We start from the raw sequence: 57,671 nt of genomic DNA, 5'->3' as shown, positions 1-57,671 counted from the left end.
AATGTCCAGAACCTTGGCAGCAACGCGGTGGGCCGCTTCGGCGGCCTCGCGCGGGTGCGCTTCAACGATCTGACCGGGATGGGGGACAGCACGGTCCTCAGCATCTTCAACACCGTGCAACCGAGCGAGCAGACGGTATTGCAGGTCGGGCACAGCATGGCGCTGGGGAGCGACGGGCTGCGGCTGTCCGGCGACTTCACCTATGCCTGGAGCAAGCCCGATATCGACGGGCTGGACCTGTCGTCCAAAACGATGATCGCTTCGGCCGCGCTGTCCTATCCCCTGGTGCGGCGACAGGTGCACACGCTGTTGGCGAGCGGCGGACTGGACGTGGTCGATCAGGACCTTCGCATCGGCTCTCTGCCCTTGTCGCGTGACCGGCTGCGCGTGCTGTTTCTTCGGCTGGAGGGAGAGGCGATTGATGCCGACAGCCTGGGCAGTACGACCGGCTATTCGGCGAACGAACCCAAATGGCGGATCGGCGGTAATCTGGAGCTGCGCCACGGACTCGCCGGATTGGGGGCGAGTGAGCCTTGCGGTAATCAGGCGGCCTGCATTCCGACGGGGCAGTTGGACGGAGATGCCTCCGCTTTTCTGGTGAGGGCAGGGGTGCAGGCGGAATATCGCCCCACCCCGAAGCTGACCTTCGCGCTGTCGCCCCGCGCGCAATATAGCCCGGACCCGCTGCTGTCCTATGAACAGATGAGCGCGGGCAATTATACGGTCGGGCGCGGCTATGATCCGGGCACGCTGACGGGGGACAGCGGCGTCGGGTTCGGGGCGGAGGTTCGCTATGGGCGGATCACCCCGAAGGGGCCGGGCGCGATCGCGGTGCAGCCTTTCCTTTTCTTCGACGCGGCGTGGATGTGGCACCAAAGCAGCGTCTTTGCCGGGCTTGATCCGCAGAAACTCTATTCGGCCGGTGGCGGGGTGCGAGCGACCTGGTCCAATCATGCGCGGATCGACGTGACGCTGGCAACGCCGCTGCGGCGCGCGGGGTTGCAGACGGAGCGGGGCGACACGCGGTTGCTGTTGTCGGTTAGCACTCGAATTCTGCCGTGGAGGCGTTAATGTCGGCAAAGCGTAGCAAATCCTGGCTTTTGACCCTGTTGGGCCGCTCCAGCGCCGTAGCGCTCGCGGTTGGCTGCGGCGCTGGCGTGGCGCAGGTCAACAAGGCTTTTCAGGGCAGCTATTCGGTACAATCAGGCGATGCCTTTGTTTCGCAAGGATCGTCCGCCGGGACCGACACCATCTCGTTGAATTCGTCTGAGGCGATCATCGACTGGACGCCTGACGATACGAGCGGCACTGGCCCGATCGACTTCCTGCCCCAGAATAACACTGTCGTCTTCAGTGGTTTCAGTGACTTCACCGTCTTGAACCGAATCCTGCCCGTCAATGGCAGCGGGGTGTCGGTTTCGCGAGTGATCGAGCTTAACGGCACGGTGCAGAGCCAGATCAACGGCAGCACGGGCGGCAAGGTATGGTTCTACGCGCCGGGCGGTATCGTGGCTGGCCCTAACGCCTCGTTCAATGTCGGATCGCTGGTGCTGACCAGCAATGACATCGACACGACCGGCGGGCTCTACGGGAGCGGGGGCGAGATCCGTTTTCGCGGTCTCAGCAACGTCCTGACATCGGTCGAAGTAAAACCGGGCGCGCAGATCAACGCGCTGGCGAGCGGCAGCTATGTCGCGCTGGTGGCGCCGCGCGTGGTGCAGGGCGGCACGGTGACCGTCAATGGCGCGGCTGCCTATGTCGGTGCGGAGGCTGCGGATATCAGGATCAACGGTGGCCTGTTCGACATCAGCATCAGCGCGGGCACGACCGACGCCAATGGCGTGGTGCATACGGGCAGCACGGAGCGGCCGGGCGCGACGGTCACCGATGCGCAACATGTCTTCATGGTTGCGATGCCGAAGAATCAGGCGTTGACCATGCTCTTGTCGGGCAATGTCGGCTATGACGCAGCGGCAAGCGCGGTGCAGTCGGACAGCGCGGTAGTGCTGTCGGCTGGCTATGACGTAGCGGGCGGGGTAATCGGGCCGCGCAATATGACGGGCGCGGGCGAGGCGAGCATCAGCATCGGCGGCGGGACCTGGCAACCGGATGTTACGGGGCAGGCGACCGGCAATATCGCCATTCAGCCAAGCGCTGCCGCGAACTTCGCGAACCTCAACCTGACGGCGGAGCGGGCGATCACGCTGCAATCGGGAACTGCGGGAGCCATAGCGGCAACCGGCACCATGGACCTGAAGGCGGGTGAGGCGATCACCGTGCGCGCCGATCAGGGCGGCAGCATCAGCGTTGGCGGCGACATGAACTTGACCGCCGGGCTTGGTGGCGCGGGCGGGACGATCGACGTCCTGACCTTTGGCGGCAGCGCCTTGCCAGCGGGCAATGGGCAGATCGACGTCACCGGGGCGATGCAGCTGGATGCCAACGCCTATGGCTTGGGAGGCATTAACTTTCCGGTACTGGCTGGAGGCGACGCCACGGGTGGTGCGATCAACGTCATCGCGGCAGGCGGTTCGATCAGCGCGGCTAGCCTGTCCGCTTATGCCAATGCGACGGCGGGGGCCGGCAGCGACAGTGCAGGCAATGCGACGGGCGGAGCCATCACCGTATCGGCACGAACCGCCGCAGGACCGAGCGGGCCGCTGGCGGGGGCGATCGATTTTGGCACCATGACGTTGAGTGCGACCGCCGGGGTCGAATATAGCTATTCCTCCCCACCTGTCACAGGCGGTAACGCGACAGCCGGGACGATCGACGTCTCTGCGGCGGGTGGCGGCATCACGACCGGCTATTTCGACATATATGCCAGCGCGACCGGCGGCGATGCCAGCGGGGTGGCGGGGACCGGCACGGGGGGCAGCATTACGCTGTCGGCTAGTGCAGCGAACGGACTGCGCGGCGATTTTGCCGCCGATTGCACCTTCTATTGCAACGTCACCGCCGATGGCCGGGGCGGCTATGGCGCGAACGGGGCAAACGGCACGGGCGGGTCGATCCTGATCCATGCGACCGACGCGAGCTTTGTGGCGGATGGCAGTCTGTATTTGCAGGCGAAAGGCGTTGGCGGCGGCACGGAATATTCCGATGGCGTAGCGGGCCGAGGCGGCGACGGGTTGGGCGGTAGCATAGCGGTGGAGAGCCGGGCCGGTGTAGCGGGGGACGCGGTGATGCGTTTCGGCACCCTCTATGCTTCGGCAGACGGTGCTTCGACGGAAGGATCGTTCGGCTTGATGGCCGAGTCGAGTTTCGGCGGCTCTACGTTCAGTTCGGGAGGTTCGGCCTTTAACGAGGGCGATGGCGGGAACGGCACTGGCGGCTCGGTGAATTTCCTGGTCGCGGGCGGCAGTTTCGACGCGACTAGCCTTTATGCGGGCGCCAATGGACAGGGCGGATCTTCCTCCGTCAATTGCCCGTCATGCGGTGACGGCGTCACGCCGTTTCAGGCGGGTAGCGGGCAGGGCGGATCGGTCCAGTTCCTGATGACCGGCGGCACCGCCAACATCGCCAATCTGGAACTGGGCGCGGGCGGCATCGGCGGCGAAGCGGTCGCGGCGAATGCCAGCGATGAAGTGACCAGCCTGGCCGGTACGGGCACTGGAGGCACGGCGATATTGGAATCGCGCAGCGGCGTGCTGAATGCGGACAGCATTTTGGTTGAGGCCAATGGCGCGGGCGGCGGCCCCGACCCCTATTATTCCTTCTATTCCAATAACGGACCCAATGGCGCGGACGGCGGCGCGGGCATCGGCGGCACGGCCCGGTTGCTGATGGGCGCGGGCGGCACTGGCCAGATCGTCGTGACCGGAGAGCTGGGCATCCGGGCACAGGGCCATGGCGGCGCTGGTGGTCAAGCAGGATCGGGTTCGCCCGGCGGCCTGTTTACAGCAGGCGTGGGCGGCAATGGCACTGGCGGCACGGCGGAACTGACGCTGGCGAGCGGAGCGCTGACCGCGCCATCGCTGATGGTGTCGGGGGAAGGCATTGGCGGTGCAGGGGGCGACAATAGTAGCGACCTGGCGGGCGGTGCGGCGGGCAACGGCACGGGCGGCACGGCGCGCGTCGCTTATCTGAGCGAAGGCCATATGATCGGCGCGTTGACCGTGTCGGCGGAAGGCAAGGGCGGCCAGGCGGGGATCAACCGCTACATCAGCGGCTTTGATCAAGTCACAGGCGACCCGATCTATGCCTTTGGCCCCGGTCAGGGCGGTGCGGGTGGCACCGGGACGGGCGGCACGGCGGACATGCTGATCGATGTCGATCCCAGCTTTGCCAGCCTGATCGTCAGCGCCGACGGTACCGGCAGCGCGGGCGCGGATAGCGCCAGCAGTGGCGCGGGCGGGACCGGAACGGGCGGCATCGCGGCGCTCAACATCGGTTTTGGCGCGACCAGCGTCAGCGGCGAGTTGCGCGTTTCGGCTTCCGGCTTTGGCGGTGATGGCGGCATGGCGTTCAGCGGAGCGGCGGGCCGGGGCGGCGATGCCTTTGGCGGCACGGCGACGCTGGCGCTGACCGGGGCATCAACCTCTCTCGACGCGGGCGACATCGGCGTGCTGGCCGAAGCGTTTGGCGGCGCGGGCGGCGTTGGCGCGTTTCAGAGCGGGCTGGGCCTTGCGGGCGCGGATGGCGGTGACGCACAGGGCGGGACTGCGCTGTTCGCGGTGGATGCCGGGGCGAGCGCGGTCACTGGCGCGGAACTGATGTTGAGCGGCAATGCGATTGGCGGTGCGGGTTCGGCCGGGATCGACGGACTTGCCGGTGGCGCAGGCGGTTCGGGCGGCAATGCGGCGGGCGGGTCGGCCACATTGCGGATCGACGGCGGAAAATTGCGTGTAAGCAACAGCTTTTCGACGCTGCCCGCCTACAGCATCACGGCGGTTGGTCAGGGCGGCGCGGGCGCCAATGGCGGCGTCGCGAGCGACCCGGCGCTGGCCGATGGCGCGGGCGGCAACGGTGGAGCGGGCGCGGGCGGTGTCGCCTCCTTCGCAGCGAGCGATGGCGATTTCCTGCTGGGGCCGCTTTCCATCGTCGCGGACGGCGCGGCGGGGCTGGCTGGCGTGGGCGGGATCGACGGCCTGACGAGTGGCGGGACGGCCTCCCTCACCAACGGCGGCGGTGTCGCGCTGGGCGCGGGTGTGCAGCGGCAGCTGGCTTCACTGGCGATGACCGCCAATGGCGATGCGGGCGGCCGGATCAGCTTTACCGACAGCAGCAGTGCGGCAGGCGGCGGCCTGCGCGTGGCCGGGCCGATGACTTTGCATGCGGCGGGCAAGGTAGTGCCGGGCTTCACCGGCATCAGCTTTGCCGCGTCGGGCAATGTGGTGCAGGTCGATGGCGCCGCCGATTTCCAGACGGAAGCGCCGCTGTCCTTTGCCTTCAACGGCGGCGGCGCGCTGGCGGTGACGGGCGCGCTAACCGGCTATTCGGGGACGAGCATCGCGTTCAGCCATGCCGGAAGGGCGGCAGGCACGGACAGCCTGTCGGCGGCCAGCATCGCCCTCGACACGCCGGGCGGCATCAGCGCGTCGGGCGCATCGCTGCGTTCGGCGGGATTGCTAACGATGAACGGATCGGGGATCAGCGCGCAGGCTCTGGCTTCGGGTGGAGCTGCGGCGTTGGATGCCGGTGCTGGCGACTTGGTGGTGAACGACCTGCTGGCGCAGGGTGCGATCAATGCGCTGGGGCGGAATATCAGCCTGGGGTCGAGCGGTGGGATGACGATCGCCAATGCCGTGGCGAGTGGCGATGTGCTGCTGAATGCCGCCGGACTGGTGGCGGTGAACGGCCAGGTCAGCGGGCAGGCGGTGACGATCGGTTCCGGCGACATCGCGATTTTAGCCAATGGGCAAGTGAGCGCGGTGGGACTGTTGCGCTTCGATGCCTCGGGTGCGCAGGCGTTCATCGGCGGTGGCGATGCGACGGCGGGCTACAGCCTGTCGGCGGCGGAGTTGGGCCGTGTATCGGCAGGCGGCATTGCGATCGCGGGCGCGGGGGATGTGGCCGTGCGCGACCTGACGATCGGGACCAATGTGCTTCCGGGCGGCGGCGTGATGAGCATTGGCGCGGCCGGGCTGTTGCGTGTGCAGGGCGCGGTGGCGATGACCGGGCGAACGGGCGATGGCGGGCTGACGCTGACGGCCGGAGACGCGCTGGAGGTAATCGCGGGGCTTGGGTCCGTCGCGATCAGTGACGGCAATGGCGGACTGGGCGGTGTGCTGACGCTTGACGCGCCGTCCATCTATGTCGCTACGGCGGAGGCGATTGCCGATGTCCGGGCGGCGGATTCGCTGACGGCGCGGGATTTGCGGCTGGCGCAGAATGATGGGCTGGCGCTGGACGCCGGGATGTTGCAGGCGGGGACGATCCGTCTGGCCGCGACCGACGGCATCTTCATCCAGAATAGCGGGCTGTCGACCAGCTTTGCCGACCGGCGCGGCTTTACCGCCAACAGCCTGATCATCAGCAGTGGGAACGGAAGTCCCCAGATCGCGATAAACGGGCGGCTGGCGCTGGCTGGCGGGGGCTTTGCGACCGGGCTCGACACGATCCCGCTGGTGGCGATCGATGGAGGCTATGCTGCCGGATCGAAGGTCAACGGCTGCTTCATCTTCGGGTCTTGCACGGCGTTGAGCTTCGACAGCCGGGACACGTTCGATGGCTTGCTCGATCCCACGGTGGCGGTGTCGCGCATCTTCCCGACGGCGTTCATCGCGTTGCGGGATGTCGTGACGGAGGGCTTTCCTCCGCTGATCGACGAGCCGGTGACCGGCGCGGGCAACGAGGATCTGTGGGAAGCGCCATGCGGCGGACCGGGGGAACCGGCCTGCGATGCCCAATAAGCGGAAAGATCAAGAGAAACGGGATTGAAAGGGTGGCGCGGACGCGGCTAGAGCGGTCGCGCGCAAGGGGGCGTGTGAATGGGGGGCTTCAGGAGCTACGGAGTAAGCAGGCGGGCGGCTGGCATGGTAGTGCTGGGCGCGGCGATGCTGCTCGTTCTGCTGCTGTGCGCCTTGCCGGGCGACGGCCGGGGCGCGGCTGACGCGGCTCCGGTGACGCGCGGCTTTACCGGCGTTGCCTCCTGCGCGGGCTCCACCTGTCACGGGCGGATGGAAGGCGACGGCAAGGTCGTACGTCAGGATGAGCTGATGCGCTGGCAGGAGCCTTCCAGCCCCGGCGGCGCGCATAGTCGCGCTTTTGCGGTGCTGAGCGGCGCGCGCGGGCGGCAGATCGCGGCGACGCTGGGCTTGGGCGATGCGACGGCGGCGCCCGCTTGCCTTGGGTGCCATTCGACTCCGGCGGCGGCAACGGGCGCGCGGGTGCTGGCTAGCGATGGCGTCGGGTGCGAAGCGTGCCACGGCGCGGCGGGCGGATGGATCGCGTCGCACTATGCCGTCGGGGCGAGCCATGCGTCGAACGTCGCGGCGGGGATGATCCCGCTGGACCGGCCGCAGGCGCGGGCGGCTGTCTGCCTCGATTGCCATTTCGGCAGCGAGCGGGCGGGGCAGTTCGTCGATCACCGCATGATGGCGGCTGGCCATCCCCGCGTCTCGTTTGAACTCGACCTCTTCTCTTCCATGCAGGCGCATCACGACGAGGATGCGGATTATGCGCGGCGCAAGGGGCGGACCGACGGTCTGAAATTCTGGGCGGTGGGTCAGCCGATGGCGGTGCAGCGCGCACTGACCCTCTATGCGGGCGCGAAGGGTACGGAAGGGGCTTTCCCGGAATTCTATTTCTTCGACTGCCAGAGCTGCCACCGGCGAATCTATGATCAGGCAGAGCGCAGCAAGACATGGGAAGCGAACCCCGGACGGCCGATCCCGGCGGGCATGCCGCCCTTCAATGACGAGAATATGATCATGCTATCGGCGGCGGCCAAGGTGATCGCCCCAGGCGCGGCGGCCCGGTTCGATGCGGACAGCAGGGCGTTCCATGCCGCCATCGCGCGGGATCGGGGCGCAACTGTCGCAGCAGCAGGCAAGCTGGCGGCCAGCGCCGGGGCGCTGGCGAGTGGCTTTGCGGGGGCAAAGACGAATGGCGACATGGCGTTTGCTATCGTCGGCGAGATTGCGGGTGGAGCCATCAGCCCGCGCTTCACCGATTATGAAGGGTCGGTACAGGCGGTGATGGCGATCGATACGCTGCTGAACAGCATGGTGAAGTCAGGCCGCGTGACTGTGGGCGCAGCGGCAGGCATCCGGGCGGACGTCAACCGCGCCTATGCAGCGGTCAAGGAGCCCAACAGCTATCAACCCGCCACCTTCCGCAGCGCGCTGGGCAGCGCGGCGCGCAGTATCGGAGCATTGCGGTGAGCGGATTGCGGCACAGATTGAGCGCGTTCGCGGCGCTGTCGGCGTTAATGCTGGCGTCCTGCGGCGGTGGCGGCGGCAGCAGTGGCGGAAGCGGCGGGTCGCCCACCCCGACCCCGACGCCCACGCCGACGCGCCTCTATGCCGATCCGGCGCAGGAGGCGCTAACCGTCGCCGATGTGGAGAATGTCGTAGCGCATGCGACCGCTGAGGCGCAGGCGCGGAGCCTGCCAGCGGTCATCGCGGTTACAGACCGAGTCGGTAACGTGCTGGCCGTATTCCGCATGAACGGCGCGCGGGCGAGCGCAACGACCAGCGCGGCGCCTAACGGGCAGAATATCGACGCGCAGAATCTGACCGTCCCGGCCGAGGCTGGCGCGATCAGCAAGGCGATCACGGGAGCTTATCTGTCGAGCGGCGGCAACGCCTTTTCGACGCGCACGGCGAGCATGATCGTGCAGGAACATTTCCCGCCCGCGCCGGGGACGGTGGGGCTGGAGAGCGGGCCGCTGTTCGGCGTGCAGTTCAGCCAGCTGCCCTGTTCGGACCTGTCGGCGCGCTACATGTCGTCGGGTTCACAAGCGATGATCGGGCCGAAGCGGTCGCCGCTGGGGCTGGCGGCCGATCCGGGCGGCTTTCCGCTTTACAAAAATGGCGTGGTCGTCGGCGGCGTTGGGGTAATGGCGGACGGGGTCTATGGGTCCGACGCGAATGTCACCGATACGGATAATGATCCCGAGGAATATATCGCGCTGGCGGGGACGCTGGGGTTCGAGGCGCCGGATAGTATACGCGCCAATCGTATCTTCGTGGACGGCACGTCGCTGCGCTATTCGGACGCCGCTTATGCGGGGTTGATGGCGAGCGGCTCGGCGAGCTTCGCCGCGCTCAATGGCAGCGCCGGGTCGCTGGTTGCGGTGCGCGGCTATTATGGCGATCCTGCGCCGATGGTGCTGGCGGGGGTCGCTTATGGCAGCGAGCTTTCGGGCGTGCGGGCTTCGCGGGTGGCGGAGTTTTCCAATCGTGACGCCTTTGTTCTGACGGATGGGTCGGGCAATAATCGCTTCCCGATCCGGGCGGCGACCGATGCAGGCGATGTCGCGCAGCCGCTGACCGCCGCAGAGGTGACGGCGGTGCTGGAGGAAGCTTTCACCATCATGAGCCGGGCGCGCGCGCAGATCAGGCAGCCGCTCGACAGCCGTGCACAGGTGACGATCAGCGTGGTGGATACGCGGGGCGCAGCGCTGGGGATCGTGCGGTCGCCCGATGCGCCGATCTTTGGCACTGATGTGAGCTTGCAGAAGGCGCGGACGGCAGCGTTTTTCTCGGGCGCGCATGCGGGGCCGGACCTGCTGGCGAGCAGCAGCGCGGATGTTGCGGCCTTTGTGGGGAAGGCGCGGACGTTCATGAATGATCCATCCGCACTGACGGGCACCCATGCCTTTACCGACCGGGCGAATGGCAATCTGTCGCGCCCCTATTTCCCCGATGGCGAAGTGGGGCGTCCCAATGGGCCGTTCTCCCGCCCAATCGCGCAGTTCAATCCTTTCTCGACCGGGCTGCAATCGGCTTTGGTGGTGGGTGATCTGGCCGCGCATCTTGGCTTCGTGACGGGCGCGAGCGCGACCGACACGCCGCAGCGTTGTTCGGCTGTGACAGGCGTGGGCGCGGGCAATCGCATCCAGAACGGCGTCCAGATATTCCCCGGTTCAGTGCCCATCTATCGCGGTAATGTCCTGGTCGGCGCGATCGGCGTGTCGGGCGACGGCATCGATCAGGACGACATGATCAGCTTCCTGGGCGCGCATAATGGCGGGCAGCGCGGCGGCGGCATCGGCAACGCCCCTGCCGCGATCCGGGCGGACCAGATCGTCGTGGACCTAGGCAATGCGTCGGTGCGGCTGCGTTATGTGAACTGTCCCTTTGCGCCGTTCCTCGACAGCGCGTCGCAAAATGTGTGTCAGGGCCTGTAGCGATGGGGCTTGCCGCTTTCCTGCCGCTCTTTGCGCTGGCGCAGCCGGGCGAGCCCGTGCCGCCGCCTCCGCCCGATAATTGGGAAGAGATTTTGAACGCGCCCGAAGCGGGTGCCGATGATCAATCGATCGAGGGCCGCCGCAGGCCCGGCTATGAAACGCCGCTGCCCGAAGCAGTGACGCAGGATAATCCGGGAGCCGTGCGCGCGCCGCCGCCTGAGGCTTTTCCGGTCGATCAGGTGCCCATCCCGGATCGCTGGCGGCTGATTGAATCGCTCGGCGTAGTCAAGGAACGCTGGTTCGACCCCTATGGCCAGAACACGCTGAAGGGCGACCGGCCGATCAACCGCGAGAAGGTCAAGTGGCTGCCGATCAAGGGCGACGACTGGTTCTTCGTCGCCAATGCGGTGAGCGATACGGTGATCGAGCCGCGCACCTTCCCCATTCCCGTCGGCGTCCAGACGACTGAGCGGCCGGGCAGCATCAACGTGTTCGGCAAGGATGCGAGCTATGTGCTGAGCCAGACCTTCATCGGCGGCGTGGCGCTGATCAAGGGATCGACCGCGTTCAAGCCGCCGGAGATCGAATATCGGCTGACGCTGGCCTATAATATCAATCATGTGAACGTGCCCGAGCGACGGGTGCTGTTCGTCGAGCCATCGAAGCCGAGCCACCGGACAGACCATTTTCTGGGGGTGCAGGAAGCCTTCATCGATTACCATCTGGCGAATACGTCGGATCGCTATGACTTCCGCTCGATCCGCGTCGGCATTCAGCCGTTCCAGTCGGATTTTCGCGGTTTCCTGTTCAACGACCAGCAGTTGGGTATCCGGCTGTTCGGCAATCGCGACAATAACCGTTTCCAGTTCAACCTCGCGGCCTTTTGGCGGCTGGAAAAGGATACGAACAGCGGCCTGAACTCCGTCGTGCAGTCGCCGCGCCGCGACTGGGTGTTTCTGGCGAACCTGTACCGGCAGGACTTCCTGATCCCCGGCCTCACCAGCCAGATCACCGCCGTCTATAATATGAACCGCGAGGCCGGGCGGATCGAGATTGATGACAATGGCTTTCCGGTGCGGCCAGCCCTGCTCGGCGACCTGCGCGGGCGGGATTATGATGTCGTTTATCTGGGCTATAATGCCGATGGGCGGGTCGGGCGGATCAACCTCACGGCATCTGTTTACGGCGCGCTGGGGGAGGATCGGAACAGCTTCTTCACCTCGGAACCTGCGCAGATCAGGGCGTTCTTCGCCGCTGCCGAGGCGAGCATCGACAAGGATTGGATGCGTTTCCGCCTGTCGGGACTTTATGCGAGCGGCGATGGCGATCCCTATGACAATCGCGAAAACGGCTTCGACGCGATTTTCGAGAACCCGATCTTTGCAGGCGCCGACACCAGCTATTGGATCAGGCAGACCATCCCCTTTGCGGGCGGTGGGCGCGTCATCGGCATCAATGGGCGCAACGGCATCCTGAACTCCCTGCGCTCCTCGAAGGAGCAGGGCCAGTCGAACTTCAACAATCCGGGCACGATGCTGATCGGCGCGGGGGCGGATTTTGACGTGCTGCCGGAACTGCGGCTGTCGGCCAATGCCAACCATTTGTGGTTTGAGAATACGGCTACCTTGCAGGCTTTGCGCAATGAGGGGAGCATTCCCAAGTCGATCGGCTGGGACCTGTCCACCGCCGCGATCTGGCGGCCAAAGGCTACGCAGAATATCGTGTTTCGCCTGTCGGGCGCGACCCTGCTGCCGGGCGCGGGCTTCCGCGACCTTTTCACCAATAGCGAGCGCAACCGGGAATATTATTCGGTGCTCGGCAACCTGATCCTGAGTTATTGATGCGGCCGTTCTTCGCCTTTCTGTTGCTGATCCTAGCCGCGATGACGGTGCCGGTTGTCATCCTCCACGCCTCGGACGCGGAAAAGCCGGTCGAGCGGATTTACGCCAAGACACCCGCCGCGCCGATGAGCCAGACCGCCGATCAGGTCGCGGCCAAGTCGGATGGCTGCTATAGCTGCCACACCAAGACCGACGAACCGTCGATGCACGCAACCCCGGCCGTAATGCTGGGCTGCGTCGATTGCCACGGCGGCGACGCGACGGTGCGCGGCGATCCCGCCCATGGTTTCGAAGATCCCGCCTATGTCGCGGCGCGGGACAAGGCGCATGTGCTGCCGCGCTATCCGGGAAGCTGGCATTATCCGTCCTCGGCGAACCCAAAACGGACTTACGCCCTGCTCAACCGCGAAGCGCCGGAGTTCGTGCGCTTCGTGAACCCCAGCGACTATCGCGTGGCGCGGGAGGCTTGCGGGTCGTGCCATATGCAGACGATCGAGGCGGCGGAGCGGTCCCTGATGGCGTCGGGCGCGATGCTGTGGGGCGGCGCGGCCTATAATAACGGGATCGTGCCGTTCAAAAATTACATCTTCGGCGAGGCATATACCAAGGATGGCAAGCCCGCGAAGATCGTCTCGCCCGGTTCGCCCCCCGGCACGCTGACGGCCGAGCAGAAGGCGCGCGGCGCGCTGGCCGAACTCTATCCGCTACCCAACTGGCAGGTGACGCCGCCCGGCGACGTGTTCCGCGTGTTCGAGCGGGGCGGGCGCAATATCGCGACGCAATTCCCGGAGATCGGCCTGCCCAATCCCACTGGCGCCATCCAGCGGCTGGAGGAACCGGGACGGCCCGACCTCAAGCAATCAAGCCGGGGGCCGGGGACGGGCCTGCGCGTGGCGATCCCGGTGCTGAACCTGCACAAGACGCGCCTCAACGACCCCTATATGTGGTTCATGGGGACCAATGATCAGCCGGGCGACTATCGCCATTCGGGCTGTTCGGGATGCCATGTCGTCTATGCCAACGACCGCGAGCCGAGGCATAGCCTGACCTATGCGCAATATGGGCGCGACGGGCAGACGGCGACGGTGGACCCGACCATCGCAAACAAGATGGAACATGGCGCGCTGAAGGGTGCCCATGACGAAACGCCGGATCATCCCATCGGCGCGGTCAAGGAAAGCGGGCATCCGATCCGCCACACCTTCACGCGCGCGATCCCGACGGCGCAGTGCATGAATTGCCACATGCACCAGCCCAATATCTTCCTGAACAGCTATCTCGGCTACACCATGTGGGACTATGAATCCGACGCGGCGCTGATGTGGCCGGAGAAGCAGAAATATCCGGACGCAGCCGAGGTTCACAAGACGCTGGAGCGCAATCCGGAAGGGGCCGGGCCGAAGGGTAAATGGGCAGACCTCGATTTCCTGCGCAACGTCTATGACCTCAATGACAAGGCGAAGGACACGCAGTTCGCCGACTATCACGGCCATGGCTGGAACTTCCGTGGCGTGTTCAAGCGCGACCGGGAGGGCAATCTGCTCGATGCGGACGGCAAGATCGTGTCGAACGACGATCCCGAAAAATGGCGGAAGAAGGGCGAAGGCAAGTTCGTCCAGCCCGGCGTCAATCCGGGCAAGTCCGTCCACCTCATGGACATCCACGCCGAAAAGGGCCTGCAATGCGCCGACTGCCATTTCGCGCAGGACAGCCATGGCAACGGCTTCATCTATGGCGAGGTGGCAAACGCGATCGAGATCGGGTGCAAGGATTGCCACGGCACGGCTGACGCCTATCCGACGCTGCTGACCTCGGGACCGGCCGCCCCGCCAAAGGGCACCAACCTGGCGTTGCTGCGCAACCCGGATGGCAAGCGGCGGTTCGAATGGTTCTACGATGCGAGCGGGCGGCGCAAGCTGATCCAGCGGTCGATCGTCGATCCCAGCCTTGAGTGGGAAGTCAGCCTCGTCAAGGATTCGGTGGACGCCGCCAATCCCCACTTCAATGCGAAGGCGGCGCGCGCCAAGCTTATGAGCAAGTCGGGCGCGGAGGATGGCAGCTTCGCCTTCGGCCCCGGCGTGGCCAAGGACGACCGGGCGCATGGCGATGACTCCATGGCCTGCTTCACTTGTCACTTGAGCTGGACGACGAGCTGCGGCGGCTGCCATCTGCCGATCGAGGCGAACTGGAAGACCTCGCTGCACCATTATGACGGGGAGGAGACGCGCAACTTCGCCACCTACAACCCGCAGGTCGCGCGCGACGAGATGTTCCAGCTTGGCAAGCATATGACGACCAAGGGGAATGAGACGGCGCCTGTCCGGTCGACGTCCGCGCTGGTGCTGTCATCGACCAACATCAACCGCGAGCGCATCTATATCCAACAGCCGCCGATTTCGGGCATCGGCTTCTCGTCACAGGCGTTTGCGCCGCACTTCCCGCATACGGTGCGCAAGACCGAGACGAAGACCTGCTCCGACTGCCACCTGTCGGCCAAGGACGACAATAATGCGATCATGTCGCAGCTGATGTTGCTCGGCACGAACTTCGTCAATTTCGTGGGGCTGAATGCGTGGACCGGGCTGGAGGGCGGCTTCGAGGCGATCCGCGTCACCGAATGGGACGAGCCGCAGGCGGTGATCGGGTCCTACCTCCAGAAATATGCCTATCCCGACTATTGGAAGCTGCATGTCGAGCAGAATGGCCGCGAGCTGAAAAACTGGGTCCGGGGCAAGTTCTTCGACAGCAAGGGTTCGGGCGAGACGCAGCCGATCGAGGAATTCCGCAATGTCGTGAAGGGCACGCGCGATCGCGTCGGCTGCCTGCAACTGCGCGGCGAATATATGTATGTGGCCGAAGGGAAGGGCGGCTTCCGCGTCTATGACGTCGCGTCGATCGCGAACAAGGGCTTTTCCGAGCCGATCGTCAGCGGGCCGTTCTCGAAGCTCGGCCACAATACGGGCGTCGTATCGAAAAACGCGACCTGCATGGCGTTGCCGACCAATCAGCCGATCAACCCGCTGCGCAGCACCAAGGAACTGCGCGAGATCAACCAGGAACAGCCCTTCCTGCCGATCTACAGCTATGCGGCGGTGACGGACAGCGTCGAGGGGCTGATCATGGTCAATATCGAGACCATGGCCGATGGCGAGTTCCGCAATAATTTCCTGAAGCGCGCCGTCACCTGGAACCCCGATGGCGTGCTGAACGGCGCGCGACATATCCAGCTCGCCGGGCAAATCGCCTATATCACCGCTGACGTGGGCTTGGTGGTCGTGGACCTTGCCGATCCGCTGCACCCACGCCTCGCCGCCGTCCGCCCGCTCAAGGATGCGCGGGCGAGCGCGATCCAGTTCCGCTACCTCTGGGTCACCGACGCCGACGGGTTGAAACTGTTCGATGTGACGAAGCTCACCGATCCGGTGGCCGTCTCATCCGCAACCGTGCCGCTGAAGGACGCGCGCCGCATCTATCTGGCGCGCACCTATGCCTATGTCGCGGCGAAGGCCGAGGGCTTGGCGATCGTCAACATCACCAATCCCTTGAAGCCCAGCCTCTATGCCAGGGAGACGTTCGGCGGACAGATGACCGACGTGGAGGATGTCATCGTCGGCACCACCAACGCCTCCCTCTTCGCCTATGTCGCGGACGGCCGGAACGGCATGAAGGTGATCCAGCTGACCAGCCCGGCGAGCCAACCCAATTTCTATGGCTTCTCCCCCGCGCCCAAGCCCGAACTGATCGCCTGGGCACGCACGCCCACCCCTGCGGTGGCGCTATCCAAGGGCCTGGACCGCGACCGGGCGGTGGACGAAACGGGCGGCCAGATCGCCGTATTCGGACGCCTCGGATCGCGGCCCTTCACCCGGCCCGAGATGGAGCGGCTATTCCTGACGTCGAAGGGCGTGCCCTACAAGGTCAGCGATGATGTGGACATGAAGGCGTGGCGGCCGCCTTTGCTGCGGTGAGGGGGATGTGCGGCCAGGTCGACCACGGCTGCACGATCTGTGGGTTAGCCTCGCGATAACCGCCAGGGCACCTATGAGCTAAAGAGCGATCCCCACAGTTTCCAGCCCACGCCCAGGGTGAGGCCTATAAGCGCGGTGACAATGAGCACATCGAGCGCTGACAGATCGTCGTCGTTCCGGGCCATTGGCTGGTCTCCTGCTGCCGCCGATCGTGGCGCCGACGACGGCCGCGCGCGAGCCTATCATGTTTCAGGGGCGAAATGCGATGGGGACGATGGAGTATGAGCACCCCACGGCTTATCAATGGGAAGCGCTTATTTCTCTATAATGATGTAGGCAGTTGAATGAGGTGGGGCCGTCCAATGAACCTCCATACTGATATATGAAATCCACGAATTGAGCGACGGTCTTGTGATCTTTCATTATGAAGAGGTCATCGCGCACTATTTCATTATCGGCGGCTGGTCGAAAGTATGTCCGATTTTTCCCGTACAAAACTTTAAATTCACCCACTGAACTATAGTAAGTCCGTCCCGTCATGGGAGGTGTTTGTGCTGCCTCCTTCCGGTAAGCGGCTTGAGCTTGCGAGCGGAATTGCTGCCAGAGAGCTTGATTGTGCACGATCACCTTAACGTTCTCTCTGCATTTTTGCTCATGCTCCTCTACGAGGTCTGAAAATCCCCTAATAATTATTCCCACAACGGCTAACAAAACGACCAATGAGGTAAATTTTTTAAGTTCCGGCATTTGGATAGGCTAACGGGATCACCTTTCGGTATCAAGCATCTGCAACCGCAATGCTGCCGTTCCGTTTCCCACCCCATCAGGACATGCCCCTTCGCACATAGAAAGGGTGGCAGAGGGAGTCGGCGAGCCGCTGCAAAGCAAGGCGAATGTTACTCAAGCCCACCCCCGACCCCTCCCGCCTGCGGGAGGGGAGAAAGTCCGCAATCCGCCCTAACTCCAAAGGTCATGCGGATCGACACGGCCCTCATCAGCCCGTCATCTTGTACAAGGGACGGTATGCCGAAGGGGCGTCCATTCCTCACGCCCTCCCCATCCGGTTGGGCGCAGCGGCCTTGCTCAGATTCTGGCGGACGCCGCCGTCACCCCGGCCGTTCATCCATCAGCATGCGGACCAGCGGCTGCATGCTCGCGTCGAACTTTGCCAGCGTCGCCTGATCGCCCGTCGTTTCGAAATGGGTGACAAGGCCATGCTTCGTCCAGCGGTGAAGCGCATAGGCGGGCGCGTCGGCGATGATCATCGGGCGGTTGTCGGGGGCGTCCGCGTCCATCGGGCGCAGGTCGAGCGCGAGTTGCGGGGCGGTTGAGGAGCAGATGGCGACGGTCGTGTCCTGCCACGGCGCCGTGATGGTACGGTGGAGGTGGCCGCAGAGCAGCGCGGCGATGCTGGGGCGGTTCGCAATGGTGGCGGCGAAGCGCTGGACCCAGGGTTCGTCCGGGTGGGTGTTCATCCATTCGATCCCGGCTTCGACCGGGGGATGATGCAGGACGATGAGGGTGGGCGTTCCGGCATCCTCGTCGAGGCGGGCGCTTAGCCATTCCGCGCGGGCCTCGCAGAAGGCGCCGCCGTGGCGGCCGGGCTCCAGCGTGTCGAGGATCAGGATGCGGCGGTTTTCCAGCGGGATGGCGTAGTGGACGAAGCCGTCCTGCTGCGGAATGTGGGGAAAATGCTGCGCGAAATTGGCGCGGTCGTCATGATTGCCCATGGCTGGCCAGACCGGGAAGGGGCATTGCGCAAAGGCTTCCGCGAGCGCGCGATAACTTTCGGTGTCGCCCCGCTCGGTCAGATCGCCGGTCGCGAGCAGCAGGTCCGGGCGGTTGGGGCCGTCGATCAGAGCGCGCAGCACCTGATCGAGCCGCTGGCGGTTAAGCTCCGCCGGATTGCCGGGGTCGAAGCCAAGATGAATGTCGGTGATCTGGGCGATCAGCATGGTCTTTAGCTCCCCCTTACCCGTCGCGGCCGGTGCGCCGCGGCCTGTCCGCCTGATCCCGTCTGACCGCGCGATCGGCGGGCGTCCATGGCGCGCCGTCGCCGACATGATAGCTGTGGCACATGGCGCAGCCGGACGGCACATCGGCCTTCGCCTTTTCACCGCCATGGCAGGTGCGGCAGCTGTCGATGCCGGGCAGCAGCAATTGGCGCGCGTCATGGCTTTTGGGCGCGGCGTGGCAGCTTTCGCAACTCTCGGTAGCGTGCGCCTTATGATCGAACCAGCCCTTCATCATGTAGCGCATGGGCTGGTTGACGGGCGCGACTTGCCAGCTCGTCCCGCCCCCGGTGACGATGTGGCAGTCATAACAGGCCCCGCCCTTGGAAAAGACCGCGCGGATGGCGTCATCGGCGCGGGAGGGACGATCGGCCGCTGCGCCGAAATAGGCGTGATAGACGCGGCCCTCCGCATAGTCGCCGGGGCGGCGACGGGCCATGCCGCCGAGCGAGAGCGGCGCGGCGGGCGCGGTGGAGCGGTAATAGGCGCGAAGGTCCGCGATCACCTGATCGGGCTGACCATGGCGCAGGGTGCGGACGGTGCCGCCGATCGTCTCGAAAGCGAGGCTGTGGCAGGACTGGCAATCACGCTCCATATCGACGGGCAGGAAGCGCACGCCGTCGGCGGTCGGCCGGTGGCAATCCTTGCAGGCGAGCGCGTCGCCATAGCCCGATTGCGCGCCCAGCGTGCGGGCCATGCGGGCGACGCCGCCGGTCTTTGACAGGTGGACGTCGTGCGGGAATTTGAGACCGCTGTCGTCCATCGGTTTGGCGTCGAGGGAGGCGCGGGTGAAGCTGGGGTGCTTGCCGGGATTATATTGGACGAGCGCGGTGAATTGGGGGTGATCCGTGCCGAAATCGCTGGCGTTGGCGAGCTTGCTGTCCTTCAGCCGATCCTTGAGGCTACCGTGGCAGTCTGTGCAGAACGCCTGTGGCGCGGGCTGCATCGGTCCTGCGCCTTCATGTTCGCGGTGGCAATCGACGCAGGCGCCTTCGGGCGGCTTGCCGAAGGTCGTGGCGACGAGGTTCAGGAACTTGCCGCCAATGCCCGGCTCCGCGCGCGCCATGGCGATGCGGGCGGCGGGGGCGTGGTCATGGACGGACTTGTGGCAGGTCTGGCAGGCGGTATCGCGGACGGACACGAACGCCTTTTGGTGACAGGTTTCGCAGCGGCCTTCGAGCGCGTGGTGGGCCTGGCTCAAGGGGCCGGATGACCATGCGCCATCGCCCTTCACGCTGTAGATGTTGCGCATGTCGTCGGCCGGACGGGTGGCGTAGCTGTAGATGGGAATAGCGAGGAAGCCGATGAGGATAGCGAGCGCCAGCCCCCAGGCGGTGAGGCGTTTGCCCGGCAGCAGGCGCGCCAAGGAGAAGACGCGGGCCTCCTCCTTTTCCTCCGATGCTTCAGACACGGCATCGACGCGGCGGATGGATAGGATGGTCGCTTCGTCCTCGCGCGAAACCGTGATGCGATGGCCGCCGAAGCGCAGTTCCGCGCCCTTGCTGGCATCTATGTCGGCCGAACGGGTGGTGCGGCCTTCGACATCGAAGCCGAGCGTGCCGGTGGCGCGAACGCGGATGGTGCGCGCGTCGACCCGCTCGATCCGCGCGTGATCGGGTTCGAGCGCGAGGTCGGGGAGGTGAATGTCGTTGGTGGACGCGCGGCCCAATGTGAGCTGCGGCTTGGCGAGCGTCGCGCTGCGGACGATCTCGCGACCGTCGGCGGTGAGGCTGATCTGGCGGACTGTGAAGCTCATGGCGCTCACCAGTAGAAAAAGACGCTGACGATATGCGCGGTCAGCGCGGCCAGCAGGGCGAAGGTGGCGGGCACATGGACGTAGAGCCAGATTTCCAGCAGCGCCTTTAGCCGCAGGTGGCGGCGGAGGCGGGCGAGCATCGCCTGCTTGCGTTCGAGCAGGGCATCGACCTTTTCCAGAGGCTCCTTACCCGTATCCGGATGGTCGCCGGTCCAATGGCGGAGCGACGCCTGCGCGGCGGCGGTGGCGCAGCGCGGATAGCGGCCGGACAGGCGGGCGATCAGGCTGCCGCCGAAGGGATCGTCATTAAGGGACTGGCGAACGAGGCTGGCCTGTTCGTGGGGCAGGGGCTGGGCGGCGTCGTGCAGTTGGCGGTCAATGGCTCGGATCGCCTCCAGCATCTGCACCTGCGTCATTTCCGCGCGATTGTTGCTGAGCGCCGTGGGCAGGGTCGCATAGACGATGATGCCGAACAGACCGGAAAGGATCACCAGCATCATCAGCACATAGGCGAGCGTATGAACGTTCCACCCAAGCTGAAAGCCCGTGTGCAGCGTGCCGATGACGACGAGGCTGAGGCCCAGATAGACATGCGCGCTCGTCCATGCCTTGAGCGACCAGCGACCGCGCGTCATGGCGCGCTTGCGCAGGCCCAGCAGGGTGAGCCAGAGAATGAGGCCGACGCCGATGGTGCCGAGCGTGTAGCCGTACCAGCTGCCGCCATTATGATGGGGCGTGACGTCGATCATCAGATAAGTGGCGATGACGAGCAGGCAGAGAAGGCAAGCGATCTTCAGCCAGCGGAAATTGGCGTGGCGCAGGAACCCGTCATGGAGGGTTTCGCCTTTGACGCGGCGGGTGGAGGTAGCGCGTGTGGCCATCAGAGGATGATCACTTTGGTTTGCAGCGTCATCGTATCGAGATTAGCTCTCCTCCGTTCGCCCTGTTTGAGCGAGCCACCCGTCTCGCTCAAATGTCGAAGGGCTTCACTTTTCTTCAAGAGAGTAAAGGGCTTCGACAAGCTCAGCCCGAACGGAGGTAGGGGTAACCAACTCAAGGCGGTTTGCTCTTGTGAAGCGGCTGAAAGATGCGTCCTAGCTTGCGCGAAGAGCAGGGGAAGAATTGAGATGCCCATGCTCAATTCGCCTGCCCATCAAGACGGGCGACGGTCAGGAAATCCTCCGGCGACACGCGAATGGCGGCGCCGGTCGGACAAGCACGCACGCAAGCCGGGCCGCCATCAATGCCCGAACACATGTCGCATTTGATCGCCTTCTTGGGCTTCTCAACCCCCGGTTCGGCATGCTTGTAGCGCCATTTCTTGGACGGCTCACCCGGCCCCGGTCCAGCGCCGAAGAACATCCAGCTGAGCAAACCCGGCTTTTCCGGCGGCACGCTGTCCATGCGGATCACGCCATAGGGGCAGTTGCGCTGGCAATTGCCGCAGCCGATGCAGGTTTCGTCGATGAAGACTTCGCCGTCCGGCCCGCGATGGATCGCGTTGGGCGGGCAGTCGGCCATGCAGTGCGGATGCTCGCAATGGCGGCAGCTCGTCGGCACATGCAGATGCGCGTAGGTGCGCCCCGCCTCCCGGTCGAGGCGCGACAAGCCCTCATGGCTGTCAGCGCACGCCTTTTCGCAATTGTCGCAGCCGACACAGAGATGTTCGTCGATCAGCAGCACGTCGGTCGCCTCGCCGATACCGTTGTCGACCAGGAACTTTGCCGTCTCTGAATACATATCCACGACGGTGGAGAAGCTGTCCTTGCGGCTTTCGATGAAGGCGTTGACGTCCTGCCGCGCGGCCATGTCGCGGCGGGCACGCTCCAGCAAGGCGGGCTTGGCGGCCATCAGCCGGGCGAAGGCGTCGCCGTTCAGCTTGATGACCTCGGACTTCACCGTCGCCTTGACCGTGGCGGTGCGCGGCCCGCCCGCGATCAGCGCCATTTCGCCCACATAGGAGCCGGCGGGGAGGTAGGAGAGGAAGACGTTCTTCCCCCCGATCTTCTTCTCCACGATCATGGAGCCGACCCGGATCACATAGATGTCGTTGCCCAGATCGCCTTCAGTCAGGATCGCCTCGCCCGCCTTGACGGTCTTGATCTCGGCGCCGTCGAGCACTTCGGTAAGGTCGGCAGGGGTCAGCCCCGCGCCGAACATCTGGAGCAATTGCCGCTCGGTCGAAATGCGGGTGATGGCGCGCTTGGCGGGCGGGTTGGACGACATGAGCTTCAGCGCCGCCGTCCGCGACACCTCCACCATGATCGAGTCCGTCCCCGCGCGCACCGTCGAACCCCGGCGGCGGCCGGAAATCAGACCGACTTCGCCGAAGATGCTCCCGGCCTCGATCGCAACCTCGGTCCCCGGCGCAACCTCGACCAGCGCTTGCCCAGCCGCGATGCCGAATAGCGAGGAGCCGGGATCATGCTTCTCGAAAATCACCTCGCCGGAGCGGTAGGCGCGAACCTCGCTGTCCAGCATGAACTCGCGCATCTGGAGCGGCGACAGCCCTTCCAGGATCGATACGTTGGTCCGCAGATATTCCAGCCATTCGGCGACGCTTTTCTGCCCCGGCAGCGCCGCGAATTTGGCGGCCAAAATCGGCTCGTCCGCAGGCTTCAGGTCGCGATTGCCGTTGATATATTCGACAACGTCATAGCCCTGATTCATGCAGTGCTTGATCAGCGGATAGCCCGCCAGCGCGCCGATGACGAAAATGCCGGGCGCGGTGCTTTCGAACACCGGCGACAGCTTGGGGAAGGCCAGCCGATCGTTGCTCGCAAACTCAACGCCGCAGCTTTCGACGAAGGCGCGCGGCGGGGCCGACCCCATGCGGGCGATGATGCGATCGCATTGCACCTTCACCTCGCCATCGCGGCTGTCGAGCGTGATGAAGCCCGGCTCGATCTTCGCCGTGGTCGATTCCGTCATGATCGACAGGCGACCGGCTTCGGCGGCGGTCATCAGCGCTTTGACGTTGGCAGGTTTCGCGCTGGCGAACTCCGTTCCCCGATTCAGGATAGTGACGACATTTCCCTGCGCCTCGTCAGCGGCAAGGCCCATGGCATTCTCAATGCCCGCGTCCCCGGTGCCGACGACGAAGATATGTTCGTCATTATAGTCGGCCGGGTCGTCCAGCTGATATTGCACATGGGGCAGATCCGCGCCCGGAACGCGCATCAGGTTGGGATTGCCCTGCGTCCCTATAGCCATGATCACCGCGTCGGCAATGATCTCCCGACCATCGGTCAGTGTCAGCCGGTATGGTGGGGCGAGCCGCTGGATTTCCTTTGTATCGGTCGAGCCGTCCCGCTTGCGCTCCACGATCTTCTGGACCGATCCGGGGATGGGATCGCCCGTCCCGCTGATCGCCTTCACCTCTGCATTATAAGCGACGTTCAGGCCCTGCGCGGCGGCCTGCTCGTTCCAGCGGCCAAGGATCGCCTCGCGCTTGCCCGCATCGAAATCGCAATCGGACCGCAGCACGAGCTGGCTGGGCGTCGCCATCACATGCTTGCCCTTCTGATATTTGAAGATCGTGTCGGACAGATGGTCCGTCTTTTCGATCAGAAGGTGGGATATGCCCAGCTGCGCCGCGCGCGCGGCCGCGCTCATCCCCGCCGGTCCCGACCCGACGATCGCGATACGCACGCGCTCAGTCACTTATTGCCCCCCTCTTGCGAGATCACCCGCAGCCCCGGCGATGCCCCTGCCGGTTTATCGTGCGCGGATCAAGTCTTTGGGCACTCTATCAATTCCGCTGCGTCACGCTAGAGAGCAGTTGAGATTATCGGGGGTGTGGAAGTGGCGAAGCTGAGCGTGGGGCGCATGGCTCTCATCGGAGCGGCGGGGCTGGCGATCGTTTCGGTCGGCTATAATGTCTGGCGCGACCGGCCGGAAAAGGCGGAGACGGCATCGGCCTCCGCCCCCTTCGCCGCGCCCGGCCAGCAGCCTTCCGATCCGGAAAGCGTCATTCGTGGCTTGCAGGAGCGTGTGGGCGCCAATCCCAATGACGCGGAAGGCTGGCAGATGCTCGGCTGGGCCTATTTCGAAAATGGCCGCCACGCCGACGCGGCGCGCGCCTATCGCCGTGCGGTGAAGCTCGCCCCGAACAACGCGACCTTCTGGTCATCGCTCGGCGAAGCGGTGGTGATGGCAAGCGAGCATGACCCGATGCCAAAGGAAGCCGCCGATGCTTTCGACAAGGCGGTAAAGCTCGACCCCAAGGAGCCACGCGCGAGATACTTCCAGGCGGTGCGCAAGGATTTGGCCAAGGATCATGAGGGCGCGATCCGCGACTGGCTGGCCCTGCTAGCCGACACGCCGCCCGGTGCGCCATGGGAAGCGGACCTGCGCCGTACGATCGAGCAGGTGGGCAAGATCAACGGCATCGAAGTCAAGGAACGGCTGGCAGCGGTAAAGCCCACCGCGCCGCATCCGCCGATCGGCTCGGTCGCGACAGCCGCCATCCCCGGCCCAAGCCGCGAGCAGATGCAGTCGGCGTCGCAGCTTCCCAAGGGCCAGCAGGACGCGATGATAGAGGGCATGGTGTCGGGGCTGGAGGCCAAGCTCAAGGCCAATCCCGGCAATGTCGACGGCTGGATCATGCTGATGCGCAGCCGGATGACGCTCGGCGAAACGGCCAAGGCGCAGGCGGTGTATGAGGCGGCGCGCAAGGCCAATCCGGGGCAGGCCGCAAGGCTGAAGGATGAGGCGCGACTGTTGGGAGTGCCCGGAATCTGATCCCTACATATCTCGTCAACCCAGCTTCCGCCGGGATGACGGAAGTTTGGGAGTGCCGGGCGTTAAATAAATCCTCCCCATCGTCAGATGGGGAGGTGGCAGGCCAACGGCCTGACGGAGGGGAAGGGGCGCGACCTGCGTAATTTCCCTCCTCTCGCCTCCAGCGCGGGGGGCCTGACGTGCGCAACGGCTCGACCGGCCCTACGCCCTTCCCGCTCCACCTCTGGGCCGATCCCGCCAATCTGGTGACAATCGCCGCTTGTCCCGATGGAGAATCGGGCTGAAATGCACCAAATCGGTTCCACTTCGGGGCCAAATCGCAAAGACATTGCTCTAGGCCCTGATGCTGGCAGGCGCCATTTTCCATGGCGTGGGGCGGCATGGGGCAAATGGGTTTCAACAGGGTTCTGGATGAGCTGAAGGCGATTGTGGCGGCGGTGGCGCTCGTCACAATGGCCGCTCCCGCAGCGGCGCAGATCGCCGGGCCGGGAGAGGGTGCCTCTGCGCCAGTGATCGACCGGGATAGGGCTGATCGGGTCGCACCGGGCATTGCCCCTTCCCCTTCCGTAACTGTCGCCGCGCCCGCCCCTGCGGTCGGAACGGTGGGTAACGCGGCCGAAAGCGTCCGGCTGGCGCGGGTGCATTATATGGGCACCTCCCTGCCCATGCCGCTGCTGAACAAGGCGGTGGCTCCGTTGATCGGACGGCCATTGACGCGCGAGACATTGCAGGCGGTGGCGAAGGCGGTAAGCGATGCCTACGCCCGCAGCGACATCGCCTTCTATTCCGTATCCATCCCGGCGCAGGTGCCCGCAGGCGGTCAGTTGATCGTGCGCTTGGTCGAAGGACGGGTGAAGGAATATCGGCTGGCGGGCGTTTCCCCCAGCATGCCGACCCGCCTGATCGATGCGCAGATGCGGCGGCTGAAGCGCGATACGCCGCTGCGCAAGGCGACGCTGGAACGCGCGCTGGGCCTGCTGCGCGACATACCGGGCCAAAGCGTCGAGGCGCGGGTGCGCCAAGGCGGGGGCGAAGGCGATCTGATCCTGCACCTGATAGTCAAGCGGGAGCAGGTGCAGATCGGCATCCTGATCGACAATAGCGCCGTCAACAACGTGATCGACGGCGTGCAGGCGCAATTGTCGGTCACGGCCAATGGGCTACTGCGCGAAGGCGACAGCACTCGGATCGCGGGCTATCTGCCCTTTTACCCGGAGCGCTATCAACTCTTTTCCCTTAGCCACTCCACCCCGATCGGCAGCAATGGCACGACCCTGTCCGCCAACATCGCCCATATGAAAAGCCGCGTGCGCGACCGGCCGATCGAAGGAGAAGCGACGCTGGCGGGGCTGACGATCAGCCACGCGCTGGTCCGCTCCAACAAGACCAACCTGACCGTGAACGCCTCGATCGACGGAATCGACAGCAGCAATTATTTCCTTGATGTCCGATTTGGCGACTATAAATCGCGGGCAGTGCGGCTGGGCGCGTCCTGGTCGCACTCCGACCAGCGGCAGGCGCAGGCTCTGTCGGCGGTCGTCAGCCGGGGCGTGGGCATCTTGGGCGCGCGGGCCTTCACCGGCTTTTCGGAAAAAATCTTCACCAAGGCCAATGTGCAGGCGGTGGCCGTGCGCACCCTGTCGAAGCGCGTCGCCCTGAAACTGAATGCGAAGGCGCAATATTCCCGCGACAGGTTGCCGGTGACAGAGCGCTTTTCATTAGGCGGCAGTGGGGCTGGCATGGCGTTTCCGGTGGGAATCAGGACCGCCGAACAGGCCGTAGCGGGCGGCGCTGAACTCAGCTGGACGCCTGCGCGAACAGGGATTTTGCAGAAGGCAACACTCTTCACCTATGCCGATGGCGCGGTCGCGCATGCGGTCGCGCGTCCCTATTACCGCCTGCCCGCCGAGAATGTCTCGCTCGCATCGGCTGGCGGCGGCGTGCGTGTCGGCATCGGCAGCAAATGGCGAGTGAGCGCGGAAGTGGCCGTGCCGATCAAGCGCATCGCCAGCGCGGATTCGCGCCGGGCGCGCTTCTTCTTCGGCATCGGGCGCGCCTTCTGACCCCATTTTGCGTGTACGCAAAGGAAGGCTGAGATCATGAATAATGTGTGGGAAGTGTGGCCATCAGCGCTGATGGCCGCCGAATGCGACGCTATCGTCAAGCGGGCGGACTTCTATGCCGACCAGTCGGCGACGGTCGGCTTCGCGGACAGCAGCCGGGATGATCAGGCCTATCGATCCTCCATCATCCGCTGGTTTGATCCGTTGCGGGAGAAAGACATTATCGACCGGCTGATGCAATTTGTCGGCGCCTCCAACCGGACCAATTTCGGGGTGGACATCGTCGCGCCCTATGAAGTGCAGTTCACCGAATATCACGCCACCCAGCAGGGCAAATATGACTGGCATCAGGATGTGTGGCTGGAATCAGGCCGCCCGTTCGACCGTAAGCTGTCGGTCGTGGTGCAACTGTCGGAGCCGGAGGAGTATGAAGGTGGCGCGTTCGAATTTTTCTGCGTAGCGCAACCCGGCGCGACCTTCGCGGCGCGGGGAAGTCTGCTGATCTTTCCGTCCTTCCTGCAACATCGGGTGCTGCCGGTAACAGCGGGGGTGCGGCGGAGCTTGGTGACCTGGGTTGAAGGACCACGCTGGCGGTGAGGTTTTCCCTCTCCCCTTCAGGGGTCGGCCAGAGGCACGTGACTCTGGCCGAGGTGCCGAGCGTAGCGAAGGCGGGAGAGGGGACTGAAAGGCGACGTTGCTCCCCTCTCCCCAACCCTCTCCCCTGAAGGGGAGAGGGAGTAAGGCCGCTCGCCTAATCAGTTCCTCTTTCCACGGCCGCAGACTATATCGGGACAGATCGAACCATAATGGACAAAGGTGGACAACGTCGCGAAGCCGCCCTTTTGCGCCGTTCAAAGCCGCCCAACCCCAATTTCCCCAATCTCGCCACCTAATTTCCACCCAAAAACCACACCCACACGCCCTTTGCGTACCTAACCCCACGCTTCCCACATCCCCTCCCACACCTCTTCGCCTCCAAAACCCCAATCTCACCAAATCGGTGATTTTAGAAGAAGCCGTAAGGGAAAGCCGTGCTTAGCCTTGGGGCCTTGCGATGATGTTCGCATTGAACAGGGAGATTGTAGCATGTCTTTGGTTGGGCCAGCGCGGTCAGGGCGGCGTCTGCTGCTTTGCGCCACGGCGATTCCGCTTTTCCTACTCGGCGCCTGCTCCGATGGCGTGGGTTTCAGTGTCCGCACGGCAGGCGGCAAGACGCCGTCAGGGCCATCGGGTCCCAGCGGCCCTGGCGGCCCCGGTGGCCCAACGGGTCCAGGCGGTCCCACGGGTCCGGGCGGCCCCAGCGGCCCCGGTGGCCCAACGGGTCCAGGCGGTCCCACGGGTCCAGGTGGACCCACCGGCCCGAACGGTCCTACGGGTCCAGGCGGTCCGACAGGCCCCGGCGGCCCAACAGGACCGAACGGCCCGACAGGCCCCGGCAGCCCAACAGGACCGAACGGCCCGACAGGTCCCGGAGGCCCTACTGGACCCGGTGGCCCCACAGGTCCGACCGGCCCGTCTGGACCCAGTGGCCCGACCGGCCCAACCAGCGGCTCGCTGATCGGCGTCAATCTGGGTAACCAGGCGATCACGGGTCCGACAGGTCCCGGATCATTGGTCGGCCTCAATGCCCTGTCCGACGCCGGGAGCGCGACCGGAACCGTTGCCACGGTCAATCTGCTGAACGGAGATGGCGCCGTTGTGCAGGCAACCCTGCCGACCACGGTTGCGGGCGTGCAGCAGGGACTGGCGCCGGTGGGTTCGCTCGCCGGAACCTTGCTGGGCGATCAGGCGGGCAACACCGTCACGCAATTGACCGATGGCCTCGCCCCCGTAGTGGCAACGGTGACCTCCGCTGCCACGCAGGTGACGGCGCCTGTGCTCGACACGCTGAACGGCGCGCTCGCGCCCATCACGGCGCCGCTTGTCGGCAGCGATGGCGCGCTGGCCCCCGTTACGGGGCTGGTCGAAACTGTCGCGGGCGGCCTGACAGGTGCGCTCGGCGGGGGCGGCGCAGCGCCGGGCGGGCTGCTCGGCGGGCCGCTGATCGGCGCCAATGTCGGCGGCGAGGCGGTAACCGGTCCCTCCACCAGCGATACGCTGGTCGGGGTTAACCTGTTGCCGTCCACCACGGCCCCTGCGCAGGGGCAGCTGTTGACCGCCGACGTGCTGACGCAGGGGACGATCGTCGATGTGACCGTGCCCACGACCACGACGGGCGTGGAGGCCGGACTTGCGCCGGTCGGCAACCTCGTCGGCGGCGTGCTGGGGGCCGAGGCGGGCGCTGCGGTCAATCAGGTCGTGACCGGCGCCGCGCCCGTCGTCGCCACGGTGACATCCACCGTCGACAGCGTCGTCTCCCCCGTACTCGACGCCGTCAACGGGCTGGCTCCGGCACTGCCCGCAGGCGGTAGCGGCGGCGGGGAATCGCTGCTGGCGCCGGTTACCGGGCTGCTCGGTGGCGTTTCGGCTCCACCGACGGGCGAGCAAAGCCCGATCGCGCCGGTTACCGGCCTGTTGGGAGGCTTGTTGGGTCGCTGAGCCTTCCCACGGAGGGGAGAGGAGGCGGTGGGCGCCGCCTCCTCAAACCTTCCCGTCCCTTTCCTTGTGCGCCGGGTTCACTGAAAGGATCTGCGTTTGACGAAACCCCATCAGGCCGAGCATCTGCTCGTCATAAGTCTCAATAATTTTCATGCGATCGAGGCGGCCTATGGTGCCGATACCGCCGGTGGCGCGGTCGATCATCTCACCCATGCGGCCCGTCGGCATCTCGGTCGCATCAACCTTCGCAACGTGGAGGGAGGCCACATCACGCTGACAGCGCGCTATCCGCTCATGCGATCCCTGCCTGTGGGAAGGCTAGGCGAAAGGCTCTGCGAGGCACTCGACAGCGAACCATTCCGGTACGAAGGCCGCGACATATTGCTGTCCGTTTCCGCAGGCCATGCCGCCACTGGGGAAGGGGAGGCGCGCGCCCGGCTCGCGGCCTCCAGCCTTCATCAAGGAGCTATCGCCATCCGACCCGGCGAGGCCACAGCCCTCTACCGCAAGGACATGGCGCAGGCGGCCGTCCTCTTGCATCAGGTGCAGGACGGCACGGCCTTCCTCCGCTGGCGCCCCGTATCGCGGGCCGAGCATGAAGGCCCCACCCTATATCATGAAGCGACGCTGACCGGCGACTAAGCCGACTGCGCCACAAGCTACGCCGCGCTGGAGCGGCTCGGCCTGGCCCACCTGATCGACCGATCGCTGGTACGCGACGTGCTGCGCGAAATGGAAGGCGACCCGACCGCCTGCCTCTCCGTCGCGCTTTCGCCGCAAAGCCTGTCGCTCAACCTGCATGGCGAGGGCGCGGGCTGGGGCGAACTGCTCGACCGGCTAAGGCACGCCCCCCAAGTCGCGCGGCGGCTGGTGATCGAGATCAGCGATCATAGCGACATCATCCTGTTTCGCGACGCGCTGGCCTTCGTCAGGACCTTGCGCGCCTTGGGCGTCCGGATATCGGTATCGCGCTTCGGGTCGGGCCGCGCCTCGGTCGGGCAGCTAATGGCGCTATCCCCCGATATGGTGAAGCTGGACAGCCCGTTCCTGCACACGGCCTGTGCATCGGAAAGCAACTGGTCGCGCGTCGCCTATCTTCTGGGTCTTGCCCGCACCATGACATCGACCGTGATCGTCGATGGCGCCGAGTCAGCCTGCACTGATCCCGCTTTTGCGTACACGCAAAGAAGGCTCCCGCCGCCCCTCACTCGCACCATTACGGACGCAGTCCAGCGGGCGGGGCAAGGCACATGGCGCTAATGCAGTCCCGGCAACGGAGGATGGATGGAATGGCGGGCTTGATACGGGAGATGATGGCGACGCTGTCCCGCGATGGCAAAACCGGCCGCGCGGCCATGGCGCAGCAGGAGGCGCTGGGTCGCCTGGACGACCGGCTCACCAGCTTCGCCGAGGCCAGGATCGACAGCCGAGCGCCAATGCTGATCCGGCCGGACGAATGCATGGTCTGGGACGGCAATCCGCGCGATCAGCCGGGCCTCAATCCCGACAGCTGCCGGTCGCTGATCGAATCCATCGCGGCCGAGGGCGGCAACCGCATTCCCGTGCTGGTGCGGTTGAACCCCGGCGCGTCGGAGCAGCCCTACCAGCTGCTCGTCGGCAGCCGCCGCCGCTTTGCGATCGACTGGCTCAATCATAATGGCCGCCCTGAATTGCGCCTCAACGCGCTGCTGGTCGAGCTATCCGATGAGGAAGCCTTCCGTCTCGCGGATATAGAGAATCGGGAACGGGCCGACATTTGCGAACTCGACCGCGCGCGCAGTTATCAGCAGGCGGTGGATCGCTTCTATGGCGGCGTCCAGTCGCGCATGGCGCAAGCGCTGGGCCTGTCTAACAGCCAGCTCAGCCGCCTGCTCGCGCTTGCCCAACTGCCCGAAGAGGTGATCCAGGCCTTCGCCACGAAGGAAGATCTGAAGGTCCGCTATTCCGAATTGCTGACCCCGCTGCTCCGCAGGAACGAGCAGCGGGCGGACCTGATCGCCGAAGCGCGGATCATCGCGACAGAGCAGCAGGCGCGCGCTACCGGTGACGGGGCGATGCTGCCATCCGCAACGGTCCTGTCCCGCCTGCGTCAGGCCGCCGCGCGGCGGCCCAGGGATATGGGTGAGATCGTGATCCTCGCAGACGGCGATCGCATCGGCCGGGCGCGCGTCGCTAAAGGAGCCGTCATGCTGGACGTCAGCGTCGCCAATGATGCCGATCTCGACGCCTTGTTCGCGACGTTGCGAGAGACCATATCGGCCGCGCGGGCGATGGCTTAAGCGGCCACGGCTCCGTGAGTTTGCGCCTACGCAACGTCGGGGTGACGCTGGGCGGCCGTTTCTCCAATGCGCAGTATTAAGGGCCGGTTCAAGCTTATTGGCGATAAGTAACTTGCGCGGGCGGATGGCTTTGCGTAAATTATATGGCATCAGTTATCATCGACGGGCTGATCGCCATATGGTTCATATGGGCGAACGGCCCGTCAAGCTACGCCAGGTAGCGAGTGAGAGGATCAAGAAATGGCGACATCGTCGGACTATCGTCTGGGAGACTTCACCTTCCCGCGTGGCTGGTTCATGGTGGGCGAGAGCGCTGAGGCGACGAGCACGCCCAAGGCGATGCGCTATCTTGGCCAGGACATGGTGATGTACCGTGGCGAGAGCGGCAAGGTCTATGTGACCGAGGCCTATTGCCCGCACATGGGCGCGCATCTGGCGAAGAACACGACGAGCTATATCGTGCGCGATGGCGAGCAGGTGGAGGGCGAATCGATCCGCTGCCCCTTCCACGGCTGGCAATATGGCCCCGACGGCCAGTGCAAGAACATCCCCTATTCCGACTTCGTGCCCAAGGCGGCGAAGCTCAAGACCTTCCCGGCGATGGAGCGGGCGGGCACGATCTGGATCTGGCATGATCCCGAAGGCCTCGAACCCAATTTCGACCTGCCCGATTTCGGCGGCCATTATGATGCGCCGGGCTGGGTCAACTGGAAGATCGACTATATGGGCGATCTGGACATCCACCCGATCGAGGTGGTCGATAACATGGCCGACTTCGGCCATTTCATCCCGATCCATGGCGCCAAGGACTTTGTCTACTTCGCCAATGAGTTCAAGGATCATATCGTCCACCAATATTATGCCGCCGGGCACCGCACGCTGACGCTGAACCCGGAAGACGTGCTGACGCTCGACACCTGGTATACCGGCCCGTCGATCCTCCAGTCGGAGATGGCGGGGACGTTCGACAGCTTCATCATGATCACCCACACCCCGATCGAGGATGGCAAGATCCGCGTCTGGCACGGCCTGATGGTGCAGGTGAATGACGGCACTGCGCCCGTCACCGACGAGCTGCGCGCCGCAGCGCTGGAATATCAGGAAGGCAGCCGCCTCGCCTTCGCCCAGGATGTCGAGATCTGGCAGAACAAGCGGGCGTGCCTCAACCCGCTCGTCATCCCCAATGACGGCCCCTATGGCAAGGTGCGCAGCTGGTACAAGCAGTTCTACAACCCCCGCGACAAGACGCCCGACATGCACAAGCGCACCAACGGCCTGCATGTCACACTCGACAAGCGTAGTTCCACGCAGGCGGCATAATGGCGGATCAGGTTGCGCCAACGGTTGCTTGGCGCAACTAACGGCGTTCAGGATGGATGGCCCGATCGGGCGGATTTTCCACGTAATACGGACCGTGTGAGCGGCCGGATCAGGAGACATGAAATGGCGACGTTGGCGGTAGAGGCACAGGATTGCATGCGTTCGATGGGGCATGTTGCCCTATATTATCCGAATGCGGAGGACGGCCCTGTCGCGGCCAAGCTGCTGACGCTTCTGGGCTTCGTGGAAACGCAGATGCTGCCCTTTCCCCAGGGAAACTTCTATCGTTTCGTGGTGCATAACGACAACCGCAGCCGCGGCGATGGCATCTTTTACCTGGCCGCGCTGCCCGCAGCGCAGGCCGCGCTGAACAAGGCCGCGCGCGAAGCGCTGGGCTATGGCACGGACAAGGAACATGCCGCGGTTGCCGCGCTGCGCGAAGCTGTCGACTCCGATCCCGAATATACGTTCCACATCGGAACGCTGGTCGATTCTTTCGAAGTGATCGAAAAGATGACGCTTGCCCTCATCGACGCGAACGAAAATGATCCGGACCTGAAGGGCCGCCTGAAGGTAAAGGTCAATCGCCCCCGTCAGGGCAATGCGGAAATCGACGCGCAACTGGACGCGTCACCCGCCTTCGGCAACGTCACGCGCTATGCCTATGGCCGCAACGGCCTTCAGCTGTTTGTCGAGACGGATTTGCTGACGAGCGGCCAGATCGGCGACACGCTGATCCTGGAGTTCGACTATGTGTGGCCGGGCTTTGACAGCCACATCCTGTCGGTGGTCGAACTCTAAGCCACGGGTAGCAAGGGGTGCCTGCTCGCAGCCGCAGATGGCGGCGCGGGCTGCTCCCTCACCCACCATGATCAGCAGATTTATGCGGCAAGCTGCGCCGTCGCAGCCCCATGCCGACGATGCATGTCACCACTCCGGCGACTAGGGCATGATCATTATTAGAGCATCGTGCGCAAAAGTGGGAACCGGTTTTGCGCAAAAAACGATGCGGCGACAAATAGCTAGAGCGCGCGTCTTGCGTCGGATTTAACGCAGCGCGCTCTAGTACTCGTCACCCCGGACTTGATCCGGGGTCCCGCTTCTGTTCTGACGCTGTCGAGGCATCGGGACCCCGGTCGAGCCCGGGGCGACGGAAAAGCAGCCTTAATGCCGATGCTTCCGTCTAAGACGATCATGCTCAGGGTAGATATTGCGTATCCCGTGGCTTTTATCGCAGCGGCGTTGATCATTTCGCTTGGTTGAATGTTTCTAAATGTTGCTGGTTCCGAATGACCAGCGGCAGCAGCATTAGGGACATGATATGGACCGCATCTTCACCGCCATGGCCACCCGGATCGCCTCGGCCGCTGGCCAGCCGCTCAGCTTTGTGTTCGCGCTGGGGCTCATTCTGATATGGGGCGTGACCGGACCCTTGTTCGGCTATTCGGACACCTGGCAGCTGATCATCAACACCGGCACGACCATCGTCACTTTCCTGATGGTCTTCCTGATCCAGAACAGCCAGAATCGCGACGCCGCCGCCATGCAGGCAAAGCTGGACGAGGTCATCCGCGCTCTGGACGCCGCGCGCGAACAATTTATCGGCATAGAGCATCGCAGCGCGAACGAGGTCGAAGAGATCCGCGCCGCGCTGGAAAAGGAAGTCGGCTGCGACGAAGGGAAAGCCGGTACAGCCGACGATAGCGTCGAACATGTCCTGCGACGGACCTAGAGCCTCGTACTCCAGATCAGGATCGGTTTCCCGCTCGTATGAGTTTACGCGCTAGGATCGTTTTCCGTCACCCCGGGCTCGACCCGGGGTCCCGCTGCCTCGGCAGCGTCAGAACAGAAGCGGGACCCCGGAGCAAGTCCGGGGTGACGATCACGCAAACATGATCATGCGCTAGCGGACAGGAAGCGGAAAGGGAGAGGGTGGTAAGCCCTCCCCCCTAAGAACCTCTCACAAACCGCGCTGCGACAGCATCAGACCCCGAAGCCGCCCGACACCGAAATCACCTGACCCGTCACATAGCGGGCGCGTTCGGATGCGAAGAACACCGCCGCCTGGCCAATATCTTCCGACTGACCCCAGCGCTTCAGGCAGAGCAGCTTCTTGGTCTCCGCGATCCAATAATCGTCGAACACGCCCTGCGCGGTCAGTTCATGGAACATGCCCGCGTCGATGACGCCGACCAGCACCGAATTGGCGCGGATCTCATATTTGCCCTCTTCCTTGGCGATGCCCTTGATCAGCGCTTCGTTGGCTGCCTTGGGCGCGACCGACAGGCCATCGAGCTTGGGCCACCAGTCATGCCCCGCTGATCCCAGATGGACGAACGACCCACCGCCCTTTTCGCGCATGTGCGGGATGAAGGCGCGGGCGGCATTGTAAAAGCCGAACACCTCGACCTCCATCGCCTGCCGGAACTGATCGTCGCTCCATTCGGCGATCGCGACCTGCGGCACCAGCGGCCCCGCGCCCCACACGACGCTATGCACGCGGCCATGGGTGGCGGTGGCGGAAGCGACGATCGCGTCCACCGAAGCGCGATCGCGCACATCGACCTGATGCAGGCTGGCCTTGACGCCCAGCGCTTCGATCGCCTGCGCCGTCGCCTCGGCCACGTCCTTCTTGCTGCGATAGCAGATGGCGACGTCCGTGCCCGACTTGGCGAACTCGACCGCGACGCCCTTGCCGATCCCGCCGCTCCCGCCAAAGATCAGCGCCGCGCCTTCCGGGAAATCCCTGTTCATTTCTACACTATCCTCTGTTCGTTATGAATGTCATTCGGCCGCTGCGGCGTCGGCGCCTGATCCAGCCCCTTGGTGGCATGGTCGCCATTGGCGCGGCCCTGATGGCCCGCCGCCTGCGCGCGCGGATTGTAGAATTGCCGATACCATGCGCGGTTGCGGTGGAACGGCCCATCGGTCGGCAGGCGCAATATCTGCAACGCGGGCGCCTTCGTCCGCCAAATCTCGAAATCCTGCGAGAAGGCGGACAGGCCAAGCTGCTGATATTGACCATGCAAGGTCACATCCTCTGCGGAGGGCGGCACCTGCCGTCCCCGCGTGATGATGCCATGCCACACATGGGTCACGCCATCCTCGACCGGCGTATGCAGTACGATCTGCACCGCATCCGTCTCACCGGAAAAGCGCGCGATCAATATGCCCGGCCCGGTATAATAAGCATCGACGTCCAGCACGCCGCCCTCGCTGGTCATCGTCTCATGACCTCCGCCGGAAAGCTGCCGTCCGGTGACGCCGTCGAAGCGCGAGTTGAAATAGGCGAGCCGTTGCCCATGCACCGGCCCGAAATGCCGCGCATCGACCAGATTGTCGATAATCTCCTGCGGATGGACCGGAAGCTGGCCCAGATCATCATAGATGCAGCGCACCCAGGCGGCATCTTCCCATTCCGGCAGGTCGGGCAGGGGATAGTCCGGCTCCATCTGCTCGGGATCATGCCATGCGAACAGGCATCCAAACCGCTCCTCCACCGGATAGGCGCGCACCCGCGCCGCCGGGGGCAGCGGCCCGTCGAAATAGGGCACATTGTTGCAAATGCCATCCGGCCCGAAGCGCCACGCATGATAGGGACAACGGATCGAGTCCCCCTCGATCCGCCGCGCGCCCGCACCGGAACTTTGCTCGGCCGCCAGATGCGCGCCCATATGCGGACAATAGGCATCCAGCAGCGCCGCCCGCCCGCTCTCCCCGCGATACAGCACCAGATCGCGCCCGAACATGCGCAGCGCGGTGGGCGCGGCAACGGCATCTTCCGCCCGTGCGATCATGAACCAGCCACGGGGGAAAGCATATTCGCCCAAGCCATAGTCGGCCGTGGTCGCCATCCGTCCATCCTCTCTCTTATCTCGCGCGCATAGTGGGATAAGGAGGCAGCCGGATCAATTCACGCTTGCGGAATGCGATCACTATATGATCCTATTCGATCATACAGAGATCGGACTTCAGACATGCCCCAAAATGAAAGCCCCGGCGTCGCCGCCATCCTGGCCCAACTCCGCCACGAACTGCGCGTGCAGGGCATCCGGGTCGCCGACCTCGCCGCCCGCATGGACGTCGCCGAGCCAACCCTGTGGCGCTGGCTGCGGGGCAGGGGGCTCACGCTCGACAATCTCGACCGCCTTTGCCTCGCCATCGGCATCGACGTGCGTGACCTGCTAGCCCGATCGGCCGCCAGCGGCGCGGATCGCTTCACCCTGGCGCAGGAGCGCGTCCTCGCCGCCGACCGCAGCCTCGCGCTGCTCTTCTTCCTCGTCCTCAACGGCGCGCAGCGGGCGGAGTGCCAGTCGACGCTCGGCATCGACACGGCCGCGCTGGACGAAGCGATCGAGCGACTTCGGCGCCTCGGCCTCGTCGATAGCCTGCCCGGCGGACGCCTGCGCCCCCTCACCAGCCGCGCCGTCCGCTGGCGCCCGGGCGGCCCCCTCGACCAGGCCTTCAACCGCGTGGTAAAGCATTTCTTCCTCGGCCCCTCGCTGCTGGAGGGGGACGCCCGCTATGTCTCGGATATGCTCTGGCTAGGCCCCAATGGCCGCGACCGGGTGCAGGCCCTGTTCGAGCGGCTACGCGACGACGCCTATCTGATCGCCCGGCAGGAACGCGAAGCCGCAGCCGACACCGGCGACTGGTCCGCCCTCTTCCTCCTCGTCCGCCCCTTGGCAATGGCCCGCGTCACCGAGGACCTTTAAGCCCCCAGCCACCACAGCATCCCGATCAGCGTGATCGACGCCATCGTCGTCGTCAGCATGACCGCCCATGCGCTCAGTTCCATCGCCCAGCGCCCCGCCTTCCCCGCCAGCACAAAGCTCGACGCGCCACACGGCATCGCCGCCATCAATATCGCGACCTTCGCCCAAAGCGGCGGGATCGGCGGCAACATCCACAACAGCCCCGCCGTGATCAGCGGCTGCACAAGCAGCTTCAAAGCAACGACCCGCCCGATCGGTCCGGGCGTCGCGCTGCGCCGGGGCAGGGCGATGAAAATCCCGATCGCCGTCAGCGCGCACGGCGCCGTCGCCTGCGCCAGCGTCTGCATCAATATGTCGGCCGGCCCCGTCAGCGGAAGGCGCAGCACCGACCAGACGCACCCCAGCACCGCCATCAGGATCAACGGATTGCGCACCGTCGATCGCGCCGCCAGCTTCAATCCGGTGCCCACCCCATGGCCCTGGCTCGCCGTCACCTCGCTCATCACCAGACCGACCGTGAACACGATCGCCGAGTAGATCAGCATCGTCACGGACACCGGCGCGACCGCCTCCGGCCCCCAGGCCAGCGTCGCCACCGGCAGGCCGATAAAGCCCGTATTGCTGAAACAGGCGCACAAAGCCGCGATATTCGCATTCGCCCCCGACCGGCCAAAACGGCGGGCAATCGCAAAGGCCAGCGCATAGGTGATCAGCGCGCCCAACGTCACGGCGATGAACATGCCCGGCACGGCCAGATTGCTCGGGTCCATATGCGCGATCGAACGAAAGGTGAGGATGGGCAGGGTGATGGCGATGACGAAGCGGTTCAGCACCTCGAACGCGCGATCGCCCAATATGTCATAGCGCCCGCACACATAGCCGATCAGGATCAGCCCAAATACCGGGACCAGCGCACCCAGGATCGTCACGGCCATGAAAAGCGCCCCTCATGCTCGACGGCTTCGCTCCCGCCGCGATGCGCCTCCTATGACAGGACCGTTGCGGCGGAAACGCCTTTCTGCGCAATCGTCAATGCATGCAGGACAATCGATCGCATCTGTATCAAGGCTCCTTTTCCGTCACCCCGGGCCTGACCCGGGGTCCCGCTGCCTCGGCAGCATCAGATAAGAAGCGGGACCCCGGATCAAGCCCGGGGTGACGATCACTCAAACATGATCATGCTCTAAAGGATCAGCGGCCAAATTGCGCCGCACTGCTCTCAAAGCTGCGCCGCGCGGCTTTGGTCAGCGGAAGCTGGCGGAAATCATCGGACAGGATTTCCACGCCATAAGGGCCGTCATAACCGGCCCGACCCATCGCGCGGATAAAGCCCGGCACATCAAACTCACCCTCGCCGCACAGCTTGCGATGGCGCATCGTATCTTCCGTGATCTCACCCTGCATCGCCATCGTTGCATCGCATAGTTCAGCGGCGATGATGAAGCGCGTAGGGACTTTAGCAACCTCCTCCATCGTGCCGCCCGACCGCATCACATGCCAGATGTCGACCAACAGCCCGCCATTGGCCGCGTCCGCCGCAGCCACCATCTCCAAAGCGGCACCCAGGTTCGGCAGCGTCGAGAAGGGCAGCATCTCCAGCCCGATCATCAGCCCATGATCCGCCGCCTGCGCACACAGCACCGCAAACTCGCCAGCCAGATCGTCACCCGCCGGATCGTCGGGCAGGAAGGGCGGCATCACCTTGATATGCCGCGCGTCCAACGCGTCGGCGGCGCGGAACAGCTCCGCCCTTGCCGCATCCGACCGAACCCGGCGCTCCCCCGATGCAAACCAATCCGCCAGATATTCCAGCTCGACGATCTTCTGCCCGGCATCATCCAGCAGCCGCTTGAGCGAGCCATAGTCCCGCCCGCTCGCCTCCCAGGCAAGCAGGTCGCCCAGCCAAAAGCCCGTCCCCGCATAGCCCGCGCGCGCCGCCGCCTCGATCCGCTGCTCCAGAGGAAAGCGGCCCAGATTGTCCGGCCGGTCGGGCCGGACATTGCCTGCCGTGGTCCAGCAGGTGGCGATCAGTTGCGGCGCGCCCACGGCCTTTCCGGATCAATCCATGCGCGGCGTTTCGACACCTGCGTTGCGGCAGGCATAGTCGAGCAGCGCCGAATAATCCTTGTTCGCATAGTCGGTCGCCCGCGCGCCACCGAACGCGGCATGCGCCGCCGCGCCCATGGGCAGGCCGACGCGGTTTTCCGCCGCCGCGTTCATCGCCAGCGTCAAGTCCTTGAAGGCGAGGTCGATGGTGAAGCCCGGCTCCATATCGCCCTTCAGCACCTTGTTCACCATCAGCACATGGAACTGGCCGTTGCGCGCCGTGGTGTTGCCGGTCACGTCATGCATGGTCTGGATGTCGAGGCCCAGCTTCGTACCCAGCGCCAACGATTCTGCAACGATCTGCGCCGTCGACAGCAGCATGAAATTGTTGATCACCTTCATGCGGCTGCCCATGCCCGGCTTGCCGCAGCGGAAGATGTCGGTGCCCATCGCCTTCAGCGCCGGTTCGACCCGCGCGAACTCGGCGTCCTCCGCGCCGACCATGAACAACGATTCCCCGCGTTCGGCATGCAGCGCCAGACGGCCGATCGGCGCATCGACAAAGCCGATGCCCTTGGCCGCGCAGGCCGCCGCCACCCGGTCCGTGCCCTTTGCATCGATGGTAGACAGGTCCATCAGCACGGCACCTGCGTCGATGTTGGCCAGCACGCCGTCCTCGCCCAGCACCACCGCTTCGACATGCTGCGTCGCGGGCAGGACGGTGATGACGATGTCCTGACCCCGGCTCGCCTCGGCGACGGTGGCGGCCTTGGCCGCGCCCAGCGCTGCCACCTTGTCCATCTTCTCCGCGTCGATGTCGTACACCGTGACCGCAAAGCCCTTGCGCTGAAGGTTCGATGACATGGGCAAACCCATAGCGCCCAGGCCGATGAAACCGATCTTGGTGGTCATGCTGTAATCCTCTCAATCTTGAGCCGGGCGTCCCCGGCATGATGAACTGCTATTTCCCGCTCTTTCAAGAGCGAAGCGGAGCGGTACTCCTGCCGTCTTCGTCACCCCGGACTTGACCCCGGCTTTCGCCGGGGTGACGAGGGGGAGGGCCATAATCACCGTCCTCCGCCTCTGCGCGCAAAAATCAATGCAGCTTTTCCGCGATAACCCCCGCTTCCACAAGCGCCGCAATCTGCCCTTCGGACAATCCCAGCACGTCGCTCAACACGTCACGCGTATCCTCGCCCGAACGCGGCGGCGCGCGGCGGTAATCGGCGGGCGTCTTGGAAAATTTCCCCGGATAGCCCAGCACCTTGACCGGCGTACCGTCCGACCGAACCATGTCCTTGACGACGCCACGCGCGGCAATATGCTCGTCTGCAAGAATGTCGGGTATCTCATTGACCCGCCCGCCCGGCAGCTTGGCCGCTTCCATCGCGGCGATCAGATCGTCCGACTTCCACTTGGCAATCGCCGGTCCCATCTCGTCCTGCAACGCCTTGCGGTTGGGCGACCGGTTGCCATTGTCGATAAAGCGCGGATCGTCCGGCAGGTCCGGCCGCCCGATCAGGTCGCAGAAGCTGCGGAACTGCCGATCATTGCCCAACGCCACGAGGATATCGCCGTCGGAGCAGGAGAAATCCTGATAGGGCACTGTATTGGGATGCTCATTGCCCAGCCGCCGGGGGATCATGCCCCCGTTCATATAGTTGGACGCCTGATTGGCGAGCAGCGCCACCTGCGTGTCGAGCAGCGACATGTCGATATGCTGGCCTTCGCCCGTGCGGTCGCGATGGGCGAGCGCGGCAAGGATGGAGATCGCCGAATACAGGCCCGTCACCAGATCGCTGATCGGGATGCCCACCTTCATCGGCCCGCCGCCCGCCTCACCGTCGGGACGCCCCGTGATGGACATAAGGCCGCTCATCCCCTGGATCAGGAAGTCGTACCCGCCGCGATCCTTATACGGCCCATCCTGACCAAAGCCGGTGATCGAACAATAGATGAGCTTGGGATTGATCGCCGACAGAGACGCATAATCCAGCCCATATTTTTTCAGCCCGCCGACCCGGAAATTCTCGACCACGATGTCCGCGCCCAACGCGATCTCGCGGATCAAATCCGCGCCACGCGGGTCGGCAAGGTTGATCGCGACCGACTGCTTGTTGCGGTTCGCGCACAGATAATAGGCCGCGTCCTTCGACCCGTCGTCCAGGAAGGGAGGCCCCCAGCGGCGGGTGTCGTCGCCTTGCCCCGGCTGCTCGACCTTGATCACGTCCGCGCCCAGATCGCCCAATATCTGCGTTGTCCACGGCCCCGCCAGCACGCGCGACAGGTCGAGCACCTTGATCCCGGCCAGAGGCCCGGTGGCTGTCTGCTGCTCGCTCACTTGTTCTTGAACTCCGGCGCGCGCTTGCCAAGGAAAGCGGCGATCGCTTCATGATGGTCTTCGGTATAGTGGGCCAGCGACTGATAGCCCGCGGCCATTTCCAATAGCGTGGTCAGCTTCATGTCGGCCCCTTCGCGCATCAGCCGCTTCGCCATGCGCGTCGCATGACCCGGATTGGCGGCGATCTTGCCCGCCAGTTCCAGCGCCCGGTCCATCAGCTTGTCGGCGGGCAGCACTTCGGCGACCAGCCCATATTCCAGCGCCGTCTTGGCGTCGATCGCGTCGCCGGTCAGCGTCATGATATTGGCGCGCTGCGGCCCGATCAGGCGCGGCAACAGCCAGCCGCCACCGCCGCCCGGAATGATGCCCAGCTTCACATAGCTTTCGGCGACCACGGCCGTGTCGGCCATCAGGCGGATGTCGCACATGCAACTGATGTCGAGGCCAAGGCCGATCGCCGGGCCATTGATCGCCGCGATGATGGGCACTTCCAGTTCATGGATAGCCGGGCCAATCATCTGCACGCTGGTGCGATAGGCGTTGCGGATTTCATAAGGCGTGCCGCCGAACATGCCCGATCGTTCGGCCATATATTTGACGTTGCCGCCTGCGCTGAACGCCTTGCCATTGCCGGTCAGGACGATCGCGCGCACCGAATTGTCCCGCACCATCTGGCGGCAGAAATCGACGATCTCCTCGCTATGCGCGACCTCGGTGATCGTGTTGCGTTCTTCGGGGCGGTTGAAACGGGCGATGACGACGGGGCCGTCGCGCTCGACGAGAAGAAACGGGTCCAAGCGGGGCTCTCCCAATCCAAACATGAAAAGATCGCAGGACGCTAGGCGCTCGCTTTCTATCAAGCTAATATTGATTTTCGATTGTTCGATATATGGAAGCTATCATGGAACTGCGCCAGCTCCGCTATTTTGTCATGCTTGCCGAAACCGGCAACTTTCACCGTGCGGCGGAGCGGCTCAACATGTCGCAGCCGCCGCTGACCGTCGCCATCCGCAAGCTGGAAGATGAACTGGGCGCTGCTCTGTTCGTGCGAAGCGCGCGCGGCGTCACGCTGACGGCGGCGGGCCGCGCTTCGCTCGACATGGCGCGGGCGACCCTGGCGCAGGCCGATCGCTTCCGGGAGGCAGCGCGGGAAGGCGCGGCGGGGGAGCGGGGACAGCTGCGGGTGGGCTTTGTCGGATCGGCCACCTTCGAATTGCTCCCTCGCCTCATCGCCGAATATCGCCGCCGCTATCCCGCCGTCGAGCTGGTGCTGGAGGAAGCGACCAGCGCCGAAATCGCGCGAAAGCTCGCCGCCGCCGAGCTGGACGTGGGGCTTGTCCGCCTGCCGCTGCTCCAGATCGCGGCCGTGGACACGCAGGTCATCGACCCCGACGAACTGCACGCGGCCTTGCCCGAAGGCAGCCCCTTCGCCGACGCGGACAGCGTGGCGCTAGGCGATCTGGCGCAGCAACCCTTCATCCTGCAAAGCCGCATCAGCGTCCTTCATTCCATCACGCTCACCGCCTGCCAAAAGGCCGGTTTCATGCCCATCGTCGCCCAGGAAGCCGCGCAATTGAGCGCCGTCCTCGCCTTAGTCCGCTCCGGCCTCGGCGTCGCGCTCGTCCCCTCCCGCGCGGCAGGCTCGGTGCCCCAAGGCGTCCGCCTCGTCCGCCTCGCCAACAAGGTGCCCGTCCTCACCGGCGTAGCCCTTCCCCGCGACGCAGCGAGTCCGCTCGCCAAAAACTTCGCCGCCATCGCCTCCGATAGTCATTGAATATCGAATAACCGAAATTCGATATTGGACTATAAAGTCACAAAACGCGATCTATTCGCCACTTCCTTAACGGTTTCACGAGGCCGGCTTGTTCGAAACACTGACCCTTTCCACCCTCCCACCCGAGGATGAGGCGATCCGCCCAGCCCTGCGTGCGCTCATTCAGGAAGCCATCGCCGAACTGCCGGTACACCGCCGCGCCCGATCCTGGCAGGGTTTCGACGCTGCCTTCAGCCGCAAGCTGGGTCAGGCCGGTTATCTCGGCCTGTCGCTGCCCAAGGAATATGGCGGCGTCGGACGCGGTCCCTTCACCCGCTTCGTCGTGGTCGAGGAACTGCTCTCCGCAGGCGCCCCGGTCGCCGGGCACTGGATCGCCGACCGCCAGAGCGGCCCGCTGATCCTGCATTACGGCACCGAAGAACAGCGCCGCTTCTACCTCCCTCGCATTTCGAAGGGGGAAGCGCTTTTCTGCATCGGCATGAGCGAGCCGGGCTCCGGCTCCGACCTCGCCAGCGTCCGCAGCCGCGCCGATCAGCAGGCCGACGGCAGCTGGCTGCTGAACGGCCAGAAGATCTGGACCACCAACGCGATGCACAGCGATTATATGATCGCTCTCGTCCGCACATCGGGCACCAGCGCCGATCGGCAACAGGGCCTGTCCCAGCTGATCGTGGATCTGAAAGCCCCCGGCATCACGATCCGCCCGATCATCGACCTCACCGGCGACGCGCATTTCGCCGAAGTCTTCTTCGAAGACGTCCGCCTCGCTCCCGACGCCCTCATCGGCGCGGAAGGGCAGGGCTGGAAGCAGGTCACAGCCGAACTCGCCTTCGAACGCAGCGGGCCTGAGCGCATCTATTCCTCCGTCGTGCTGATCGACGCCTGGGTTCGCCATCTCGAAGCCGTCGGCCGCAAGGACAGCGCCACGCTGCGCCTCGTCGGATCGCTGATGGCGCAGCAGGCGGTGCTGCGCGAGATGTCGCTGGCCGTGACCGCCCGGCTCGTTGCTGGCGAGAGCCCGGTCGTCGAAGCGTCGCTGATGAAGGACCTCGGCACCAGCTTCGAACAGGCCGTGCCGCAGCTGATTGGTGACGATCTGGCCGCCAATCCGGACGAGCCGGTCGATCCGGAACTCTACCGCACTTTGCTTTACGTCACCCATATCGCGCCCAGCTTCTCGCTGCGCGGCGGCACGCGTGAAATCCTGCGCGGCATCATCGCCCGCGGCCTTGGCCTGCGCTGAAGGGAGCCACTTCATGGACATGTCCGAACTGATTGATCCCTTCGCCCGCCTGATCGAAGACGTCTGCACCCCCGCCGCGATCCGCGAGATCGAGCAGGGCGGTGACAGCCGCGCGATGTGGAATGCCTTTGTCGAATCCGGTTTCCTTGACGCCCTCGTCGCTGAAGAGTCGGGCGGAGCAGGGCTCTCGTTGGAGGACGCCGCGCCACTGATCGCTTTGCTCGGCCGCCATGCCGTGCCGCTGCCGGTCGGCGATACCATGGTTGCTCGTGCGCTCCTCGCCGCAGCTGGCGTCGAAGCGCCCGAAGGCCCGATCGCAATCGCAACGGGGGCGGGCGCAGTGCCCTTCGCGGCAGTCGCCTCGCACATTTTGTCGGGCACCCCCGACGCACCGGTGCTGACCGCCGCAAAGGTCGAGCCAACCGGCGTTCCGCATGATGGCGATGCCTATGCTTCAGGGCTGAACGGGGCTGCATTGCGCCCCATCGCTGCTGTGCTTCGGGCGCAGCTCATCTCCGGCGCGGCCGGTCGGGTCATGGAAATGACTGTAGCCTATGCCAATGAACGCGTGCAGTTCGGCAAGCCCATCGGCAAGCAGCAGGCAGTGCAGCAGCAATTGTCCGTCCTCGCCGAACAGGCCGTAGCCGCCCGCATCGCCGCCGCGATCGGCGCGCGCTCGGGGCTTGAACCCAAGCTCACCGACGCCGCGATCGCCAAGCACGGCACCAGCCTCGCGGCAGGGCAGGTCGCCGCCATCGCCCATGCGGTTCATGGCGCGATCGGCATAAGTGAGGAATATGACCTCCAATTGCTGACCCGCCGCCTGCACGGATGGCGGCTGGCCGATGGCTCGGAAAGCTATTGGGCCGGTGTTCTGGGCGAATTGAGGCTGGCGTCCGCCGCATCGCCGACCGCCGACTTCATTCGCGGGGCCTGAACGGGCCATTCACTGGCGGCTGGGTCTTGTCCCCTCCGTGGCGGGAGGGGTAAGAGGCCGCCAACTAATGCGCGCGCAGCTGTCCAGCGGATGAGTTTTGCAGCGCATGTCGGACCCTTGGAGTATAAGCACATGACCAATTCGACGCCCCGCCCCATCATCGACGGTCAGGAACGCAGCCAGGGTTCGCTCGGCACGATGAAGCTGGTCAACCCGGCCACCGAGGAACTGATTGCCACACTGCCCTCGTGCGGCGCGGCCGAAGCCGCTGAAGCAGCCCGGCTGTCGGTTGACGGCTTCGCGCAATGGTCCGCCATCTCGCCCTTCGAACGCAGCAAGGTCCTGCGCCGCGCCGCTGACCTGATGCGCGCTGAGGCTGACGAAGCCGCCGCCGAAATGACGCGCGAGGGCGGCAAGCCGCTGGCGCAGGCGCGGGGCGAATGGCTGGGATCGGCCGACCTGCTCGATTGGTATGCGGAAGAAGGCCGTCGCGCTTACGGACGTCTGATCCCCACGCGCGCCAGCGACATGCGCTGGGCGGTACAGCGCCGCCCCGTCGGTCCCGTGGCCGCCTTCACCCCCTGGAATTTCCCGGCCTGGACCGTCATGCAGAAGGTCGCGCCGGCGTTGGCGGCAGGTTGTTCGGTCGTGCTGAAGTGCGCCGAAGAAACGCCGAGCGCCGGGTGGCGCATTGGCCGGGCGCTGCTGGCTGCTGGCTTGCCGCCCCGCGCGATCAGCGTGATCTGGGGTGATCCGGCGGCAATTTCCGCCACCCTCTGCGCTGCGCCGGAAATCCACAAGGTGACGCTGACCGGATCGACCCGCGTCGGCCGCTTGCTTGCAAGCGCCGCCGGGCAGCACCTCAAGAAGGTGACGATGGAGCTTGGCGGACATAATCCGGTGATCGTCGCGCGCGATGCTGATCTTGCCACCGTCGTTCCGCTCGCGACCGAATTCAAGTTTCGCAATGCGGGGCAGGTATGCGTCTCGCCCACGCGCTTCCTGGTTGAGAAGCCGCTCTATGCCGATTTCGTCGCGGGCGTGACCGAAGTGGCCAGCAAGCTGCGCGTCGGTGACGGCATGGCTGCGGACACGCAGATGGGGCCGCTAACGACAGCAGGTCAGCTTTCCAAGATTGAGGCGCTGGCGGCTGACGCGGTACAGCGTGGTGCGAAGATCGAAACCGGCGGGTCGCGCATCGGCAATCGCGGCTATTTCTTCCAGCCAACCGTCCTGTCAGGCATGACGCCCGAAATGGACGCGATGAATGAAGAGCCGTTCGGTCCCCTCATGCTCGTAATGCCGGTCGACGACATCGATGCCGCGCTGACAGAGGCTAACCGGCTGCCCTATGGCCTTGCGTCCTATGCCTTCACCAACAGCATGAGCACCGAACGCAAGATTTCCGAAGGAATCCATGCGGGCATGCTGGGCATCAACCATTTCGCGATGGCGATGCCGGAAACGCCCTTTGGTGGCGTCGGCGACAGCGGCATGGGGTCCGAAGGCGGCAGCGAAGGCATGGAAGCCTATCTCCGGCCCTTCCTCATCTCCGCCAAAATCGGATGAAATAGCCTTCGTGCCCCGGCGCGAAGGGGCCGCCTAATGCTGATCGAATGATGCTGCCCCGTGCCTGTCAAAAGGTGCGGGGCAGTTTTCGTTCGCCCGGCATTCCGCCCGCCGTCAGCCGCTTCTCTTCTTGACTCGGAAACTGATTGGTTTACCAGTTTCGCCGAACAAAAAAGTGAGGAGAGGACGTCATGAGCGATTCCCAAGGCGTGGGCGCGAATCCGGATCAGCAAAATTCCGCAACCATGCCGCTGGCGCGCGTTCATGGCGTTGGCGACATGCGCGTCGATCAGGTCGCGATACCGGTCGTCGGTCCCCATGATGTGCTGGTGCGCATCGGCGCCACGGGCGTGTGTGGCAGCGACCTGGGCTATGTTGCCGCAGGTGGCCTGGGCGGCGGCGCGCCTCTCGCGGAACCGTTGCCGATCGGCCATGAATTTGCAGGCATCGTGGAAAAGGTGGGCGCGCAAGTGCAGGGCATTCAGCCGGGTCAGCGCTGCGCCGTCAATCCGGACGCGGGCCTTATCGGCGGGGGCGGGCCGACGGGCGCCTTCGCTTCGTTCATCCTAGTTCCGGACGCCCGCGCTGGCGCCGACATCTGCCCCATCCCCGACAGCTTGCCGCTCGAAAAGGCAGCGCTGGCCGAGCCATTGTCCGTGGGCCTGCACGGCGTGAATATCGGTCGGGTACAGCCGGGTGACAAAGTAGTGATACTCGGCGCGGGTCCCATTGGCCTGTGCACAATCATCTGCCTTCGCCATCGTGGCGTGAAGGACATATTGATCGCAGATTTGTCCGATGCCCGGCTCGAACGCGCTCGACAGCTTGGCGCTGCCGTCACCGTCAATCCCTCGCGCGAACCGCTGGTCGAGGCGATCGGGAAGGCGCACGGAACCGGTGAGAGGTTCGGCATGCCCTTTGTCGGCACGGATGTCATTATCGACGCCGCCGGAGCGCAGCCGCCGCTGGCTGAGTTGCTCGACGTTGCCAAATTCCGCGCGCGGATCGTGATCGTCGCGCTCCACAAAAAGCCGATGCCGGTCAATCTGTGGAAGATGATGGCCAATGAGTTCAGCATTTCCGGATCGATCGCAACCGACCGCGAGGATGAGTTCAACGAATGCCTCCAGATGCTGGCGAGCGGCGAGATCAATGTCGATCCGCTGATCAGCCATCGTATCGCGTTCGACAAATTGGATGAGGCCTTCCGCATCGCCGCCGATACCGAAGCATCGGCCAAGGTCATCGTCACTTTCCCCCAGACTGCGTGAAGCTGGCTCCAGCCGCGCCAAAGGATCAACAATGAGCGAAACCATGCAGCCCGAGCCGCAGGAAATTCATATCGACGACATGGCGGAGCCGATTGTCACGCCAATGATCGAGGCGGCCCGCCAGGGACCTGCCGACCGGCCCGACCATATGACGGTGGATCAGGTTCTGGCCCAGGCCATCGCCAATTCCGGCGGCCTTGATGATTTCGGTGAGGATCAGAGCTTTCGCGAACGCATGGCGGTGACGCTTCAGGCGTGGGATGAGGATGAAGGCCTGACCCGTGGCGGCCGGATCACCCTGCTCGACCATCTGGTGCGCGTCATGGTGAACCGCCTGCGGATCGAGGATATCGTCAAGCGGCACCCGGAAATCCTCGACATCCAGATCGATCGCCCGCTGTTCATCGCGGGGCTGCCGCGTTCGGGCACGACGCACCTCGTCAACTGGCTCGCTCGCGATGAGCGATTGCGATCGCTGACACTCTGGGAAGCCGAGGAGCCCGTCCAGGTGCGCGAACTTGCGCCCGGCGAAGTTGACCCGCGTATCACCCGCAGTGCCGAACTATGGAGCGCGTTCGAAGCGATGCTGCCCCACATGGCGGCGATGCACGGCATGGATGCAGCGTCGATCCATGAGGATAATGAACTGCTCTATATGGACCTCAACTGCTACAGCTGGGAGTTCCAGTCCCGCATTCCGCGCTGGATCGACCATTATTTTGCTCATGACCGCACCCCCAGCTATGCCTATGAAAAGAAGGTGCTACAGGTACTGACCTGGCATCGCGGTCCCAATCGCTGGTTGTTGAAATCGCCGCAGCACATGGAAAATCTGGCGGCGATCAAGGCCGTTTTCCCTGATGCCACGATGGTCATCACGCATCGCGATCCCATCGCTGTTCTGCGGTCGCTGACCACCATGCTTGGCTATAGCGACCGTATCCGCCGCGATCCGGTCGATCCTCCTGCGCTCGCCCGCCTCTGGCTGGACCGGATCGAGCGGCTGCTGCGCGCCTGCGTCGATCAGCGGGACGCATGGGGTCCGGAACAGTCGGTCGACCTGTTGTTCCATGAATATATGGCCGATCAGGAACGGGTGATGCGGGAGGTTTACGCGCTGGCTGGACTGGAATTGACTCCAGAGGTCGAGAATCAGCTGCTTGGCTATCTCAACGAAAATCCGCGGAACAAGCATGGCAAGGTGATCTACGACCTCGAAGGCGTGTTCGGCCTGAACGAAGCCGCCGCGCGGGAACGCTTCGCCTTTTATTATGACCGTTTTCCAGTGCGGCATGAGGCCTGATGGGGACCTCCGCGACCGCATCTGCTGAAGGGAAATCAGAGCCTGTCCCGGTGCGCGTAGGCCGGGCAGACCAGACGCTCGCGAAGAAGCGCCGTCTGCTCCAGATAGCGCGCGAGGAGTTCATCCGCCAAGGCTATCGGGCGGTCACCATGGACGCTATCGCCCAGGCGGCAGGCGTGTCGAAGCGATCCCTCTACCTCTGGCATGAAGACAAGGCGGCCCTTTTCCGGGCCTGCCTTGCCGCCGGGGTAGAGCGTTTTCCCTTGCCCCAATTTAACGATCCAGCCGAGCCTGAAGCTGATCTACGGGCTTTTGGCGTTGCGTTGCTGACGGAATTCACCAGGCCATCGACCGTAGGCATGGCGCGGCTGTTGATGCGCGAAGCACATGAGTTCACCGAATTCGGAGCCATGATCCGGCAGAGCCAGGATGATTATCTCATCCTTCCCTTGGCCAGCCATCTTGAGCGGGCCAGGGTTGCGAAAGGGGACAGTATGGCAGCGGCGAAGTTGCTGCTCTCCATGCTCCTGATGCCGGTTCATAATTATCTGCTGATCGACGCTGCGCTCCCGGATGAAACGGAATGTGCGGCTCATGTCGGGATGGCTGTGCGCACCTTTCTTCAAGGGTGCTCGGGCTGCGAAGGCAGGGTCGCTTGACTCAAAAAGCAGCCCCTATTATCCACAAGTGAGCATTCACTTACAAATGTGGTGAGTCGGAGAGGACCCTAGGACGATGGCTGAACATGTGGATGGCGCGGTAATGGCACGGGACTGGCACGATCGCAGCCTGCCGCTGGCCGATAGCGAAGAACTGCGCGTCGCGCTGGAGGAAGCGAATATCCAGACGCTGCTGATGGTCTATGTGCATCTGACCCATGACGCGGCGATGCTGGACATTTTCGGCAACTATATCAAACCGCCTTTCTCCGTTCCCAACACCGAAATCCCCGCCGAATATAGCCAGGAACTGCGTACCAAGCTGCTCCACGTGCTGACGACCCCCGGCGCCGCGCGCGAGGACGATCCGTCCGACGCGTTGATGAAGCGGATGATGAGCGTCGGCGTGGGCGAGGAAGTAGCGGACGAATTCCTGCCGCTGCTGTTCGACCAGATCGGTTTCAAACTGCCCAAGCCGCGCAAGGAAATCGAAGGGCGCACGCCGCCGCCGACAGATTTCAAGGTGCTGGTGATCGGCGCCGGCATGACCGGCCTTGCCGCCTCGCTCAAGCTGGAAGAAGGCGGTTACGAGCATATCGTGATCGAAAAGAATCCCGAAGTCGGCGGCACCTGGTACGAAAACCGCTATCCCGGCGTCGGCGTCGATACGCCCAGCCACTTCTATTCCTATTCCTTCGAAATCACGCCCGAATGGTCGCATTACCATCCCAAGGGCGTGGATATGCAGAAATATCTGCTGCACGTCGCCGACAAGTACGACCTGCGCCGCAATATCCGCTTCAATACCGAAGTGGTCGCCCTGCGCTATGACGATGCAGAGGCGGTGTGGAACGTCACGGTGCGCGGCAAGGACGGCACGGAAGAAATCATCCGCGCCAATGCCGTCATCAACGCTCACGGCCCAGTGAACCGCTGGAAATGGCCTGATATCCCGGGCCGCGAAGAGTTCCAGGGCAAGATGATGCACACCGCGACCTGGGATCCGTCCACGCGGATCGAAGGCAAGCGGGTCGGCATCATCGGCACGGGCGCCAGCGCCGCGCAGTTGATCGGCGCGATCGCGGATCAGGTCAGCGATCTCACCGTGTTCATGCGCACGCGCTACTGGTCGATCTACAATCCCGAGATCAATCATGAAGTGTCGCCGGGCATGAAGTTCGCCCTGCGCTACATCCCGCATTTCCGCGAATGGTTCCGCTTCCGCGTCTACTGGTTCGCGGCCGACGGCCTCTACGGCAATGTGGTCAAGGACCCGGAATGGCCGGTCGACAGCCCATCCGTCTCGGCGGCCAATGAGGGCGCGCGGCAATGGGCGCTGGCCCATCTGGAAGCGAAGTTCCACGACCGTCCCGACCTCAAGGAAAAGCTGACGCCGGACTTCCCGATCTTTTCCAAGCGCATCATCCTGGACGCTGGCTGGTTCGACGCGCTCAAGCAGCCCAACGTCACGCTGGAAGATGGCGGGATCGAATGCTTCACGCCCAAGGGCATCCGCACCAAGGATGGCAAGGAGTATGAATTCGACATCATCGTCTGCGCCACGGGCTTCGACGTCGCCAACATGATGGGCAAGCTGGAAATCCACGGCAAGGGCGGCCGTTCGCTGCGCGATGAATGGGGCAAGGACGATCCGCGCTCCTATCTGGGCGTCACGGTGCCCGGCTATCCCAATTACTTCATGACCGTCGGACCCAACAGCGCGCCTAATCATGCGGCGGGTCAGAACCTGATTTCCGAAGCGCAGGTCAACTACATCATCGAATGCCTGGACTGGATCAACGAAAGCGGCGCTCGTGCTGTCGAACCGACCCAACAGGCGTTCGAACAGTGGAACCGGGAGGTCGAGGAACAGATGAAGAATATGATCTGGACCCACCCGAGGGCGAACAGCTATTATAATAACTCGACAGGCCGAGTATTCCTGTCATGGCCGTGGCGACTGGTGGACCTTTGGAACCAGACACGTGGTCCCGCCAAGGATAATTTCGAGCTGCACTGATCGCGGGTCGAAAGAAATGACATAGGATAAGAGCCGGTCTGGAAGGACCGGCTCTTATCGTTTCTGCACTTTTCGTATCGATTAGAGCTTCGTGCTTTAAATCGACTCCACCCCTATAAATGCCGTTCGCCCTGAGCCTGTCGAAGGGTTCTACTTTTTTTTAGGAAGAGGAGGGCTTCGACATTTGAAGGCAAGTGACTCATTCAAACAAGCCCGAACGGGGTTAGGTGATTCAGATTAAAGGCACGATGCTCCCGGCGGGGGATCAGCCGGAAACTGTGTACCCGCCGTCAACGGCCAGCGTCTGACCCGTGATCCACGCTGCGCCGGGGCTCGACAGGAAAAGGATCGCGTTGGCGATATCTTCGGGCGCGCCCGGCCGGCCCAGGGGCGTCCTTGCGAGCGTGGGCGCCATCCAGTCCTCTTGCGCGAAGGTCCCCTCAGTCATGCGGCTACGCGTCAGCCCTGCCGCGACCGCGTTGACGCGGATGCCGCGCTCCCCCATTTGACCGCGAGTGACCGGGTCAGGCCGAGCAAGCCGGTCTTGGCAGCGCCATAGCCGGGCACGATCGGAATGCCGAAATAGCTGCTCATCGACGCGATGCTGACGACGCTCCCCCCGCCTGCGATCTTGCTTTGCGCCAGCAGGTCCGCGCTCTGCCGCGCCATGCGGAAAGCGCCCACCAGCAGCATGTTGACGGCGCGGGCGAATATATCGGGCTCATATTCGTCGAGGCCGAGGCTGGGCAGCGCCACCCCGGCATTGTTCACCAGAATGTCCAACTTATCGAGGCTAGCGGCCACAGCGTCGATGCTCTTGCCATCCTCTATGTCCATCTGAAGATAGCGGTAGCCCGACAGGTCGCCGTCATAGTCGGCGGCACTGCCACGCGTGCCGGTGATCGTCACATTCGCCCCGGCTTCAAGATAGGCGGCAGCGGCGGCGGCGCCTATGCCGCTGGTGCCGCCGGTGACGAGGACATGCGCCCCGGAAAAATCATAGGATGGGTTCGTCATATTGCCTCCACTTCGACCCAACGGCCTTCCGCCGCCGAAAGGCGCGCGGCATCGAGCACGGCTTGTCCTGCCGCCGCATCATGAAAATCGCCCGCCGGATCAGGCAGGGGCGGCGTGCGCCCTTCAATTCTTGCCTTCAACTGGCGGAACAGCTTGGCATAAGGGGCGACATCGAACCCCTGCGTGTGCCAGCGATCCATTTCCGTCTGGATCAGTTCCGCGACGGCAAAGGGTTCGGGCGCTGGATTGACCAGTTCGGCAGGCATCGGCACCTGCCGCGCGCCGTCCGCATCCTTGATCCACACCTCTTCAGGATCGCCAAAGGCGCTGCCCGACTGGATCCACGCGGCGCCCTTAGTCCCCGCCACCTTGGTCGCCATGACGAAGGGTCCGGGAAAGTTCATCGCCGCCTCGATCACGCCCATGCATCCGTTCGCGGTCCTGAACTGCACGTTATAATAGTCGTCGGATGTCATCGCGGGGCGGGTCGTGGTCAGCTTGCGCAATATCGCGTTGACCGCCACGATCTCGCCCAAGGTCGAACGAACCTGATCGATCATATGCGTGCCGAAAGCGCCCAGGAAGCCGCCGCCCTGCGCCGCATCGGTCCACCAATCGGCCAGAGGTTCTTCCTCGCCCGTGCCCGGCTGCTGGTAGATGCGGCTGAACATCAGTGGATCGCCGATCAGGCCATCCTGCACCACGCGCCGCAGCAATGCCTGCGCGCTGTCGAACCGGAACTCCGCGCCCAGTGCGTGGACGACGCCAGCCTTGTTCGCTGCGTCCAGCATCTCGCGCGCCTGCGCCAGATCGCGCGCAAAGGGCTTTTCGCACATCACATTACGCCCGGCGGCAATGGCCTGCATGACCGGCGTGTAATGCGCATGCGGCGGCGTTGCGACCGTCACCAGCCGGATCGCCGGATCGTCGGCAAGCACCTGTTCCAGATTATCCGACGCCAGCGGGATGCCGAGGGGTGCCGCACGCTCAGCCGTACGTTCCCGGTTGCGCCCGACAATGGCGCGAACCTCAAAACCCGCTTCCCGCAGCGCCCTGACATGCGTGAACAGGCCAAAGCCCGTGCCCACAACCACCGCGCCTATCGGCGTTTCTTCTCCACTCATCGTATTTCTCTGGCCTTTCTGATGATGTCGCGGGCTGCTGGCGCCCATGAGGCGATGGCTTCGCCCATCGGCGCTGCACTGGTCGCAGCGGAAAAAATCTCGACCGAAATAGGCGCTGTCGCCTCGATCCGATCGAGCGTGCGGATGAAACGGGTGAGGTCGAAGCTGCCCTGTCCCGGCACAAGACGGGCGGTCATCGTTTCGTGCATCAGGTCGGATTGCGGCTGCGCGGGCGCGTCGTTTATCTGGATCGTGTGGATGCGCGACCCCGGAATCTGCTCCAGCAGATCAAAGTTCGCCCCGCTGCGGAAGAAATGCCAGCTGTCGAGCGTCAGGCCGCCATTGGGCCTGCCCGCCGCCTGAACGATCGCCCAAGCACTCGCCAGGTCGGGGATGCCGCCAAAGGGAAGGAACTCGATATGCGCCTTCATGCCATGGCGGGCGGCCAGGTCGCACAAATCGGCAAAGGCGTCCGCAGCCTCATCGAGTGACGGCGTGACGCCCATCATCTCCACCGCGGTGACGGAGGGTGACCCGATGCGCGCGGCGGTTTCCACCACGCGGTCGGGCGTCATCGAGCGGAGCAGGGCGGCCATAGGGACATCATCCCCAGCGCTGCGATGGCTGGGCAGCCAGCAGGCCGTGCAATCCATCTCCATGATTGCCAAGCCGTGGTCCGCTATCCGCATGCCGATGTCGGCGGCATTCATCCCCGCCTCTTCCAAAGCCCAGATGTCGCCGGGCATCAGCGATATGGCGGAAAACCCGGCTGCCCGCGCGGGCGCCAGCCGTTCCAGCAGCGGAACATGGATGAAGGGCGGGGCTGACAGGACAAGCATCGGATCGTTCGTCATGTCTGATCCAGACGGAAATTCAGTTCCAGGATGATCCCGTTCCGCTCTTCCACGAATAGTTGGCAGAGGTTAGCGGGCGGATAGTCCTTGCGCACGACGCCAAGGCCTGCGGTTTCCAGCCGTGACAGCATCGTGGGCAGGTCGTCGCATTCCAACGCCACATGATGCACAGCGCCGCTGCCTCGCGCAGGGGTGAAGGGAAACGCATCATCACTGGGATAGCGGCCCTCGACAGGGCCGATATGAATGATCGGACGACCGTCAGGATCGTGTATCCAGCAGCCCTTGTCGATCGACTCCGCCCCCGGCGCGACACCCGCGCGAAGGCCAAGCACGTCGCGGAAAAAGGCGGCCGTTCCGGGCACGTCCGCTGTACGGATGTTCACATGGTCAAGCGTTCGTACGGCCATTGCATCAATCCACAAACTGGCCGGTCAGGATCGCTGCGCCCGGATCCAGCGCGGCCGTGCCCTCTGCTTCCAAGCGCGCAAGCGGCAGGCGCCACAGATTTACTTCCGCGGTGCTTTCTGTCCGCACCAGCCGAAGCCCCCAAATGCCCCGCTCATGCCCATAGCTATTCACCCAGTTGCCGCCGAGGCCCGGATCGCGCTCGGCTATGACGATACGGACCCGGCCATCAGGCTCTGCAACGAAACGATAGTTGTTCACCCATCCGTTGCCATCCTCGAACGTGTCGAGATTTTCCTGCCACATGTTGCAGATCTGGAAGTTCCAATATTCGCACTCAGGCGGCACGAATTCCAGCACCAGCGCTTCGTCCAGCCCCTTTTCCCATCCGCCGAACGCGACGTGGCGGTCGGGCACGCCACCGTTCGACAGATATTGCGCGCGGCTATAGTCCAGCCGGTTCAGCTTCGCCGCGAAGTTGCCCTGCGTGCCGTTCCACCAGTTGCGCACCAGTTCCGCATAGCCCAGCACGCCCTGCGCGGCCCAGGCCAGGTTGTTCGCCATCAACGCTGGCGTGATGGGTTCAGGTGCCGCGCCATCCATCCGCTCGATCCGCAGACCCGGAGCGATCTCCTTTTCCCGGTCGCTCCAGACGAGCCGGATGAGGATGCAGTTGGTATCCGGTTGCAGCTTCAGCCAATTCTTGCCTTCGCCGGGATCATTTTGCGACATGATGATCTCGAACGTCCCGTCATCTTCGATATGAAGCTGCTGACTGCCCAGGAAGCCGGTGGTTTTGAGGTTGGAGGGGTCGAATTGTTTCAATCCCTCGACGCCGAGCTGTGCCCAATCACGCGCGCCCAAATCGTCGGGCGCTGGCGCGGTCAATATGGCGAGGACGAAATAGGGTATGGTGCCGCGCGTGCCGATGATCCGGTAATCGCGGGCTTCATCGAACTGGCACATCAGATGGTCTTGATCGACCGTCTGCACGTTGATCGACTGGCGCCACACCATGTCGCGCAGGCGTGGCCGGGTGGGTTCGGCGTTCTCGATCAGCCGCTCGAAGCTCGACCGGGCGACCCGCGTTAGAAAGCGATACCATTCCGCCCGGTCGAGATCGGACGGATCATCGCCGAACCGGTCTATCATCCGGCCAGCGACTTTCAGGACGTCGCAGAAATCTTCCCACGACTGGCCCGATAGCAGCCGCCGCGCCGCCCGCGTTTCAATCTCCCGCTTGTCCATCGGTCCTTTCAAGGCGTCAGTCATCGCGCCGCATCCTCTCCTTATTTGAGGCAGGAAGGTGCCACCATCCCTGTCACGCGGCCAGTCAATCTTCTGTCGATACCGTGCCATTATCCTTCCTATGTGACGCAAAACATCCGCAGCGGGGGCCACGGACATTTCCATGCCAACCAGGATTGACAAAAAAGTTATAATACGATAACTTTACAGCGTTCAAAGGCGGATGGAATGATTCGCCCGAGGTTTGGAGAGGAGTTGCAAAAATCATGTTGAGCAATGAGCAGAAGCGGCGGTTGTCCGACATGCTGCAGCCTGTTTCGCCGCC

Annotated in this window: 42 protein-coding genes and 1 pseudogene (2 of these 43 cut by a window edge); 26 read left to right on the top strand and 17 right to left on the bottom strand. The window is 64.2% G+C overall.

What is annotated here, in order from left to right; all coding sequences use genetic code 11:
• The 6 genes from ACWNC0_RS03185 to ACWNC0_RS03160 all read left to right on the top strand — a co-directional run.
• A protein-coding gene (locus ACWNC0_RS03185) for a ShlB/FhaC/HecB family hemolysin secretion/activation protein (RefSeq protein WP_449469540.1) crosses the window boundary here: on the top strand, nucleotides 1–1,071 show its 3' portion. Its footprint begins 687 nt before the window's first position; 1,071 of the gene's 1,758 nt are visible here — the last part of the coding sequence; its start codon lies off the left edge, out of view; the stop codon is at nucleotides 1,069–1,071.
• Nucleotides 1,071–6,854: a beta strand repeat-containing protein gene (locus ACWNC0_RS03180; RefSeq protein WP_449469538.1), complete on the top strand. Its 5,784-nt coding sequence runs from the start codon at nucleotides 1,071–1,073 to the stop codon at nucleotides 6,852–6,854. The genes ACWNC0_RS03185 and ACWNC0_RS03180 overlap by 1 nt, the downstream gene beginning before the upstream one ends.
• Before the next feature lie 123 nt (nucleotides 6,855–6,977).
• Entirely contained in the window at nucleotides 6,978–8,327 is a 1,350-nt protein-coding gene (locus ACWNC0_RS03175) for a multiheme c-type cytochrome (RefSeq protein ID WP_449469536.1), read from the top strand.
• Nucleotides 8,328–8,374: 47 nt separating this feature from the next.
• Nucleotides 8,375–10,297, top strand: a complete 1,923-nt coding sequence (locus ACWNC0_RS03170) for a heme-binding protein (RefSeq protein WP_449469855.1) — start codon at nucleotides 8,375–8,377, stop codon at nucleotides 10,295–10,297.
• Between the two features lie 2 nt (nucleotides 10,298–10,299).
• Complete coding sequence (locus ACWNC0_RS03165; protein ID WP_449469534.1) at nucleotides 10,300–12,138, top strand: hypothetical protein; 1,839 nt, start codon at nucleotides 10,300–10,302, stop codon at nucleotides 12,136–12,138.
• Nucleotides 12,138–16,106 (top strand): multiheme c-type cytochrome, encoded by a 3,969-nt coding sequence (locus tag ACWNC0_RS03160; RefSeq protein ID WP_449469533.1) that lies wholly within the window; start codon nucleotides 12,138–12,140, stop codon nucleotides 16,104–16,106. Before ACWNC0_RS03165 ends, ACWNC0_RS03160 begins: the two co-directional genes overlap by 1 nt.
• A 1,106-nt stretch (nucleotides 16,107–17,212) precedes the next feature.
• On the opposite strand, the gene ACWNC0_RS03155 is transcribed toward ACWNC0_RS03160, so the two are convergent.
• Genes ACWNC0_RS03155 through ACWNC0_RS03135 form a run of 5 tightly spaced genes read right to left on the bottom strand, consistent with a single transcriptional unit; the run spans nucleotide 17,213 to nucleotide 23,489 of the window.
• Nucleotides 17,213–18,061: a metallophosphoesterase gene (locus tag ACWNC0_RS03155; RefSeq protein WP_449469531.1), complete on the bottom strand. Its 849-nt coding sequence runs from the start codon at nucleotides 18,059–18,061 to the stop codon at nucleotides 17,213–17,215.
• 16 nt (nucleotides 18,062–18,077) lie between these two features.
• Entirely contained in the window at nucleotides 18,078–19,874 is a 1,797-nt protein-coding gene (locus tag ACWNC0_RS03150; protein WP_449469530.1) for a cytochrome c3 family protein, read from the bottom strand.
• 5 nt (nucleotides 19,875–19,879) lie between these two features.
• Complete coding sequence (locus ACWNC0_RS03145; RefSeq protein ID WP_449469529.1) at nucleotides 19,880–20,755, bottom strand: hypothetical protein; 876 nt, start codon at nucleotides 20,753–20,755, stop codon at nucleotides 19,880–19,882.
• Nucleotides 20,755–21,009, bottom strand: a complete 255-nt coding sequence (locus tag ACWNC0_RS03140; RefSeq protein WP_449469527.1) for a hypothetical protein — start codon at nucleotides 21,007–21,009, stop codon at nucleotides 20,755–20,757. Before ACWNC0_RS03140 ends, ACWNC0_RS03145 begins: the two co-directional genes overlap by 1 nt.
• A 2-nt stretch (nucleotides 21,010–21,011) precedes the next feature.
• Complete coding sequence (locus ACWNC0_RS03135) at nucleotides 21,012–23,489, bottom strand: cyclic nucleotide-binding domain-containing protein (RefSeq protein WP_449469854.1); 2,478 nt, start codon at nucleotides 23,487–23,489, stop codon at nucleotides 21,012–21,014.
• Between the two features lie 189 nt (nucleotides 23,490–23,678).
• On the opposite strand from ACWNC0_RS03135, the gene ACWNC0_RS03130 reads away from it, so the two are divergent.
• From ACWNC0_RS03130 to ACWNC0_RS03085, 10 genes are all read left to right on the top strand, one after another.
• On the top strand, nucleotides 23,679–24,617 hold the full coding sequence (locus ACWNC0_RS03130) for a tetratricopeptide repeat protein (protein ID WP_449469525.1): 939 nt from the start codon (nucleotides 23,679–23,681) through the stop codon (nucleotides 24,615–24,617).
• A gap of 365 nt (nucleotides 24,618–24,982) precedes the next feature.
• Entirely contained in the window at nucleotides 24,983–26,680 is a 1,698-nt protein-coding gene (locus ACWNC0_RS03125; RefSeq protein WP_449469524.1) for a ShlB/FhaC/HecB family hemolysin secretion/activation protein, read from the top strand.
• A 36-nt stretch (nucleotides 26,681–26,716) separates the two neighbouring features.
• On the top strand, nucleotides 26,717–27,277 hold the full coding sequence (locus ACWNC0_RS03120) for a 2OG-Fe(II) oxygenase (RefSeq protein WP_449469523.1): 561 nt from the start codon (nucleotides 26,717–26,719) through the stop codon (nucleotides 27,275–27,277).
• 489 nt (nucleotides 27,278–27,766) lie between these two features.
• Nucleotides 27,767–29,218, top strand: coding sequence for a hypothetical protein (locus tag ACWNC0_RS03115; RefSeq protein WP_449469522.1), 1,452 nt, complete (start codon nucleotides 27,767–27,769; stop codon nucleotides 29,216–29,218).
• 96 nt (nucleotides 29,219–29,314) lie between these two features.
• Entirely contained in the window at nucleotides 29,315–29,860 is a 546-nt protein-coding gene (locus ACWNC0_RS03110; RefSeq protein WP_449469521.1) for a hypothetical protein, read from the top strand.
• Nucleotides 29,861–29,887: 27 nt separating this feature from the next.
• Complete coding sequence (locus ACWNC0_RS03105) at nucleotides 29,888–30,478, top strand: EAL domain-containing protein (protein ID WP_449469852.1); 591 nt, start codon at nucleotides 29,888–29,890, stop codon at nucleotides 30,476–30,478.
• Nucleotides 30,479–30,507: 29 nt separating this feature from the next.
• A complete protein-coding gene (locus ACWNC0_RS03100; RefSeq protein WP_449469520.1) occupies nucleotides 30,508–31,497 on the top strand; it encodes a ParB/RepB/Spo0J family partition protein in 990 nt (329 codons plus the stop codon).
• Between the two features lie 240 nt (nucleotides 31,498–31,737).
• Nucleotides 31,738–32,817 (top strand): Rieske 2Fe-2S domain-containing protein, encoded by a 1,080-nt coding sequence (locus ACWNC0_RS03095; protein WP_449469484.1) that lies wholly within the window; start codon nucleotides 31,738–31,740, stop codon nucleotides 32,815–32,817.
• Nucleotides 32,818–32,940: 123 nt separating this feature from the next.
• The gene (locus tag ACWNC0_RS03090; protein WP_449469519.1) at nucleotides 32,941–33,618 is read left to right on the top strand and encodes a hypothetical protein; all 678 of its coding nucleotides are present in this window, start codon (nucleotides 32,941–32,943) and stop codon (nucleotides 33,616–33,618) included.
• 520 nt (nucleotides 33,619–34,138) lie between these two features.
• On the top strand, nucleotides 34,139–34,549 hold the full coding sequence (locus ACWNC0_RS03085; protein ID WP_449469518.1) for a low affinity iron permease family protein: 411 nt from the start codon (nucleotides 34,139–34,141) through the stop codon (nucleotides 34,547–34,549).
• 251 nt (nucleotides 34,550–34,800) lie between these two features.
• On the opposite strand, the gene ACWNC0_RS03080 is transcribed toward ACWNC0_RS03085, so the two are convergent.
• The gene (locus ACWNC0_RS03080) at nucleotides 34,801–35,571 is read right to left on the bottom strand and encodes an SDR family NAD(P)-dependent oxidoreductase (protein WP_449469517.1); all 771 of its coding nucleotides are present in this window, start codon (nucleotides 35,569–35,571) and stop codon (nucleotides 34,801–34,803) included.
• Nucleotides 35,572–35,573: 2 nt separating this feature from the next.
• On the bottom strand, nucleotides 35,574–36,671 hold the full coding sequence (locus ACWNC0_RS03075; RefSeq protein WP_449469515.1) for a Rieske 2Fe-2S domain-containing protein: 1,098 nt from the start codon (nucleotides 36,669–36,671) through the stop codon (nucleotides 35,574–35,576).
• Nucleotides 36,672–36,794: 123 nt separating this feature from the next.
• On the opposite strand from ACWNC0_RS03075, the gene ACWNC0_RS03070 reads away from it, so the two are divergent.
• The gene (locus ACWNC0_RS03070) at nucleotides 36,795–37,532 is read left to right on the top strand and encodes a helix-turn-helix domain-containing protein (RefSeq protein WP_449469514.1); all 738 of its coding nucleotides are present in this window, start codon (nucleotides 36,795–36,797) and stop codon (nucleotides 37,530–37,532) included.
• Here ACWNC0_RS03070 and ACWNC0_RS03065 read toward each other — a convergent pair.
• The 5 genes from ACWNC0_RS03065 to ACWNC0_RS03045 all read right to left on the bottom strand — a co-directional run bounded on the left by ACWNC0_RS03065 (nucleotide 37,529) and on the right by ACWNC0_RS03045 (nucleotide 42,716).
• Complete coding sequence (locus ACWNC0_RS03065; protein ID WP_449469512.1) at nucleotides 37,529–38,467, bottom strand: AEC family transporter; 939 nt, start codon at nucleotides 38,465–38,467, stop codon at nucleotides 37,529–37,531. The genes ACWNC0_RS03070 and ACWNC0_RS03065 overlap by 4 nt on opposite strands.
• Before the next feature lie 256 nt (nucleotides 38,468–38,723).
• Nucleotides 38,724–39,578, bottom strand: coding sequence for a sugar phosphate isomerase/epimerase family protein (locus ACWNC0_RS03060; protein ID WP_449469510.1), 855 nt, complete (start codon nucleotides 39,576–39,578; stop codon nucleotides 38,724–38,726).
• A 12-nt stretch (nucleotides 39,579–39,590) separates the two neighbouring features.
• Nucleotides 39,591–40,490, bottom strand: a complete 900-nt coding sequence (locus ACWNC0_RS03055; protein WP_449469509.1) for an NAD(P)-dependent oxidoreductase — start codon at nucleotides 40,488–40,490, stop codon at nucleotides 39,591–39,593.
• Between the two features lie 184 nt (nucleotides 40,491–40,674).
• The gene (locus tag ACWNC0_RS03050) at nucleotides 40,675–41,919 is read right to left on the bottom strand and encodes a CaiB/BaiF CoA transferase family protein (protein ID WP_449469508.1); all 1,245 of its coding nucleotides are present in this window, start codon (nucleotides 41,917–41,919) and stop codon (nucleotides 40,675–40,677) included.
• Nucleotides 41,916–42,716: a crotonase/enoyl-CoA hydratase family protein gene (locus ACWNC0_RS03045; protein WP_449469507.1), complete on the bottom strand. Its 801-nt coding sequence runs from the start codon at nucleotides 42,714–42,716 to the stop codon at nucleotides 41,916–41,918. The genes ACWNC0_RS03050 and ACWNC0_RS03045 overlap by 4 nt, the downstream gene beginning before the upstream one ends.
• Before the next feature lie 104 nt (nucleotides 42,717–42,820).
• Between ACWNC0_RS03045 and ACWNC0_RS03040 the strand changes: the two genes are divergently transcribed.
• The 8 genes from ACWNC0_RS03040 to ACWNC0_RS03005 all read left to right on the top strand — a co-directional run bounded on the left by ACWNC0_RS03040 (nucleotide 42,821) and on the right by ACWNC0_RS03005 (nucleotide 52,695).
• The gene (locus ACWNC0_RS03040; RefSeq protein WP_449469505.1) at nucleotides 42,821–43,693 is read left to right on the top strand and encodes a LysR family transcriptional regulator; all 873 of its coding nucleotides are present in this window, start codon (nucleotides 42,821–42,823) and stop codon (nucleotides 43,691–43,693) included.
• An 88-nt stretch (nucleotides 43,694–43,781) separates the two neighbouring features.
• Nucleotides 43,782–44,936 carry an acyl-CoA dehydrogenase family protein gene (locus ACWNC0_RS03035; RefSeq protein ID WP_449469504.1) on the top strand — a complete coding sequence of 385 codons (1,155 nt, stop codon included), beginning with the start codon at nucleotides 43,782–43,784 and terminating at the stop codon, nucleotides 44,934–44,936.
• Between the two features lie 13 nt (nucleotides 44,937–44,949).
• A complete protein-coding gene (locus tag ACWNC0_RS03030) occupies nucleotides 44,950–45,873 on the top strand; it encodes an acyl-CoA dehydrogenase family protein (protein WP_449469503.1) in 924 nt (307 codons plus the stop codon).
• Between the two features lie 132 nt (nucleotides 45,874–46,005).
• The gene (locus ACWNC0_RS03025; protein WP_449469502.1) at nucleotides 46,006–47,442 is read left to right on the top strand and encodes an NAD-dependent succinate-semialdehyde dehydrogenase; all 1,437 of its coding nucleotides are present in this window, start codon (nucleotides 46,006–46,008) and stop codon (nucleotides 47,440–47,442) included.
• Nucleotides 47,443–47,633: 191 nt separating this feature from the next.
• Nucleotides 47,634–48,713, top strand: a complete 1,080-nt coding sequence (locus ACWNC0_RS03020; protein ID WP_449469501.1) for a zinc-dependent alcohol dehydrogenase — start codon at nucleotides 47,634–47,636, stop codon at nucleotides 48,711–48,713.
• A gap of 31 nt (nucleotides 48,714–48,744) precedes the next feature.
• Nucleotides 48,745–50,016 (top strand): sulfotransferase family protein, encoded by a 1,272-nt coding sequence (locus ACWNC0_RS03015; protein ID WP_449469499.1) that lies wholly within the window; start codon nucleotides 48,745–48,747, stop codon nucleotides 50,014–50,016.
• A complete protein-coding gene (locus tag ACWNC0_RS03010; RefSeq protein ID WP_449469497.1) occupies nucleotides 50,016–50,675 on the top strand; it encodes a TetR/AcrR family transcriptional regulator in 660 nt (219 codons plus the stop codon). Before ACWNC0_RS03015 ends, ACWNC0_RS03010 begins: the two co-directional genes overlap by 1 nt.
• A 76-nt stretch (nucleotides 50,676–50,751) precedes the next feature.
• On the top strand, nucleotides 50,752–52,695 hold the full coding sequence (locus ACWNC0_RS03005; RefSeq protein ID WP_449469495.1) for an NAD(P)-binding domain-containing protein: 1,944 nt from the start codon (nucleotides 50,752–50,754) through the stop codon (nucleotides 52,693–52,695).
• 265 nt (nucleotides 52,696–52,960) lie between these two features.
• Here ACWNC0_RS03005 and ACWNC0_RS03000 read toward each other — a convergent pair.
• The 5 genes and pseudogenes from ACWNC0_RS03000 to ACWNC0_RS02980 form a co-directional block, all read right to left on the bottom strand.
• Nucleotides 52,961–53,712 (bottom strand): annotated as a pseudogene (locus ACWNC0_RS03000) (SDR family NAD(P)-dependent oxidoreductase).
• Nucleotides 53,709–54,836 (bottom strand): Gfo/Idh/MocA family protein, encoded by a 1,128-nt coding sequence (locus ACWNC0_RS02995; protein WP_449469493.1) that lies wholly within the window; start codon nucleotides 54,834–54,836, stop codon nucleotides 53,709–53,711. Before ACWNC0_RS02995 ends, ACWNC0_RS03000 begins: the two are co-directional and overlap by 4 nt.
• Nucleotides 54,833–55,690: a sugar phosphate isomerase/epimerase family protein gene (locus ACWNC0_RS02990; protein ID WP_449469492.1), complete on the bottom strand. Its 858-nt coding sequence runs from the start codon at nucleotides 55,688–55,690 to the stop codon at nucleotides 54,833–54,835. The genes ACWNC0_RS02995 and ACWNC0_RS02990 overlap by 4 nt, the downstream gene beginning before the upstream one ends.
• On the bottom strand, nucleotides 55,687–56,100 hold the full coding sequence (locus ACWNC0_RS02985; protein WP_449469490.1) for a VOC family protein: 414 nt from the start codon (nucleotides 56,098–56,100) through the stop codon (nucleotides 55,687–55,689). Before ACWNC0_RS02985 ends, ACWNC0_RS02990 begins: the two co-directional genes overlap by 4 nt.
• A gap of 4 nt (nucleotides 56,101–56,104) precedes the next feature.
• The gene (locus ACWNC0_RS02980) at nucleotides 56,105–57,370 is read right to left on the bottom strand and encodes a DUF1214 domain-containing protein (protein ID WP_449469488.1); all 1,266 of its coding nucleotides are present in this window, start codon (nucleotides 57,368–57,370) and stop codon (nucleotides 56,105–56,107) included.
• A 242-nt stretch (nucleotides 57,371–57,612) separates the two neighbouring features.
• Between ACWNC0_RS02980 and ACWNC0_RS02975 the strand changes: the two genes are divergently transcribed.
• Nucleotides 57,613–57,671 carry the start of a hypothetical protein gene (locus ACWNC0_RS02975; protein ID WP_449469487.1) on the top strand. Its footprint extends 1,012 nt past the window's final position, so only the first 59 of its 1,071 coding nucleotides appear in the window; the start codon lies at nucleotides 57,613–57,615; its stop codon lies beyond the right edge, outside the window.

The sequence above is a fragment of the Sphingobium chungangianum genome, from assembly GCF_977014255.1.
Note: the sequence above shows the minus strand (reverse complement) of the source record. Positions and strands in the feature narration are given on the sequence as shown.

Bases quoted from the DNA above. Each gene is read 5' to 3' on its own strand.
- ACWNC0_RS03030 (WP_449469503.1), top strand. From the start codon at position 44,950: ATGGACATGTCCGAACTGATTGATCCCTTCGCCCGCCTGATCGAAGAC.
- ACWNC0_RS03025 (WP_449469502.1), top strand. From the start codon at position 46,006: ATGACCAATTCGACGCCCCGCCCCATCATCGACGGTCAGGAACGCAGC.
- ACWNC0_RS03155 (WP_449469531.1), bottom strand. From the start codon at position 18,061: ATGCTGATCGCCCAGATCACCGACATTCATCTTGGCTTCGACCCCGGC.
- ACWNC0_RS03005 (WP_449469495.1), top strand. From the start codon at position 50,752: ATGGCTGAACATGTGGATGGCGCGGTAATGGCACGGGACTGGCACGAT.
- ACWNC0_RS03150 (WP_449469530.1), bottom strand. From the start codon at position 19,874: ATGAGCTTCACAGTCCGCCAGATCAGCCTCACCGCCGACGGTCGCGAG.
- ACWNC0_RS03080 (WP_449469517.1), bottom strand. From the start codon at position 35,571: ATGAACAGGGATTTCCCGGAAGGCGCGGCGCTGATCTTTGGCGGGAGC.
- ACWNC0_RS03090 (WP_449469519.1), top strand. From the start codon at position 32,941: ATGGCGACGTTGGCGGTAGAGGCACAGGATTGCATGCGTTCGATGGGG.
- ACWNC0_RS03070 (WP_449469514.1), top strand. From the start codon at position 36,795: ATGCCCCAAAATGAAAGCCCCGGCGTCGCCGCCATCCTGGCCCAACTC.
- ACWNC0_RS03075 (WP_449469515.1), bottom strand. From the start codon at position 36,671: ATGGCGACCACGGCCGACTATGGCTTGGGCGAATATGCTTTCCCCCGT.
- ACWNC0_RS02995 (WP_449469493.1), bottom strand. From the start codon at position 54,836: ATGAGTGGAGAAGAAACGCCGATAGGCGCGGTGGTTGTGGGCACGGGC.
- ACWNC0_RS03180 (WP_449469538.1), top strand. From the start codon at position 1,071: ATGTCGGCAAAGCGTAGCAAATCCTGGCTTTTGACCCTGTTGGGCCGC.
- ACWNC0_RS03085 (WP_449469518.1), top strand. From the start codon at position 34,139: ATGGACCGCATCTTCACCGCCATGGCCACCCGGATCGCCTCGGCCGCT.
- ACWNC0_RS03015 (WP_449469499.1), top strand. From the start codon at position 48,745: ATGAGCGAAACCATGCAGCCCGAGCCGCAGGAAATTCATATCGACGAC.
- ACWNC0_RS03040 (WP_449469505.1), top strand. From the start codon at position 42,821: ATGGAACTGCGCCAGCTCCGCTATTTTGTCATGCTTGCCGAAACCGGC.
- ACWNC0_RS03010 (WP_449469497.1), top strand. From the start codon at position 50,016: ATGGGGACCTCCGCGACCGCATCTGCTGAAGGGAAATCAGAGCCTGTC.
- ACWNC0_RS03100 (WP_449469520.1), top strand. From the start codon at position 30,508: ATGGCGGGCTTGATACGGGAGATGATGGCGACGCTGTCCCGCGATGGC.
- ACWNC0_RS03160 (WP_449469533.1), top strand. From the start codon at position 12,138: ATGCGGCCGTTCTTCGCCTTTCTGTTGCTGATCCTAGCCGCGATGACG.
- ACWNC0_RS03095 (WP_449469484.1), top strand. From the start codon at position 31,738: ATGGCGACATCGTCGGACTATCGTCTGGGAGACTTCACCTTCCCGCGT.
- ACWNC0_RS03145 (WP_449469529.1), bottom strand. From the start codon at position 20,755: ATGGCCACACGCGCTACCTCCACCCGCCGCGTCAAAGGCGAAACCCTC.
- ACWNC0_RS03140 (WP_449469527.1), bottom strand. From the start codon at position 21,009: ATGGGCATCTCAATTCTTCCCCTGCTCTTCGCGCAAGCTAGGACGCAT.
- ACWNC0_RS03175 (WP_449469536.1), top strand. From the start codon at position 6,978: ATGGTAGTGCTGGGCGCGGCGATGCTGCTCGTTCTGCTGCTGTGCGCC.
- ACWNC0_RS02985 (WP_449469490.1), bottom strand. From the start codon at position 56,100: ATGGCCGTACGAACGCTTGACCATGTGAACATCCGTACAGCGGACGTG.
- ACWNC0_RS03120 (WP_449469523.1), top strand. From the start codon at position 26,717: ATGAATAATGTGTGGGAAGTGTGGCCATCAGCGCTGATGGCCGCCGAA.
- ACWNC0_RS03170 (WP_449469855.1), top strand. From the start codon at position 8,375: ATGCTGGCGTCCTGCGGCGGTGGCGGCGGCAGCAGTGGCGGAAGCGGC.
- ACWNC0_RS03135 (WP_449469854.1), bottom strand. From the start codon at position 23,489: ATGAGCGCGGCCGCGCGCGCGGCGCAGCTGGGCATATCCCACCTTCTG.
- ACWNC0_RS02980 (WP_449469488.1), bottom strand. From the start codon at position 57,370: ATGACTGACGCCTTGAAAGGACCGATGGACAAGCGGGAGATTGAAACG.
- ACWNC0_RS03115 (WP_449469522.1), top strand. From the start codon at position 27,767: ATGTCTTTGGTTGGGCCAGCGCGGTCAGGGCGGCGTCTGCTGCTTTGC.
- ACWNC0_RS03165 (WP_449469534.1), top strand. From the start codon at position 10,300: ATGGGGCTTGCCGCTTTCCTGCCGCTCTTTGCGCTGGCGCAGCCGGGC.
- ACWNC0_RS03065 (WP_449469512.1), bottom strand. From the start codon at position 38,467: ATGGCCGTGACGATCCTGGGTGCGCTGGTCCCGGTATTTGGGCTGATC.
- ACWNC0_RS03020 (WP_449469501.1), top strand. From the start codon at position 47,634: ATGAGCGATTCCCAAGGCGTGGGCGCGAATCCGGATCAGCAAAATTCC.
- ACWNC0_RS02990 (WP_449469492.1), bottom strand. From the start codon at position 55,690: ATGACGAACGATCCGATGCTTGTCCTGTCAGCCCCGCCCTTCATCCAT.
- ACWNC0_RS03125 (WP_449469524.1), top strand. From the start codon at position 24,983: ATGGCGTGGGGCGGCATGGGGCAAATGGGTTTCAACAGGGTTCTGGAT.
- ACWNC0_RS03055 (WP_449469509.1), bottom strand. From the start codon at position 40,490: ATGACCACCAAGATCGGTTTCATCGGCCTGGGCGCTATGGGTTTGCCC.